This window comes from uncultured Eubacterium sp. (assembly GCF_934295145.1).
Lineage (GTDB): Bacteria > Bacillota > Clostridia > Lachnospirales > Lachnospiraceae > Eubacterium_I.
The window spans coordinates 1-57671 of sequence record NZ_CAKRAS010000008.1; the positions used below are offsets into that span (position 1 = coordinate 1).

Sequence of the window (57671 nt, forward strand, 5' to 3'; positions counted from 1 at the left end):
ACGAACAGTATATGTTGGTAGCATAAAAACTGCCACCAGATGTGCAAAAACTGGTGGCAGAAATATTTTTATTTTTTTAATTGTCTACTTGACGGGAAGCAGTTCAAACTTGTATGGTTTTGTCATTATATTATTTCCATCCAGACTTTTATAAGTATAATTTCAAAAAGGATGAGCCTTCCAATTTCAGCGGAAAACTCATCCTTTTCTTAACTATGTATTTTTTATCAGCACATAATTATTTTTTTGTAATATATCCCTGTGCTTTCAGAAGTTCTGCACAAAGAACCGCTCCACCTGCAGCACCACGAACCGTATTGTGGGAAAGTCCTACGAACTTCCAATCATATACAGAGTCCTCACGCAGACGACCTACATTGATACCCATGCCGTTTTCATAGTCAACATCAAGCTGAACCTGCGGACGGTTATCTTCCTGCATGTAGCGGATAAACTGCTTCGGTGCACTCGGAAGATTTAACTCCTGCGGAACGCCGCTGAACTGCTCTAATTTTTCAATAAGCTGCTCTTTTGTCGGGTTCTTGCGGAATTTCACGAAAACTGCTGCTGTATGTCCGTTTAATACCGGAACACGGATACACTGGCAAGTAATAACCGGTGAAGTTGCAGGAACGATCTCGCCTTTCTCCTCATCGATCTCACCCCAGAGACGAAGCGGCTCTCTCTCGGATTTTTCTTCCTCACCGCCGATGTATGGGATAATATTTTCTACCATCTCCGGCCAGTCTTTGAATGTTTTTCCGGCTCCGGAAATTGCCTGATAAGTAGTTGCAACAACTTCATACGGCTCAAACTCTTTCCAGGCTGTCAGTACCGGTGCATAGGACTGAATAGAGCAGTTTGGTTTTACAGCGATAAATCCGCGTGTTGTACCAAGACGTTTTTTCTGATATTTGATAACGTCCATATGCTGTGGGTTGATCTCCGGAACTACCATCGGTACATCCGGTGTCCAACGGTGTGCACTGTTGTTTGATACAACCGGTGTCTCTGTTTTTGCATATGCTTCCTCAATGGCCTTAATCTCGTCTTTTGACATATCTACGGCACTGAATACAAAATCCACTTCAGAAGCAACTTTGTCTACTTCATTTACATTCATGACTACAATGTCTTTTACTGCTTCCGGCATCGGAGTTGTCATTTTCCAGCGATCGCCAATGGCGTCCTCATATCTCTTTCCGGCTGAACGCGGGCTCGCTGCGATAGTTGTTACTTCAAACCACGGATGGTTTTCCAGCAGAGAGATAAATCTCTGACCTACCATTCCTGTTCCGCCTAATATTCCGACTTTTAATTTCTCACTCATTTTTACATCCTCCATTGCGATCGTTTTTGATATACATCTCACTTTTTCTGTCCGTTTACCGCGAACAATTGTCTTTCTCTTGTGCTATATTATAACAATTCTCCCAAAAATGCAAGTCTTTCTTTTATTTCTTTACTTGGTTTCCTGCAAAATTTCAATATTTTTCAGCCAGTCATGTGCCAGATATTCTTTTTCAATCGCAATTACCTGCATCATTGCCTCTTTACTCGGTGCACCGATGGTCAGACGTTTGTTCACACAGGTATCCATGGAAATAGCATCATAAATATCCTCTTCAAATACCGGACTGATGGATTTTAATTCATCCAGAGACATATCGTCGATCGCAATGCCTTTGTCAATGCAGTACAGTACAATACGTCCTACGATTCCATGTGCATCACGGAACGGAACACCATGATTTACCAGATAATCAGCAGCATCTGTCGCATTGGTAAATCCATGGCGTGCACTCTTGCTCATAACTTCTTTGTTAAATTTCATTGTAGAAATCATGCCAGTAAACAGTGCCAGACAACCTTTAACGGTATCAATGGCATCAAACGTCAACTCTTTGTCTTCCTGCATGTCTTTATTATAAGCAAGCGGAATGCCTTTCATAGTAGTCAGAATAGACATCAGTGCACCATATACACGTCCTGTCTTTCCACGGACCAGCTCAGCAATATCCGGATTCTTCTTCTGAGGCATAATGCTGCTGCCGGTGCTGTATGCATCATCGATTTCCACAAATTGATACTCATTGGAATTCCAGATGATGATTTCCTCGCAGAAACGGCTCAAATGCATCATGATCGTAGATAACGCGGACAAAAATTCAATGACATAATCACGGTCAGATACGGAATCCATACTGTTTAAAGTCGGTCCTGCAAATCCTAGTAAGGATGCCGTATATTCTCTGTCTAACGGATAGGTAGTTCCTGCCAAAGCACCTGCACCCAGCGGGCAGTAATTCATACGCTCATAAATATCATGCAGACGGCTTCTGTCGCGTTTGAACATTTCAAAATAAGCACCAACGTGGTGAGCTAATGTAACTGGCTGTGCTTTCTGCAGATGTGTGAATCCCGGCATAATGGTCTCGGTATTCTCCTCCATGATTTTTAACAGTTCCTGCAGCAGATCACGTACCAGTTCATCGGTGTAAAGTACTTCCAGACGTGTATACAAACGCATGTCTAATGCTACTTGATCATTTCTGCTTCGTCCGGTATGTAATTTTTTACCGGTATCACCCAGACGATCAATCAGATTTGCCTCCACAAAACTGTGGATATCCTCATATTCATCTGTAATTTTCAATTTACCTGATTCTACATCTTTGCAGATTTCATCCAGTGTTTTTACGATATCCTGCATCTCCTGTTTTGTCAGAATGCCCTGTTTTCCAAGCATACATACATGTGCGATGCTGCCCTGAATATCCTGTTTGTAAAATTTCTGATCAAAAGAAATAGATGCGTTAAAATTATAAACCAGTTTGTCCGTTTCCTTTGTGAAACGTCCTCCCCATAATTGTGCCATCTCGTTGTTCCTCCTTCATTTCTCTTATCTTGCACACAGGTTACTTTTCATCGGATTAGTTCTCCATAAAAATACTATTTCAGACTGAGATTTTGCGAAATACTATTTTTCTGCATTCTCAGCCTCTTCCTGTGCTTTTGCTCTTTTTTCCTGTTCCCGCTGCATTTTGGAATATACGCAGCCACAGTAATCCTGCCGGTACAGACCGTAGATTTCCGACAATTCCACGGATCGCTTGTATCCGTTTTTCTTCTTAAAGTCAGAATTCAAAAAAGCAGTCGTTCCATGACAGTATTCTGCTACCGCTGCTTCTCCCACTTCATTGAGCAGTGCCGCATTTTTCAGCGGACTAATGGTCAGCGACGTAGTAAAATAGTCAAACGCCTTTTCCTGTGCCAATTTTGCAGTCTCTGCCAGACGCAATGCAAAACATTTTTCGCAGCGTTCGCCACCCTCCGGAACCTGCTCCAGTCCTTTTACCTCTGCCACAAACCGCTCCGGTTCATAGGCACCTTCAATAAAAGACACCGGATATTTCACCGGAAGCTCCCGGATCAGGCGTTTTTCCTCTTCCACACGCTTGCGATATTCCGCTTTCTCCGTAATATTCGGATTATAAAAAAATACCGTAATGTGGAAATATTCTGCCAGATACTCCAGTACATAACTACTGCAAGGTGCACAGCAAGCGTGTAATAGCAAGGTCGGAACTTTTTGCTCCATCTGTAATTTTTGAATTTTCTTTTCCAGTTCTTTTTGGTAATTCTGCTTCATAACTTATTTATTTTATACGATTCCCATCGGTTTTACAATAGCAACCAACGTTATTTTTACATACTCTATACTATATCCGTTACAGTTTGAAGGAGGACTCTCATGCATTCGTTGTTTGAAATTCAACACCTGTCTTATGCATATCATACGATGCAGGGGGAAACCCCTGCTTTATCTGATATTACGTTTACCGTCAATTCCGGTGATTTTGTTGCCATCGTCGGCCCCAGTGGATGTGGCAAATCCACACTCTTAAATCTGCTGTCCGGCATGCTCACGCCGGAATCAGGTTCGGTGCTTTTAAACAATACTCCGCTGACAGCAGACAGCCGGCGCCACATCGGATATATGCTGCAGCAGGATTATCTGCTGGAATGGCGCAGTATCTGGAAAAATGTGCTGCTTGGTCTGGAAATCCGCCATGAACTGACAGAAGAAAGCCGTGCTTATGCAAAGCAGCTTCTGGAACAATATGGTCTGGAAAAATTCTCTCAGTCGAAACCAAGCCAGCTCTCCGGCGGTATGCGGCAGCGTGCCGCTCTGGTTCGTACTCTTGTGTTAAAACCAGAATTGCTGCTTTTAGACGAACCGTTTTCCGCACTGGATTATCAGACACGCCTGTCGGTCAGCAACGATATCGGTTCCATTATCCGCAAAGAGAAAAAGACCGCAATCCTAGTCACACATGATCTGGCAGAAGCTGTCAGTCTGGCAGACCGTGTCATTATCCTTACAGCCCGTCCCGGTCACATCCAGCGAATTGTATCTGTCACATTTCCAACAGATCTGACACCGATGGAACGCCGGGATCATGATGATTTTAAAACTTATTTCAATCTTATCTGGAAGGAGCTGCATCATGAAACGTCCTGAAACTACGCAGGAAACCTTTCTGTATCAACAAAAGCAATACAAACGAAAAATACACTTTTTGCGCATTTTTTTCTTTGTACTATTTCTTGTTCTCTGGGAACTGGCAGCAGATTTGTCCTGGATCAATGACTTTATCTTCAGTTCCCCGAAACGGCTTGTCACTTGTTTTTTACAAATGTTGATGGAAGGAACCATCTGGCAGCATGTCAGCATCACACTGTTGGAAACCATGATCAGTTTTGTGCTGGTCATTCTTTTTACCATTCTGATTGCGGTTTTACTCTGGGCAAAAAAATCAGTCTCTGACGTATCAGAACCGTATATGGTTGTGCTGAACAGTCTGCCAAAATCTGCTCTTGCACCACTTCTGATTGTATGGTTGGGCGGTAATTATAAAACCATTATTGTTACCGGAATGTCTGTGGCCATTTTCGGTTCGATCCTCAGTCTTTATCAGGGATTTTTATCCGTCGATCCGAATCAGATGAAGCTCATCAAAACACTGGGCGGAAACCGGCAAGCTGTTTTATCCAAAGTCGTATTTCCATCCAACATTCCGAATCTGTTTTCCATTATGAAGGTGGATATCGGACTTTGTCTGGTTGGTGTTGTCATTGGCGAATTTATCTCCTCCCGCCGTGGACTTGGATATATGATCATTTATGGTAGTCAGATCATGAAGCTGGACTGGGTAATTCTCGGAATCGTGATACTCTGTCTGATTGCCATGGGATTGTATCAGTTGATTGTATGGTTGGAAAAATGGTATCTCAATAAAGTATAGTCAGAAATAATTGCTATATTGGCAATCGCAAAAACGCTGTACCCAGATAGTTCTCCGGATACAGCGTTTTATTATCTTTTACTTTTGATTACTGTTATGTCACTTCTTTTACTCTTCTTTTTTCTGCCCGATAATACTCAGTTTATCCTTGATTCCATTTCCGAATTTTTCTTCTGCTTTTGACTCCTTCAGGAATTTCTTGATTGCAAATATAATTGCCATACTTATAATCGTCAACAGATTTTCCACAGCACTTGTATCCAGCACCACCATATGTCGAACAATAACGAACATAACAACTTCCAGAATCGTGTCCACATCCGGCTTACAGAGCATCTTAAAAAACTCTATACCAATCAATACGTTTAGTACATGACCCAGGAATTTCAAAAATGCATGTGTAGTCTCCCGGTTGTGTATAAACTCCAAAAACGGTTGCCACAAAGAAATAATTGCTACTACGACAGCTATTATAATGATAATATTGACAATCAGTTCCAGAAATTCACTGGCCCGGTCGATCATCCTTCTTATTTTTAATCCCATATATGATAATCCCTTTCTACCATATCCTTCCAATACATGAATGAGCAGATAACTGACTCAAGATTTTTTTATGTATTAGTTCTGACTTTTATGCTGATTAAATACGACATCTCCAGATTCCTCAAAAATCTCGATCAGATTTCCTGTATTATCCCGAATAAATACGCCGTAAGTATCGTCTACTTCTGCCACCATTGCAATCTCAACCCCCATTGCTTCCAGTTCTTCTTTTGCCTTTCTTCCGTCCGGCACACCAAAGGACATATGTTTGTTTCCGTGTGTCATCAGATCACGGTTCGGCACTCTGCGGTCTTCCGGTAATGGATTTGCTCCCGGTGCCTCAAACACTTCCAATAAAAATCCAACGCCCTGCAGATGCGCTACTTTAATGCCTGCTCCCGGAATCTCTGAGCGGTTAACTACTGCAAACCCAAACACGTCAGAATACCATTTTATTGTCTCCTCAATATCAGCCACACTGATCGCACAGTGATTGATTCCATTAATTTTTATTGCCATTTTTTGCTTCCTCCATTTATAACCACTATTTATTTTTCAGTATATAGAAAAAAAGTGTGACTCGCAAGATATAACCAGCATTTTTCTGCAAACAAGAAAGTGTGCATTGTTTGCACGAAGTGCTTTTGTTTGATAGGAAATCCATCGGTATTTTCCTATCAAACAAGAAAGCCCCGGCAATAAACCGGGACTCTCTAAATATTCAAGCTTCGAAAGGGACTCGAACCCTCGACCCACGCATTACGAATGCGTTGCTCTACCAACTGAGCCATCGAAGCATGCACAAAGAATTATACTAGGTTTTTGGAATTGTTGCAAGTCTTTTTTTATATTTTCAAAAAAGAATTTTCTTCTTGCCTTTCTGTTCAGACTGTGTTATGTTAAGCAAGTAAAAACTATTATATTCGTCTTATCTTTTTTACATTTTTAATGCAATATTCAACATTTCAAACAGTCATTATGGAACGTCTGGAACATGACATTCCTGATCCAAAACGAATTTCTATTCAGAAGGTTACCAAGAACAACGGCATTTTGCTTGATGGATTGTCCATTATGGAAAAAGACTGTAATATTTCACCGACACTCTATCTGGATTATTACTATGAGTCCTATCAGCACGGAGTTCCTTTTCAGGATGTATATCAGTCGCTTCTGCAGGATTACAAGACACACAAACCATCAGAAAATATCGATCCTGCCTTTTTCACTGATTTTGAGAATATCCGGGACAAGATTGCTATGAAACTGATTCACTATGACCGTAATTATACGCTACTAAAGAAAGTCCCGCACGTACGTTTTCTGGATCTGGCCATCGTCTTCTACTGTCTGATTTCTATGGATATCACACAGGGAAACGCGACGATTCTGATCCATCACTCCCACCTGCAGAACTGGGGCATTCAGACTTCGGAACTGTTTCAAATTGCCAAAGAAAATACCCAGCATATTTTGCCGGAGCGATTGTACGATATGAATGATGTGTTACATACCCTGACCGAGCGAAAACACATTTCTCTGGATGGAATCTATCCGACGGAACCATATCCCATGTTTGTACTGACCAATGAAACTAACCTCTTTGGAGCTGCCTGCATCCTTTATAAAAATCTGCTGAAAAATCTGGCCGAGGAAGCCCAAACGGATTTCTATATTCTTCCAAGCAGCATTCACGAAGTCATCCTTGTTCCGACACTGGACTGTGACAACTATCCGGAACTTTCCGAAATGGTTCAGGAAGTCAATGACACACAGCTGCAGGATGACGAAATCCTGTCTATACATGCTTATTACTATTCCCGCAAATCGAATGAGATCACTATGTAATTTGTTTTATTTTTAACCCATATAAAAATCTCCTGATTCACAGTATGTTGCCGATTGTCTTTTTCACATGCATCAGCAATTCGTATCGTTTCATCTGTTTTGAATCAGGAGATACTCCTTGTATTTATCTGTATGATAAATCATACAGACACTATTTTTTCGCTGCTTTTGTTGTACCTGTTGACTTTTTCGTCGTAGCTTTTTTCTTTGTAACGCTTGTTTTTGCAGATTGTTTTTCCATTTTCAGTGATTCTGCTTTCTGAATTTCTGCTTCTTTTGCTGTCTGTTCTGCCTCAAGCATTAGTTTTACCCGAAGTTCTGCTTCCAGACGCTTCTGCTCACGCTCCTCAGACTCCTTTTTCCATGCCCGATCCTGCTCACGCAGTTTTTCACTGCGGGCAAACAGCCCTTCATAGAGCTCTGCATATTTTTTTGCAGAAGCTGCCCAGGAATAATCCATTGCCATGCCACGTTTTACAATATCCAGCCACTCTGACGGATAACCAAAATAAATTTTGCAGGCATAGCGGATCATGTAAAGCATTTCATGCGCATTATAATTATGGAAACTGAAACCAGTTCCGGTGTGTTCAAACTCGTTGTAAGCTTCTACCGTATCTTTCAGTCCTCCGGTCTCACGTACCATTGGAACGGTTCCGTAACGCATGCTCATCAACTGGCTTAAACCACATGGTTCAAACAGTGACGGCATCAGAAATGCATCACATCCTGAATAAATACGGTGTGCAAACTCTTCTGAATAGCATATATTTGCAGATACACGACCCGGATATTTCTGAGCAAAGAAACGGAACATGTCTTCGTAACGCTGCTCTCCGGTTCCGAGTACCACGATCTGAATCCGCTCGTCGCCAAGAATCTCATCCATCATGTAATCTACCAGATCAAACCCTTTCTGATCTGTCAGACGGGATACCATACCGATCAAAAATTTGTCCGGATTCTCTTCCAGACCTGTCTCCTTCTGAAGTGCAAGTTTATTTGCTCTTTTATAAGTAGGAACATCCCCGGTAAATTTTCTGGCAATGGCAGGATCTTTCTTTGGATCAAACACCTTATAATCGAGACCATTCACGATTCCGGTCAGCGCAAATGATTTTGCACGCATCAGACCATCCAGGCCTTCGCCGCCTTCGGTGGACTGAATTTCCCTGGCATAAGTCTCACTGACGGTTGTAATGTGATCCGCATACACAATACCACCTTTTAACAGGTTGGCATTTCCATAGCTTTCCAACTTATCCATTGTAAAATAAGAACTGTCAAGTCCGGTTACATCGCGGATTGCATCCACATACCAGCGTCCCTGAAACTTCATATTGTGAATTGTGTATACCGTACGTATATAGCGGTAAAAATCATTCTGACGGAACTGCGCTTCCAGAAATACCGGAATCAGACCGGTCTGCCAGTCATGACAGTGAATGATATCCGGCTGAAAACCAATTTCCGGTAAAATTGTCAGCACTGCTTTAGAAAAATATCCAAATTTCTCGGCATCCTGATAAATCTGACCATACGGTGCCGGGCCGGCAAAGTAATACTCATTATCAATAAAATAAAATATAACACCGTCTTCTTTCAATTCATAGACGCCGGCATACTGCGTCCGCCAGTTTAACTGTACCTGACATTCTGTCACCAGTTTCATTTTTTCTGCGTATTTTTTATCCATGCACATGTACTTTGGAACTACAACACGCACGTCATATTCTTTCTTCGGAAAATATTTTGGCAATGAACCCACTACATCAGCCAGACCGCCGGTTTTAATAAACGGTACTGCTTCTGATGATGCAAATAATATTTTTTTCATCCTGTTCCCCCAATCCTCATTGTAGGTTGTATATTTGTAAAATATTATAGCACATTTAGTGACTCTCACCAACTGATTTTCTCAGGTTTTCGTTCATCTTCTTTACACTGTCAGTTCTCCAGACGGATCTTGTCTGCAATCAGTGCAATAAATTCAGAATTTGTCGGTTTCCCTTTTCCGTTATGAATGGTATAACCAAACAATTGATCGATCGTCTCCATCTTTCCACGGCTCCATGCAACTTCAATCGCATGCCGAATGGCACGCTCTACCCTGCTGGCTGTGGTCTGATATTTTTTGGCAATCGTCGGATACAGGATCTTTGTGATGGAATTGAGCATTTCGATGTCATTGACTGACATGATGATCGCATCTCTCAGATACTGGTATCCTTTAATGTGTGCAGGCACTCCGATTTCATGGATCATATCTGTGACACGGTTTTCCAGAGACCGGCGTACTTCTGTTTCATAGTTTTCCTGTGAACTTGTCCGACGCATATGAAATGTCTTTCTTGTTTCCTGGCGGCGAACCATTTTTATACGGTTTACGACAACATCTTTGTCGAAAGGTTTCATTATGTAATAGTCCGCACCAAGCTTGAATGCATCTTCGGTTACACGTTCCTGTCCAATTGCGCTGACCATGATAAAAGTAGGCGGCTTTTTCAAAGTTTTATCCTTCTTAACTTTGTCGATTACCCCGAGGCCGTCTAATTTTGGCATTACAATATCCAACAAAACGACATCAGGCTCTTTTGTTCTGATCATTTCATACGCTTCTTCACCATTACGTGCAGTTCCTACCACCTGTAATTCGTCATCTCTTGCCACAATATCTGACAACAGATGGACCATAAGTTCATTATCATCTGCAATTCCGACATTCAGCTTTTCCATATTTACCTCCTAATGATTCGTATTTTGCGAACAATTGTATTATAAACACTGGAAATCACATACCGTGTCGATAATTGTCAACAGACTAAAAATTCTGTTTAATTGTGTTTATATTTCCATATATTACTACACAATTCATTTAGTTTCAATTTTTTCTTTGTATGAATCAAATATACTATTGACAAGTATGATGTCATATGATTTAATATTCATATGAATACTTAATCATATATTCAGAATTTCAAACAGGAGGTTTCCCATATGCATAAATTAAATGACGAAGAGGAATTAGAACACATGCATGCGGAGGATCATTGTAGCTGTGGTTGTTGCGATGATCACGGCGAGCATGAACATCATCACCATCACGAGGATGACGAGTATGAACATCATCACCACCATGAAGAAACACATTCTGTAGAGCGTGTCCACAGTGGAAACAGTAAAATTTACATTTTGCAAAACCTTGGCTGTGCACACTGTGCTGCAAAAATGGAGGATAAGATCAACAATATCCCAGGTGTTACTGCTGCTACAATTACCTACACGACAAAACAGTTATGCCTCTCCGCTGCTGATCCGGATAAATATTTACCGGAAGTCCAGAAAATCTGTGCTTCCATCGAATCAGAAGTAAAAGTTGTGCCCCGTGATGAATTAGAAAAAGCAAAAAAACAGACTTCAGCCGAAGGTCATTCCAACGAAGAGGATGATGATGATAAAAAAGAACTTGCCTGCATTATTTCAGGTGCGATTCTTTTTGTCATCGGTGTTATCTTTCATCACACCATCGATCATACACTTGCTTCTTTTATTATTTTTGCTATTGCATACATCATTCTCGGTGGAGAAATTCTGGTAAAAGCTGCGAAAAACATCTCCCACGGACAGGTATTTGATGAAAACTTCCTGATGGGCATTGCAACCCTTGCTGCTTTTGCAATTCGCGATTTTCCGGAAGCAGTCGGCGTTATGCTCTTCTACCGTATCGGCGAATTTTTCGAGGATAAAGCCGTTGAACGCAGCCGTGGTCAGATCATGGATGCCGTTGATATGCGTCCGGAGGTTGTAAACCTTGTATCTGGAGACGACACTAACGTAATTCCGGCTGAAGATGCAAAGATCGGTGATATCCTGCTGATCCGCCCGGGTGACAGAATCCCGTTAGATGGTGTGATCATCGAAGGCGAAAGCCGTCTGGATACTTCCCCAATTACCGGTGAACCGGTTCCGGTTGGTGTTTCTGTCGGTAATGAAATCACATCCGGTTGTGTCAATACTTCCGGTCAGTTAAAAATGCGTGTAGAAAAACCATTATCTGAGTCTATGGTTTCCCGTATTCTCGAATCTATGGAAAATGCTGCTGCAAGCAAACCAAAACTTGACCGCTTTATCACAAGATTTGCAAAAGTATACACTCCTTGTGTCGTACTTGCCGCTGTTATCATTGCAATCATTCCTTCCATCGTAAGTGGAAACTGGAATTACTGGATTTACACCGCAATTTCCTTCCTTGTAATGAGCTGCCCATGTGCCCTTGTATTAAGTGTCCCGCTGGCATTCTTCTCCGGTATCGGTGCCGGCTCCAAAAAAGGGATTCTGTTCAAAGGCGGTCTTTCCATGGAATCCTTAAGTAAACTTGGCGCTGTTGTTATGGATAAGACAGGAACCATCACAGAAGGTAACTTCAAATTACAGCAAACCGTTTCCACAGGTTCTCTCTCCGAAGACGAACTACTGGCACTCTGCGCCGGATGCGAACATCATTCCACCCATCCAATCGCTGTCAGCATTGTAACCGCAGCCAAAGGAAAAGGACTCAGCATCGAAGAACCTGCAAAACTTTCCGAGATCGCAGGACACGGAATTGTTGCTGAAACTAGCCATGGCACTGTTTTATGTGGTAATCATAAATTAATGGACAAATATCAGATTACAATGCCGGATCTTTCCACTGCTTCTTACGGTGCAGAAGTATTTATGGCTGTCAATGGTGAATTTTCCGGTTACATGGTTATTTCCGATACCATCAAATCTGATGCTGTTTCTGCTATCAGCCAGTTAAAGAAACTCGGTTTGCATTCCGTTATGCTGACCGGTGACGCCAAGTCCGGTGCTGACGCTGTCGCAGCAGCTACAGGAATTGATGAAGTACATGCAAAATTATTGCCGGCAGATAAATTAGAAGAACTTGGAAAAATCCGCAGCAAATACGGTTCTGTTATGTTTGTCGGTGACGGTATCAACGATGCTCCGGTGCTGGCCGGTGCTGATGTTGGTGCAGCTATGGGAAGCGGTGCTGACGCAGCCATCGAAGCTGCTGACGTCGTGTTTATGACCTCTTCCACAGAGGCCATTCCACAGTCCATCTCAATCTCCAGGGCAACTAACCGGATTGCCATCCAGAACGTTATATTTGCGTTGGTGATCAAGATTGCGGTTATGATCCTTGGCCTGACTGGACATGCAAATATGTGGATGGCTGTATTCGCAGATACTGGTGTAGCCATGATTTGTGTATTAAACTCCATCCGCGCGCTCTATATTAAATAAAAAATTGTCGGTGGTATTCTCCTGCTGCTGAAATCTGATTACATCTTGAACCAATGCATACATTACATTATCCTGTATCAGATTACTTTTAACAGCACAGAGAAACCACCGATAATTATTTGACTTGCTTTTCATTTTACGTTACAATAAAAATGCTATGCGGGGGACTGTTGCGCCACACGATCGGACACCTGGCACAATATTTTTCCTGCAGAGTACAGCTAGAATTTCGATTTGGAGGATACAATACAATGGGGATAGCAAATATGGACGATTCCACTTATGATGAAACTTTATATCAGCTCGCTGATTTATTCAAAGTATTTGGAGACCCGACCAGAATACGTATTTTATCAGTTCTTTCCAAACAGGAATTATGTGTTCAGGACATTGCTGATGCACTGTCCATGACACAGAGTGCTATTTCACATCAACTTCGGATTTTAAAGCAATCCGCACTGGTCAAATTTCGACGGGACGGTAAAACCATCTACTACTCGCTCGCTGATGATCATGTGGCAACCATCATGGCTCAGGGTCTGGAACATGTATGTGAATGATTATGTATGATGAAAGGGTTATATGAATATGAAAGAAAAAGCATTGCAAAGACGCAACTCATTTCTGCTTGTTCTGGCGGCTTTTATCTGGGGAATTGCATTTGTCGCACAAAGCGAAGGCGGTAAATTCGGACCATATACATTTAACGGCATCCGTTTTTTACTGGGTGCCGCTGTCTTATGTCCGGTAATTCTGATTATGAGCAAAAAGAATCCAGACCACAAAGCAGCAACTCCTAAGAACAGAAAAGCTCTGATCACCGGCGGTATTGCCTGCGGTATTGTTCTCGGATTTGCAAGTACCCTGCAGCAGCTGGCGCTCTTTTACGGAGCAACTGCTGGAAAAGCAGGATTTTTAACTACCTGTTACATTTTAATTGTACCGATCATTGGTCTGTTTTTGGGGAAAAAATGCGGATGGAATATTTGGATTGGCATTGGTCTGGCGCTGATTGGTCTTTATCTGCTTTGCATGAAAGGTTCTTTCTCTCTGCAGTTGCCGGATCTGCTCCTCCTGCTATGTGCCCTTGGATTTTCCTTTCACATCTTGTGTGTGGATCATTTTTCCCCACTTGTGGATGGCATCAAGCTTTCCTGTGTCCAGTTTCTGGTAGCAGGTATTGTCTCTCTGATTCCTGCATTCTTCGTTGATATGCAGCACTCATTTGCCAATATTCCATCTACACTTGCTGCCTTTGGTGCACCTGCTGCCCTGATTTCCCTGCTCTATGCTGGAATTCTTTCCTCCGGTGCAGGCTATACACTTCAGGTAGTGGGCCAAAAAGGTATCAATCCGACAATTGCATCTCTGCTGATGAGCCTGGAATCAGTATTTTCCGTGCTGGGAGGCTGGATCATTCTGCATGAGCGCATGAATGGACGGGAGTTGTTCGGTTGTGCCTTAATCTTTGCAGCAGTTATCCTCGCACAAATACCACTGGAAGCTTTCCGCCGGAAATCTTCTACACAATAATTTTACAATTTTGTACTAAAAATACTCCCAGGTTCCTTTATGATGAAAGGAACTGGGAGTATATCATTAAGGAGACATGATTCTATGGAAAAAGATACCCGTACTGAATTTGAAAAAATGGAAGCTGGTGAAATGTTCTGGAACAGTGACGCAAAAATCGGCGAGCTAAAAAAGCACGCCCGCAGACTTGCCGACCAATTTAATGCAACTACCGAAGATGAAGGTCAGCTTCGTCTCTCACTTTTAAAAGAATTATTCGGCGACTGCGACGATGATATTTTTATCAAACCACCATTTCACTGCGATTATGGTTTTCATATCCATGTCGGCAAAAATTTCTTTGCCAATTTCCAGTGCGTTATGCTGGATGTAGCACCAATTACCATCGGTGATAACTGTCTGATGGGACCACAGACCTGTCTCTACACCGTCAGTCATCCGATGGATTCCAAGACTCGAGTGGAAAATTATGTGTATGGGAAGCCGATCAACATAGGAGACAATGTGTGGTTTGGCGGAAACTGTGTGGTACTTCCAGGCGTGACGATTGGAAATAATGTGGTTGTTGGCGCTGGATCTGTCGTAACCAAGGATGTTCCAGATAATGCGGTTGTTGTGGGAAATCCGGCTAAAATTATCCGATATACAACTTAATGTAAATTGGTTAAAATTTAATATTTTAATAAAAATTTACGGTTTTACAATCAAATCTGCCTGTGTCATTTTTTCGGCAATGACATACATGTTGGTCACTTCACCGACCTTAAGTTTGTCACTTAATCCATAATGATTCAGACAGGTTCCACAAGTCAGGATTTCTACCCCCTGTGCTTCCAGGGATTTCAAATCTTCCAGTGACGGTGATTCCTCGCAGGAAATTTTTGCACCGCCATTATACATTAAGATGGTCGTCGGCAGTTCCTCCTGCTGGCTCAGTGCATAGATAAATCCTTTCATCAGGATTGCACCAAGTTCCTCATCTCCACTTCCCATGGTAGACGATGACAATACCACAACTGTATTTTTCTTTCTTGCATCCGGATAGCAGACAGTCTGCTCTTCTTCTGCAGATTCAGCTGGTTCTGCATTTGTTGAAGTTCCATCCGCTGAAATCGTCATGATCACTTCATACTGTCCCTCTCCCAGCTTCTGGGATTTTACTCCATATCCCTTCTGGTTTGCCATCTTGGTCAGATTCTGTACTGCGATTTCATTATCCACCAGTGTCATTACTTCTCCACTGCCATTTAATTCCTTGATGGCATTTTTTGTTTTTACTACCGGAATTGGACAAGTATCTCCCATTGCGTTTACTTTGATCATTTCTTTTTCCTCCATATCAATATACTTTGTATTATTTATAGGATTCCGTTTACGACTGATAGCGCTGTGGGTAACTTTATATAGATATGCATATCTTACAGCAAAATACCAAAGACTTGCTTCATTTTACATAGTCACTGTGATTTCCACATCGCCTTTTTCGATAATTTCACCAACAATTGCTGCCGGAAGTCCTGCTTCCTGCAATTCTTTTTCTAATGTTTCTGCCTGCAAAGCCTCCACAGCCACCAACAGCCCTCCGGATGTCTGCGGGTCATACAGTACTTCTTCCATGGCAAACGGCACATTTTCAAATTTCACATAATCCTGCACATGATTTCGATTACGCTGTCCCGCTGCTGTCAGCAAAAATTCATCTGCATAATCCAATGCTTCCGGAAATATCGGTACCTGCTTTGCATTAATCTGGCAGCTCAAAGTTCCATCCATCATCTCGTGTAAGTGTCCCAAAAAACTGAAACCTGTCACATCCGTGCAGGCATGAATATCATAATTTCTGCAGATCAATGCCGCATATTTATTTAATGTTGTCATGGAAAAAATTGCAGCTTCCACAGCCTCTGCGGAAGCTTCCTGTACACGATTTGCCGTACAGATAATGCCAACACCAAGCTTCTTCGTCAAAATCAATTTATCACCCGGTTTCCCTCCATTATTCGGATAAATCCGATCCGGGTGTACAACGCCGGTCACCGACAATCCATATTTCACATCAGAATCGTTGATAGAATGTCCTCCGGCCAGTGTTCCACCGGCTTCGATTACTTTCTCAGAACCGCCGCGCATGATCTCACCTAAAATATTCAGATCCATGGTTTCCGGAAAACATACAATATTTAACGCCGTTTTCACTTCACCACCCATGGCATAGATATCACTCAGAGCATTGGTTGCCGCAATTTTACCAAATGTATACGGATCTTCCACCATCGGTGGAAAAAAATCCAATGTCTGTACGATAGCAATATCATCACTGACCTGATATACTGCTGCGTCATCCTTGCTGTCATAACCGATCAGCAGGTTGGGATCCTGCGGCCCCTTAGGCAGACGTTCCAACACACGACTTAAAATGCCGGCACCTAGCTTTGCTGTGCATCCGCCGCCTTTGCAAAATGTAATTTTTTCTCCCATTCTTCCGTCCCCCACATCTTTTTTTCATTACTATATATCATTATAGCAAATATCACTCAGTTTGAGAAAAAGATTTTTCCTATGAAAGCATTTCCTCTATTGAAAAAAATAATAAATGCGATACAATAGTGCTTGGACTTTTCAAATCAATCATTTTTTAAGGAGAAAACATATGCAATTGGACATGACAAAAGGGCGACCGCTTCCGGTCATCCTTCAATTTACACTTCCTCTTATTATCGGAAATATATTTCAGCAGTTATATAATATGGTGGACACCATCATTGTCGGTCGTTATGTGGGGGCAGACGCTCTGGCAGCAGTCGGTTCCACCGGAACGATCATGTTTTTGCTCACCGGTTTTTCCCAGGGTATTACTGCCGGATTTGCCATTCTGATATCTCAGCGATATGGTGCCCACGATGCAGCTGGTGTGAAACAGGCAGTTGCTAACGGTACCCTTCTGTCTGTTTTGTTTACGCTGTTCCTGACATTTTCCTGTCTGTTTCTGATGAAACCGCTCCTAACGATCATGAACACACCGAATAATATTTTTGCCGACGCTTATAGCTACATAATGATCATTACCGCAGGAATTGTTGCTAACATTTTTTACAACCTGTTGTCAGCCTTTCTACGGGCAGTTGGCAATAGTAAAGTTCCTTTGTTTTTCCTTGTCTTTTCCGCCTGTCTGAATGTGCTTCTGGATCTGTTTTTTATTATTCAGCTGCAGATGGGTGTGGCAGGTGCCGCATGGGCTACCAATCTGGCTCAGGCCATTTCCGCTGTTCTGTGTGCCATCTATATCTGGTGTAAAATTCCGGAGCTGAAGCCATACAGAAGTGACTGGAAAATCTCACGCACAGACACGAAAAATCAATTGGCAGCCGGTATTCCCATGGCATTACAGTTTGCGATCACCTCTTCCGGTACTATGATCATGCAATCTGCCATCAATCTATTCGGTTCTACGGCAGTAGCCGCATTTACTGCTACCGGAAAACTACAGAGTCTTCTTATGCAAGGTATGATTGCTATGGGACAGACCATGGCCACATACAGTGGACAAAATTTCGGTTCCGGTGATATCAAAAGAATCAAATTAGGCGTAAAAACTGCACTTGGCATCGCACTGGTCTATGCTCTTGTGGTGACCGCACTGATGTGTTCTCTGTTAAAACCTGCACTGCACCTGTTTTTCTCGGGTGATGTAGATATGTCAGCCATGCTCCCCTGGGCACAGACTTATGCATACATGTGCTCCATGTTCTTCATCCCGCTGAGCACGATTTTCATTTTTCGAAACACTATGCAAGGATGCGGTTACGGCTTTCTTCCGATGATGGGCGGCGTAGCGGAGCTTCTGGCAAGACTGGTAGTTTCCATCTTTGCCATGAAAATCCTAAATTTCCGTTTGGCATGCTTTGGCGATCCGGCGGCTTGGATTGCAGCTGCTGTATTTACCGGTATTTCCTACCTCTATGTTATGCGAAAAATCGAGCAAACTCATCCTGCTTAACTATTATCATCCCGCAGCCAGTCCCATATAGTACAGCCAGGAAACATATGCCCCTAACGTCCAGCTCATTGTTCTATCATAGTTTCAATAAAAATTCCGTATCCCTTGCAGGGATCCTTTACAAAAACATGAGTGACAGCCCCGATTACTTTGCCATTCTGTAAAATCGGTGCCCCGCTGAGCCCCTGGATAATTCCACCGGTTTTCTGAATCAGTTCCTCGTCTGTCACTCGGAAACTAATGCCTTTATTGGATTCCTGTGTATTGACATCCACTTTCGTGATCTCAATATCATACAATTCTCGTTCCTGATCAATGGTTACCAGAATCTGTGCCTGACCTGTCTCAATCTCCTGTTTGAAGCCAATCTTCATCGGTTCCGCTTCTTTCAGTGAATCTGGAATGCTCTCCAGACTACCGAAAATTCCGTTGTTTGTGTTTTTTGTGATCTGCCCCAGTCGGTTTGCCTGATTATAATGAATCTGTCCCAATAGTTCGCCGGGTTTTCCTTTTTCTCCACGGATTATACTCAAGATATTTGCCTGGTATGCAGTTCCATCCAGTATATTTACCAGATGATTCACATCCATATCTGTGATTCCATGTCCAAGTGCACCAAAACCGCCCTGTCCATCAATATATGTCAGGGTACCGATTCCTGCCAGATCATCCCGGATCCAAACACCAATCTGATACCTGTCATTATTCGTATAGACAGGTGTTACCTTACATTCAAAAGATTCGTCATCCCGCACAACCGTCAGTTCCAGTTCCGCTCCCTTGCTCTGCGCAACCATTTCCTGCAGTTCATCCTTTGTAGCAATTGATGTATGATTTACCGCAGTAATATAATCCCCGGCTTTCAATATGTGACTGGCCGGACTTTCCAACGGTATACCATTTTGCTCCAGGTCACAGATTTCCACCACAAGTACACCTTCCGTTTCGATATAAATTCCAAAGGGAATTCCACAGGGAATTACCTCGGTATCTTCCACAATGTGTACAGTCACGTCTTTCACTGGAATCAGCCCAAACAGCCGGCATTCCATCTCATAACTTCCACTTGGTATGGTTCCGTTGGATGCCACCGTTCCGTTTATGCTTCGAATCTGACTGGTCACCGGAAGTCCTTCTGTAATATCTAACGCCTCTCCGTATGCGATGCAGACGGAACCTGGAATTTCATCCAGCATCCATGCATATGCGAAAAACAACCAGACAGCCACCATGATGCCCCAGACGTATTTCCGCCTTTTTTTATAAATGCTCAAAACTTCCATCTTTCTCACACCCTTCTTTGGTAAATAAAAAAGATACCTTTTTTATCAGGTATCTCTTTCTTATCTGTTTCATGATCGATCTGTCATGCTCAGACTTCTTTGTTCTGTTTTTATTATATGGACAATCTATTTTTTCACACAGGTATTATCTTACCGCATCTGCCATTTCTTTCATTTCTTTTGCATTTTGTAAAACCGTATCCGTAATCTTGACGCCGCCAAGCATGCGTGCAAGTTCATGAATACTCTCTTCACGATTCAACGATCTGATATTTGAGATCGTACTGTCCGCACTGGAAGTTTTTTCAATTAAAAAATGATGATCTGCCATGGCTGCAATCTGCGGCAAATGAGTAATACAGATGATCTGGTGATTTTTTCCGGTCATTTTGATCTTCTCAGCCACCATCTGTGCTGTTCTTCCACTGATTCCACTGTCAATCTCATCAAAGATCAATGTCTCAATTTCATCATGCTCTGCAAGAACGGTTTTCAACGCCAACATAATGCGGGATAGCTCACCACCGGAAGCTACCGCATCCAACGGTTTCAACGGTTCTCCCGGGTTTGTTGAAATCAAAAATCTGGTTTCATCCCAGCCGTTGGCTGTATAATGATCCAGTCTGGAAAATTCCATCTCAAATTGGACATCCAGGAAATTCAGGTCTTTTAACGCTTCCTTTGTCTGCTCTGCCAATGACTTCGCATATTCCATTCGGATATCGCTCACTTCCTGACACAAATGCGCCAGACGTTCCTCTGCGTTCTTCAGCTTTTCCTGTAATTGCAGACAATATTCCTCATAATGCTGCAACTGATCCAGCTTTTCTTCCTTGACCTGCCGCTCTTCTAAAATATGGGCAATGGTTTTTCCATATTTTGCCTTCAAATGATTGATCAGATTTAATCTGTCTTCAATCTGCTGAAATGTCTCTTCTGAAAAATTCAGTTCCGAAACATATCCGGACAGCTCCCGGTTAAAATCACTGATGAGATTTTCGATTTCTTCAATCTGTGCAGCCAATCCTTCCAACGTTTCATCAAATTGTGCGATCGTACGCAAGGCATGCACTGCATTGCCAATCTGATCGGAGGCATTTTTGCTTCCCTCCGCACAAAGTTCCTGGCACTCCGCAATGGCTTCCATAATTTTTCGACCATTGGAAAGCTTGCGGTAATCGGCTTCCAGCTCCTCATCCTCACCAATCTTTAACTCTGCCTGATCAATCTCATCCATTTCATATTGTAAAAAAGAAATCTCTCTGGCCTGCTGCTCTGCATCCAGAGAAGCCTCCTCCAGTTTTTTTCTGCAGGTTGTATATTCCTCATAGACAGCAGCCAGTGCTGCCTTTTTCTCTTCCAACGCGCGTTTTGCAAAATCATCCAGATATTTCATATGATTCCGCTTTGCCAGAAGCGACTCATGCTCATGTTGTCCATGGATATCAATAAGCACCGATGCTACTTTTCGCATCAGAGACGCAGACACAGTCTCTGAATTAATTCGGCTGACACTTCGTCCACTGGCATAAATTTTGCGACTCATAATAATTTCCCCGTTTTCCGGGAAAATATCCATGGCACGTAATATCTCTGCCTGTGCTTCCTGTTCCACAGAAAAAATCAGCTCTACTAGGGCAAATTCTGCATTTTCCCGCAGCATGGATTTGGAAACTTTTCCGCCAAGCGCCAGATTTACAGATCCAATGATAATGGATTTTCCTGCGCCTGTCTCACCGGAAAGGATATTCAGTCCGGAGCCAAAGGTCACTTCCGATTCTTCGATCAATGCAAGATTTTTTACATGCAGATTTAATAACATCCTTTTCTCCTTCTACTCTCTCTGCAATGCCCGCAACCGCTGCATCAGCGCTGCCGTATCTTCCACGGTACGCACTGCACACATGATCGTATCATCTCCAGCGATACTTCCCACGATCTCATTGCAGTCCATGGCATCCAAAGCTACCGCAACAGCCATGGCCATACCGGAAACGGTCTTTATGACAAGAATATTCTGTGCCATATCCAGGGAAATAACTCCATCCTTAAATACACGGCTGTATTTTTCCTCCAGATCATTTCCGGCATCATACAGAGATGTATATTTCTGTTTTCCCCCTTTGATGGCTATCTTCGTTAACTTCAACTCCCTGATATCACGGGATACCGTGGCCTGGGTCACTTTATAACCGGCCTCGTTCAGGCGAACGCACAGTTCTTCCTGTGTATCTACATCATATTTGCGAATAATTTCCAGAATTTTCGCATGTCGTTTTGCTTTCAATACTGCTACCTCCTAATGGATCTCCTGCATCTTTTTACGCAAGATCTGTAAAAAGCTCAACTGATTTAACTTTAAAATTTTTGCATAGGCATTGGCTTTCTGAATGCGGATACTGTCACCTACTTTCATGTGTACAAAGCGATCCCCGTCAAAACTCACCTCTGCCTCTTCATCTTCTTCCTGACGGCGTTTTGCCAGTGTTACGTCAATAACTGCATCTGAGCCCACTACGATACTTTTTGCCAGGGCGCTGTGTGGATTAATCGGTGTGATCAGCATCAGATCTGCCTTCGGATCCACGATCGGACCGCCTGCTGACATACTGTAACCGGTAGATCCCGTCGGAGTGGAAATGATGATTCCATCTGCGCTGTAGTTTGCCAGATACTCGCCATTTACCGACACGATCAAATTTACAATCTGTGGAAGACCGGTTCTGTGGATTACGATATCATTTAAGGCAAAGGTTGCTTTCCCCGAACCATCCTTCTGGCTGCTTCCTTTGATCAGCATACGCTCCTCCAGTTCATAGCGATCTTCAAACAACCGGTCAATGGCATCAAATACCGTACTTCGCTCCAGCTCGCACAGATAACCAAGAGTACCCATATTGACACCGATCAGCGGAATGCCGATACTTGCCATGTCTCTGGCTGCCCGCACCAGCGTACCGTCACCGCCAAGCACGATAATGCAGTCCGCATCAATGTCGGAAGGCTGGAATCTACGCAGGTTACGGTCATTCCATCCGGTTTTTGTGCTGACATAATGCATACAGGTACCACCCTTTGCGATAATATAATCCGAAATGGCATTTGTGACTGCCAGATTCATGTCTTTATGTTCGTTTGTGATAATAAAAAACTTTTTCATATTACTTATCAAGCTCTGCATGTGCAGCTTCTACCACTGACACCGGATCAACGCCTTCCTCCTTTGCCGCTGTCTCACATTTCTGAATGTGCACCAGATATTCGATATTTCCCTCCGGTCCTTTGATTGGGGAGTAGGAAAGGTGATGCACAGAAAAACCATGCTCCAGTGCAAAATTCACAATTCGCTCTACTACTTCCAGATGTACGGCTTTGTCTCTTACCACACCTTTTTTACCGACTTTCTCACGACCTGCCTCAAACTGTGGTTTGATCAGACACACCATCTGGCCGTCATCTTTCAAAAGATTTCTGGCAGGCTCCAGGATTTTTGTCAGGGAAATAAAGGATACATCCACCGAGGCGAAATCCAGTGCATCATCAATATCTTCCGGTGTCACATAACGGATATTTGTCTTTTCCATGCAGACAACCCTTGGATCCTGACGCAGTTTCCATGCAAACTGACCGTATCCGACATCTACGGAATACACTTTGGATGCTCCGTTCTGAAGCATACAGTCCGTAAAACCGCCAGTGGAAGCTCCGATATCCATACAGATATCTCCATCCAGCTTCAAACCAAACTCCTTCATCGCTTTTTCCAGTTTCAGACCACCACGGCTGACATATTTCAGTGTGTTTCCGTGAATCTCAATCGGTACATTTTCATCAAAAGAAGCACCTGCTTTGTCCTCCCTCTGATTATTTACAAACACATTTCCTTCCATGATCATGGCTTTCGCCTTCTCTCTGGAAGGAGCCAGATTTCGTTTTACAAGTAATACATCCAGTCTCTCTTTCATATCTGTTATCTATTTCCTTTTTTCTTGCATCGAAAACGTTCGATGGTTTCTGCTTTCTACCTATATTTTTTGCCTATTGTAGTTTTGTTTATCCGTTTCGCTATAGATTCTGATAAGTTTCGATGATCTTATCTGTCATGCTTTCTGCATCCAGTCCAATCCTCGCATGCAGCTGTGATACCGTTCCATGCTGTACAAACTGATCATCGATACCAAAATGAAGTACCTTCGCAGTTTCATCCGCCGCACTTAAGTAAGCTGCCGCCGCATACCCGAAGCCGCCCCGCAGAATATTTTCTTCCATGGTAACAATCAGTAAATGTTCCTCTGCTGCTTTGTGCAGTGCTTCTTTGTCCAGCGGTTTTACAAAACGCACATTGTTCAGAGAACAGTCATATCCCTGTTCATGCAGCAGTTCATGTACTTTTACCGCTTCTTCCATCATATTTCCAACAGCAAATATCGCGATCTGCCGCTCTTCATATATCCATTCACTCTTTCCGTACACAATCGGAGCCCGGTGTTCTTTTAAACCGGCATACGCCTGTCCACGCGGGTAACGTAAAGCCACCGGTCCATCCTGACGGAAGGCAAACCGGAGCATATCAGCCAACTCCCATTTATTTTTAGGCGCCAGAACTGTCATATTCGGGATCATACCAAGGAAAGACAGGTCAAACACACCCTGATGCGTCTCTCCGTCCGCGCCAACCAGTCCCGCACGGTCGATGGCAAATACCACCGGAAGATTCTGCATACAGACGTCATGCACGATCTGGTCAAATCCTCTTTGCAGAAATGAAGAATATACTGCAAACACTGGGTGCAGTCCCGCTGCCGCCAGTCCTGCCGCAAAGGTCACTGCATGTCCTTCTGCAATTCCAACATCAAAGAAACGTGCCGGATATTCTGCCCGGAACCGCTTCAATCCAGTTCCATCTGCCATGGCTGCCGTAATGGCTACCACAGAATCATTTTTTGCCGCGATCTTACAGATTACTGTAGAAAACACATCGGTATAATTCGGTTTGTCCTTTTTCACCAAAGGCTGTCCACTTGGAATATCAAATGGACCTGTGCCGTGAAAACGGTCCGGATGCAGCTCTGCCGGTTCGTAGCCGCGTCCTTTTTCTGTCTGTACATGGACAACCACCGCACCGTTTACTTTTTTTGCTTCTCGCAAAATGCGTACCATATCTGTCAGATTGTGTCCGTCCACCGGACCAAGATACGTGATTCCCATGTTCTCGAAAATCATGCCCGGGATCAGTAGCTGTTTTAAACTGCTTTTTGTCTTTCGGATTCTGCGGACCACACGCTCGCCGTAAGGCAGACGTTCCAGAGAACTGTGTACACCGGATTTAAACTCCTGATAAGCCTCAGCTGTACGCAAGGAAGCCAGATGCTGTGACAATCCACCGACATTTTCCGAGATAGACATTTTATTGTCATTTAACACAATAATCATATTCGTATGAAGTTCAGCCGCATTATTTAATGCTTCAAAGGCCGGACCTCCGGTCAAAGCGCCGTCACCGATCACAGATACCACATGATAATCCTCTTCCAGCAGATCTCTGGCTCTCGCATAACCAAGTCCTGCGGAAATGGATGTAGAACTGTGGCCGGTATCAAAGGCATCACAGTCGCTCTCCGACCGTTTCGGGAAACCACTCATTCCATCTAACTGACGCAGATGCTCAAATTCCCGCTTTCTTCCAGTCAGGATCTTATGCGTGTAAGACTGATGTCCCACATCCCATATGAGCTTGTCCTCCGGAAAATTCAGCACCAGATGCAAAGCCATGGTAAGTTCCACGACACCAAGATTTGACGCCAGATGACCGCCGGTTTTTGAGATATGCTCGATCAGGAACTGACGAATCTCACCCGGCAGTTCTTCCAATTGTGCCTCACTTAAATATTTTATATCGTTTGCCTGATTAATTCGGTCAAGTACTGCCATTTTTATCCCCTATTTTTTTCTGTGAATTAAATATCTGATCAGTTCATTCAAGAATATATTTTTCTCTGAAAGCGATGCCACTCCCTCTAATGCACGCTCAGATATTTCTTCTACATCCTTCTCGGCCTGTGCCAGTCCGCGGATGGTTACGTATGTTGTTTTGTGATTTTTCTCATCACTGCCGATTGGTTTACCAAGTGTCTCAATGTCACTGGTCACGTCCAGAATGTCATCCTGAATCTGGAACGCAAGTCCCACATCTTTTGCCACCTGTAAGATTACCTGTTGCTCTTCCTCGGAAGCCCCTGCAAGCACAGCACCGATCATCATGGAAGCTTCAATCAATGCTCCTGTCTTCAGATCATAGATAAAATCCAGTTTTTCCCGCTCCAGCGGCTGTCCCTCGGATTCCACATCCACAACCTGACCGCCGAGCATACCATAGATACCCGCTTTCTGCGCAAGAATCTGAAGCGCTCTGGCTACCGCAGGATTTCCGACGTCCTGCATCAGTCCTTTGCAGGCTGTCTCAAATGCAAAATTCAGCAATGCATCTCCAGCCAGGATTCCCATGGCTTCTCCATAAACGACATGGGTTGTTTTTCTTCCACGACGGTAATCATCATTATCCATCGCCGGAAGATCATCATGGATCAGAGAATAAGTATGAATCATCTCAATTGCAGCCATAAAAGGCTCAATGATATCGGATGTTCCGCCAAACAACCGGTACGTTTCCTGCATCAGCATTGGCCGCAGACGTTTGCCCCCTGCCAGAAAGCTATAATTCATTGCTTCCATCACGTTTTTTTGATAACCGGTCTCCTCCGGCAGATATTTTTTTATGATCTCCTCTACCTGGCTGGTATGCTCTGCAATCTCTTTCTTAATATCCATCATCCACACCTCTCTTATTCAAAAGGAACTTCTGTCCCATCCTCTGCGATCTGAAGCATTTTTTTCTCTACGGTATCCAGCTTCTGATTGCAGTTCTGTATTTTTTTCATTCCCTGCTCATATAATGCAAAAGCATGCTCCAGGGAAAGTTCTGGATCTTCCATATGTTCGAGGATCGTATCCAGTTGTTCAAACATTTCCTCTAAGGAGATTTCTTTTGATTCTGTCGTTTCCATTTTATTTCACTACTCCGTTTTTCTCTGTTCCACAGACTCTTGCCGTGATTTTTCCATCCAGCAGCTGTGCCTCGATCTGTTCATCCATCTGCACATCATCCACAGAATGAATCGGCTTTCCATCCGCTTTACTCACAAATGCATATGGTCCCTGCAATTTTTTCAACGGGGAACATCCGTCCAGTTTTGCTGCATACATTTCCAGCTGATGCCGTTTTTTTTGCAAAATCTCCTGCATGCTGCGCTCCAGATTTTCTTCCAGATCCGTCAGATACTGCCGCTTCTGCATCAATTGATTCTTCGGATGCAGCGCTTTCAGATGCAATTGATATTCCCGTACTCTGCTTCTTGCCATTTCCATCTGCTGATTCATCCGGTACAACAGCGTCTGCTCGCTCATATCCAATCGTTCCTGTATCTGTTTGTAATCAAACACGGCAAGCTCCGCTGCCGCGGAAGGTGTCGGTGCTCGCAGATCTGCCACATAGTCTGCAATGGTATAATCCGTCTCATGTCCAACCGCAGATATGATCGGAATCGGACATTCAAAAATAGCCCGTGCGACAATTTCTTCATTAAATGCCCACAGGTCTTCCATCGATCCGCCGCCTCGTCCGACGATGATCACATCTACATTTTTCTCCTCCATCGCATAGATTCCCTGTACAATGGATGCAGCCGCACCTTCCCCCTGCACCAGTGCAGGATACAAAAGCAGCTGTACATAAGGATTTCTGCGACGGGAAATATTCTGAATATCACGGATTGCCGCTCCGGTTGGCGCTGTCACCACACCGATGCGGAACGCATAACGGGGAATGTCCCGCTTATATTCCTGCGCAAACATTCCCATCTCTTCGAGTTCTTTTTTTCGCTCCATAAATTTCTGATAGAGGATTCCAACACCATCACGGGTCACCTGTTGCGCATACAACTGATACTGTCCGTCGCGCTCATAAATATGAATTTCTCCCAGAACAACAACACGGTCACCCACATCCATATGAAAAGACAATCCCTTGACTGTATTGCTGCGAAACATCACAGCTTTGAGTACGCCAGTCTCATCTTTCAAGGTAAAATAAATGTGTCCGGAACTGTGATATTTACAGTTCGATATCTCCCCCCGCACCGCAATATGGCTCATCATAAAATCCTGTGCGAACATATTCTGTATATAAGAATTTACCTGCCCCACAGAATAGACATTCCGTCTCATGCCAGTCCGGATAAAATTCCGTTTACAAATGCCGGTCCCTGATCAGATCCGTATAATTTTGCCAGTTCAACGGCCTCATTGATAGATACCGATACCGGAATATCTTCCTCATATTTGATCTCGTAGGCTGCCAGACGCAGAATAGAAAGTTCTGCTTTCGCCATACGGCTTGTTTTCCAGTTTTTGGATGCTGCATTTAAAGTTGCATCCAGATCATCCAGATGCTCTACAATGCTGTGTACCTTATTTAAAATATAATCAGAATCTTTCTGACGTACCTCTCCAAGTTCTTCCATATACAGCGCAATCTGCTCATCTAACTCTTCGGCGCTGTGAAATTCTACTCCAAACAGAATTTTAAAAATCTGTTCTCTCACTTCTCTTCGGCTCATGTTATCCTCCATATTTTTCCTCATTTGAGTACACTCCATCTCTGTCTGACAGAAGTATTTACTCACAAATCGAGTAGGTTGCCCTACTCGACTGCATTTTTCATGTCAACATCTGCAATTCTGACATTTACACCGGATACCTCAAGCCCTGTCATATTCTCAATTGCTGTTTTTACTTTCTCCTGTACATTGCCGGATACTGCCGGGATTGCATAACCGTAAGCAATATTGATCGTCACATATACTTCGATCTTTCCTTCCTCTGTCACTTCCACACGCACACCTTTGGACAGGTTCTTCATACCAAGACGACTAACCAGCTCTTTTGTGATATTTCCACCCATAGAGCAGACACCCTCTACTTCTGTGGCAGCAAGTCCTGCAATGATTGTGATGACTTCTTCTGCGATCTGAACTTCACCAAGTCCGTCTTCTTTGATTTTTAATCCTTTTCTATCTTCAGCCATGGAAAAACCTCCTAAAATATAATTCACTTTTCATTATTATCTAGTATACCAAATTATTTCCCGTTTGAAAACTTATTTTTTACAGGATTGAAGCAAACACGTTACATACGATCAGAGAGACCGCCGCGGAAAACAATACGCTTTGCAGCGGACGCACCACGCCCCGCCTGCGCCAGAAAATATTCAGCAGGATAATGCCAAGCGTCAGCAATACCATTGTCTTCGCCGGCCACGCATACCAGCTGGTAATTTCCATATTCTGATAAAACATGGATGTTCCAACTGTCAGAAGCAGTCCTGACACGATCGGACGCATATAGGTCTGCAGCACATGGAAAATCCTTAAATTTTCAAACTGTTCATAAATGTACACCACAGCGGAAAATGTGCCGCCGGAAGCTGCAATACTGCAGGAAAAGCCGCACAGTGCCACGAAAATACCGCACCACGTTCCACCACTCTCACATCCAAGTATGTATCCAACCCCGGTCAGTATCTTACACAAAATTGATCCCGGAAGTCCGTTCGCCACAGATGCGATCTTAAAATAAAAATCATCATGACTGATCATTCCGGTATTGACAAAAAGACCATTTGCTACCGCCAGATACGCATCTCCACCACCAAAAGATATAATTGCAGAGATCAATCCCCGGATTGCGAATCGTATGGTATCTCCAAAGCAAATCAGAGCCGGAAACGACAAAATCAAAAAAAACAGTGCCCAGGAGATTTCTTCTTTTAACAGATTTATCAGCTTATTCCATGAAAATGGTATTTTTCCCTCAATACTACTGTAAATTCCGTAAATCGCCAGTATTGACATTACTGCTCTGAGCACCCACAATACTTCCGGACTGCTGATCAGATGCATTTTCCCGACACAAAGGCAATACAACACCGTGACTGCTCCGGAAATCACGATCCTGCTCCAGCGGAATCTTCCTCCGGTAAAGAAAATGATAAAAAATGCTACACACAACACATCAATCGTTGATATGTCAAAAATCGGTGTCCGCTTAATTCCAAATAGCTGAAATATTTCTTTTCCGGAAGTCAGCAAAAAAACAAGGAGCATAAAAGTCATTCCGCTTTTTGCTGTTCCACTTTCCCTGCCTTCCCGAAAAGTCCCCTTGGCATACATAAGCAACATATAAATGATATACGCCGTCACGCCTGCTGATGCAAAAAGGATCTGGCGTAGCACCAGATTTCCGGAACTGTTGATCATCATCAAAAGCAGCACCGTCAGGAATGTACCCGGCAGTCCCATCAGCAGCGCTGACAGGATCATTCCCGGAATGCCACAGACTTTCCGACCCACACCGGCGGCTACTTCCACCGGAAGAGCTCCCGGCGTGATATTCGCCACAACCACGTCTTTCGTATATTCTTCCTTATCGATCAGTTTTTTCTCATAAACAACCTCTGATTCGATCACCGGTACCAGTGCTGATCCTCCGCCAAAACCGATACATCCGATTTTAAACATGGTGCTCAGTAATTTTTTCATATTCAGATTTTTTTTATTCTTTTGCTTTCTTTTCTTCATATGATCAAATTCTCTTATTTGACAGGCTTACGCTTTCTGGATCATCTCTAAAAATTCCGCTTCACTGATCACCGGAATACCGAGATCCTGCGCTTTGTTCAACTTGCTTCCGGCATTCTCACCGGTCAGTACATAACTGGTTTTCTTCGAAACACTTCCGGCTGCTTTTCCACCATTTTTCTCAATCAGCTCCTGGGCTTCTTTTCTGCCAAGGGTCGGCAGCGTACCCGTTACAACAATTGTCATTCCCGCCAGCAAATCTCCCATTTCCTCTGATTCTGGCATTTTCATATTGACACCGGCCTCTTTCAACCGGGCAATAATCTTCTGATTTTTTTCACTGGCAAAATATTTCAAAATGCATTCCGCACTGACTTCTCCGATATCGTTGACCTCCAGCAATGCTTCTTTTCCGGCATGCTGCAGTGCCTCGATACTGCCAAACTGACGCATGATTGCTTTTGCTGCCGCCTTTCCGACATTCTGAATACCAAATCCGGTCAGAAGGCGGAACGGCTCGTTTTGTTTGCTGCTTTCAATGGCATCCAGCAGTTTATCTGTATTTTTCTCTTTTCCTATGATTCCCTGGTCGATCAGCGTTTCCCGATGTTCCTTCAGATGATAAATGTCTGCAATATCATGGATATAGCCAAGTCGCACCAGTTCTGTCACATATACTGCGCCAAAACCTTTGATATCCATGGCATCACGCCCGACAAAGTTAATGATATGCCGCTCTAACTGTGCCGGGCAATCAGGAGATACGCAGCGGATATCCGCCGTATCTTTTTCACGGACTGTTTTTGCGCCGCAGACCGGGCAGGTATCCGGAATCTGGAAACGTACCCATCCCTCTGGTCGTTTTTCTTTCCGCACCTCCTTGATTTTCGGAATAATTTCACCAGACTTATACACAACAATAGTATCGCCGATTCCAATATCCAGATCATTAATAAAATCCTGATTGTGCAGTGTCGCACGGGATACGGAAGTGCCACACAGACGCACCGGTTCAAAAATAGCGGTCGGCGTGATCCTGCCGGTTCTTCCCACAGAAAGCTCGATATCCAGCAATTTCGATTCTTTCTCTTCCGGCGGATATTTGTACGCGATGGCCCAGCGAGGAACTTTGGAAGTTGCTCCTAAAATCTCACGGTCAGTAATAGAGTTGATCTTTACAACCGCACCATCAATATCATAGGACAGATTTCCTCTGTTTTCTCCAATCTTGCAAATAGCATCCCAGACTTCATCCGCTGTATGACAGACACAATAATCATCAATAACTGGAACTCCCTGTTTTTTCAGATACTCATAACCTTCTACATGTGTCTTAAACTCATGTCCACGCACTTCCTGTACATTAAAAATAAACATGGACAATTTTCGCTGTTTTGTAATGCTGCTGTCTAACTGGCGCAGAGTGCCTGCCGCACAGTTTCTCGGATTTGCAAAGGTTTTCTTTCCAAGCATTTCCTGCATTTCATTTACTTTTTCAAAATCCGCATTCTTCATATATACTTCGCCGCGAATTTCAATATATGGCAGCGGATCTTTCATCTTTTTCTTTACATCACGGATCACTTTGGCATTGGCGGTCACATCCTCACCCTGAATGATACCGTCACCACGAGTGACCGCCAGCTTTAATTCGCCCTCTTCATAGCGGAGTGCCATGGAAAGACCGTCAATTTTATACTCTACCACAAATTCCGGATGTTCTAACTGCTGTTGCATTTCCTCCACAAATGCATATACCTCTTCCTTGGAAAATACATCCTGCAGGCTCAGCATCGGCACATTATGACGCACCAGTACACCGGCGGTACGTTTTGCTGTTCCACCGACTTTCTGCGTCGGAGAATCCGGTGTGATAAGTTCTGGATGCTCCTTCTCCAGCTTTTTCAGTTCCTGCATCATCATGTCATATTCATAATCGGTGATTTCCGGATCGTCCATATTGTAATATCGGTTGCCGTGATATTCGATTTTCTGGCGCAGCGCATCAAGCTGTGCCTGCACCTGTTTCATTGTCTGTTCCATTTCCTAACTCCTCTTTCCTGGCTTAGTCCCCTTCGGCGCACTGTATGATTTTGCTGTCAGCTTTTTCAGCGTATTCATCTCCTCGGCTGTCAGTTCCCGATAAGTTCCCGGCTGTAAATCCCCAAGTAAAATATTCATCACTCTGGTGCGCACCAGTTTAGTGACACGGTATCCGCATGTCTCACACATTCTGCGGATCTGACGGTTATATCCCTGAGTCAGTATAATGCGAAATGTCCGGTCATTTACTTTCGTCACTTTACACGGTCTGGTATGTACATCCAGTTCTTCCAGATACAGGCCGCCACGCATCTGATCTAAAAATTCCGGCGCAATCTTCTGATTTACAGTAACCACATATTCTTTCTCATGATAGTTTCCTGCCCGCATCATCTTATTGACCAGCTCTCCCTGATTTGTCAGCAGAATCAGCCCCTCAGAATCTTTATCAAGGCGTCCCACCGGATAAATCCGTTTCGGATAATTGATAAAATCAATAATATTGTTCTTTTCCCGTTTTTCCGCTGTACACACAATTCCCACCGGTTTGTGAAACGCGATCATGATCTCTTCTGTCTCCGGCCGCACATCTTTTCCGCAAAAAGTAACCCGCATTCCCGGCAGTACACGGTCTCCGGTCACGGCTTTGCGGCCGTCCAGCCATACATTTCCGTTTTCAATTTCCCGATCTGCCGCGCGCCGGGAGCATACCCCGGCTTCGCTCAGATACTTATTTATGCGGATTCCCGCCTGAACTTCTTTCTTCTGTGTATCCATTCTGTCCTTCGCTTTCTATTGTTCCATACATTTCGCTGTATGCAGCCGTTTCTTCATCCATCCGTCTTTTCTCAAGAATCTTTCTGATACGTCTGCATTTTTCTCAGATTATCCTCTTCAAAATCCACCATTTCTTTTGCCAGCTCTGTTGCAAAAATGCCTGCATCCCGGTATTTATGAATCGCATGTTTCAATTCTTTCACACCGCGTTCATTTCCTTTTCCGATCATGTCAGCGACATCTTCTGTCTTATTCTGCAATGTCTTCCGCATTTTAATCGACGTTTTCAGCATCGCTGTAGCGATTGGTTTCGGTTCCGCAGGTTCACTGCCGTTTGCCCGCAGGCGCATGCCCGCTTTCCGTCCAAACTGTTCCATTTTGTCAGCCTGCACATTCAGTTCATAGGCAAATTCCTCATCGTAAATATCTTTTAACACCTCATGAATGGCATCCACACCCATGCTGGAATTTCTGCAGATTTCATGAAGCAGATCATTCTCGTCTTTCTGTGTCATGGCAAAACCTCCTCTTTTTTAGAGTTAGTATTGTCATCTTACTGTAAAATATTCCATTCCCGTCCATTACATGCCGTTAATGATCCTGTTTTCTCATATTTTACACACATATCAAAAGGGAACAGTCAACCTGTCCCCTCTTTTTATTTCTTTTGTAATACGGTCCAAAACATTACTGCTGGGTTGTAACATATTCTGTCTTTACATATCCCACGATATCGCCGGTTTTTACCTTACTCCATCCGTTTGCTGTCACTGCAAGCTGACGAAGTTCAGAACCCTGGATTGCGGATGCTAGTACTGTGGACTGCTCATTCGGCTCCTGACGGATATTCATTGTTTCCGTTGCATATACCCATGCTTTCTGCTCAGTTTCTGTCGTATCCGTTGTCTGCTGTTGCTGAGCAGCTTCCTGCGCCTGCTGATCCTGTGCGGACTGCTGCTGAGCTGCTTCCTGCGCCTGCTGATCCTGTGCGGACTGCTGCTGAGCTGCTTCCTGTTCCTGCTGTGCTACCTGCTGAGCTGCCTCCTGTGCTTTCTGGTCCGCTTCCTGTTGCTGCTGTGTATTCCACTCGCTGATCGCATTTGTCAGAGTCACTTCCACCATATTTTTCAGATTTTCATCTGAATTAACAGCATCCTCATAACGGGTCTGGACATTTGCCTGCAGGGCAATGACATCTTCACCGTTCTGATAATCACTGATCAGCTGAAGAATCGTATCATCCATAGGATTCTCCTGATACTGTAAGTTAAATGGACTGTATATATTATCAATATAATACTCACCTTTGTCATTTGTTGTCACATAGAAGAAATCAAGTCCAGGTGCTGCAGTATCTACATTTTTATACTTCAGATCAAATGCTACCGATACGATGAAAGAATGATCATCCGCACCTGTTTTTGTATAACAGGTTATATTATCAAATTTTTCTATGTACTGACTGTACATGGTGATATATGTTTTTTCTTTATCAGAAATCGGATTTGCATATGTAAGCATCTCACCGGTGTTGCCGGATGCATATGCTGCATAATAATTTTCAATCAGTGCGTTGATTTCTGTATACTGATCTGTCTCATATTCCTGAGCAGATAATGCAAGATCTTTATTGGCAGCTTTCTTTGCTTTCATACTCTTTACACCAATCACGATTGCACAGATCACTACAACTACAACCAGACATCCAATACCGACAAAAGCAATATTTCTGCGCATAAAAGCGATGGATTTTTCTTTTTTCGCTTCGGATTCATCTAGGCTGCGACGCATTGTCTTTTTCTTCGATGCCATATGATGAGAATCGGACTTCGCACCTGCCATACGGGATTTATCTTTTACGGTTTCTTCCGAAATAAACTCCAGATCATCGAAAATCTCATCTTTTTCTTTATCTTTTTTACGATGATGGTGCAGTCTGGTCTCAAAGACATGCTTCTGTGAATGCTCCGTTTTTCCTTTTTTGCCTTTTTTATATTCAGTTTTCTTTTCTTCTCCTGTTACAATGTCCGGGATTTCATACTCTGTATCACTGTTTTTTATATTATTATCTGTTGTTTTTTTCTTATCAAATTCTGACATATCTTACCTCCGATAGTTCGCCTAACATAATACCACAGAGGATAAAATACGTCTAGGTATTTAAAAAAAGTTTATGAAATAATCACATTTGTCCACTTTTCATTAAACTCTGTTTATCTTGTGTTAAAAACCTGGATCATGTAATGATTCCTCCTGCTTCTACCGCAGTGTCGACTCCAGTTCCGCCCGGTTATTGGTATATACAAATGCGTCCTCTCTTGTTATATACCCTTGCTGCATGAGCCGGACCAGATCCGCATTCAGCGTATGCATGCCGAGTGCTGCTCCGGACTGCATCATGGTGGAAATCTGATGCGTTTTGCCCTCACGGATCAGGTTCAAAATCGCATCCGTAGCGACCAGAAGCTCTGTACCCGCAATTCTCGTCACGCCTCCGCCACACGGGATCAGACATTGACTGACAATTCCTCTCAACGTACCAGCCAGCTGAATCCGAACCTGATTCTGTCCTTCTGCCGGACATGCATCAATAATTCGCTCCACGGTTTGTGCCGCTCCGGTTGTATGAAGCGTGGAAAGTACAAGATGTCCGGTTTCTGCCGCCATCAGTGCAGCCTGGATTGTTTCATAGTCACGCATCTCTCCCACAAGGATCACATCCGGATCTTCACGCAGGGCACTGCGCAGAGCTGATGCAAAATCGGATACATCGTCTCCTACTTCCCTCTGATGAATCAGAGACTGTTTGCTTTCATAGACATACTCAACCGGATCTTCAATTGTAATAATATGCCGGTCACTGTACTGATTCATATATTCGATCATAGCGGCCAGCGTTGTGGATTTTCCACTTCCCGTCGGCCCGGTAACAAGGATCAATCCACGAGGGGATTTCGCCATTTCATAGAGAACGGTCGGCATCTTCAGTTCTTCCAATGTCGGAATTGATGCATTCAGCAGCCGGATGGTTGCTGCCATTTTTTTCTGCTGCCGGAACACATTCACTCTCTGCCGTTTTCCATCTGTCGTCTGAAAAGAGAAATCGGCATCCTTTCCCTGTTCAAACAGCATTCTCTGCCTGTCCGGCATCATGGCATACAGCATACCCGTTATTTCATCTGCTGGGAACTGTGTCTGTGCCGGAATCAGTTTTCCGTTGATCCGGTACCAGACCGGCATTCCTTCTGAAATATGAATATCCGATGCTTGTTTCTCCCGTGCTTCCCGTATGATTGCATCTACGGTCAGCTGTAAACTGCCATCTGCCATACTGTCAGACCTCTCTTTCTCTATCTGTCAGTTCCTACTGATAACTGATTTTTAACAATTCTTCCGGTGTGGTCACACCCTCTTTTACCAGATTCAGGCCACTTTCCTTTAACGTACGCATGTGCTGGTGTTCTTTCGCATATGCTGTGATTTCTTCTACTGTATTATGATTGATGATCATACGGCGGATTTCGTTATCAATTGAAACAATCTCATGCACCGCAATTCGTCCGCTGTAACCAGTATGATTACAGTGCGCACATCCAACACCGCGACGCACTTTTTTGACATCTTCTCCAAGAAAAATCTGTTCCTGTTCGGTTGTCTCCATCTCCACACCGCATTTTGGACACACTTTACGCATCAGACGCTGTGCCACCAGTCCCACCAGCGAATTGGCCACCAGATACGTTTCCACTCCCATATCCTCCAGGCGGACAATACTGGAAACCGCATCATTGGTATGCAACGTACTCAACACCATATGACCGGTGATTGCTGCACGGACGGAAGTACCTGCGGTCTCTCCGTCTCGGGTCTCACCTACCATGATGATATCTGGATCCTGGCGCATCAGGGCTCGCAGACCCACATCAAAGGTCAGCCCTGCTACTGGATTTACCTGTGTCTGATTGATTCCAGCCATATTTTTTTCCACCGGATCCTCGATGGTGGAAATATTGACATTTCTGCTGGACAGATAATCCAGCACCATATATAACGTCGTGGATTTACCGCTTCCTGTCGGTCCGGTAATATAAATAATTCCGTTCGGACGGTTCAGCATCGGTGCAAACTGGTTATAGCTGTAATCATCCATACCAAAATGATCTGCATGATCCATATGAGTAGTCGCAGCCATGATTCTCAGTACTGCTTTTTCACCAAATACTGTCGGCAATACAGATACACGAATATTTACACTTCCGCCTTCCAGATTGACACGAAAATGTCCATCCTGTGGAATTCGTTTCTCTGCAATATCCAGATTTGACAAAATCTTAATACGGGCGATCAGCGGTGCATGGATATGTCTCTGAATCGTTACATATTCCATGATCACACCATCAATTCGCATTCGTACTTTCGTCTCTGTCTCAAAAGGCTCGATATGAATATCACTTGCTTCTGATTTGATTGCACGCTCGATCAGACTGTTCAGCAGTCGAATGATCGGTGCTTCATCATCTCCGGCCCCCAAATCCTCAATGGCCAGTTCTTCCGCCTCCGGAATGGCAAAATCTACATTTGCCTGCGTCGCTGCTTTTCTGGCACTGACCTCTGCAAAATAATAAGAAACAGCTTTTCGCAGGGGTTCTTCCTCACTCAGATAAATCTGCAGCTGGCAGCCGGTCTGCTGTCGTACTTCCTCCAATGCAAAATAGTTCAGCGGATCGTTTGTAACGATAGTCATATTGTGTCCCTGAACGCTGAGCGGAAGAATCAGATTTTTCTCACACAGTTCGCGGTTTACCATACCAACTGCCTGAAGCTCCACAGTCTGCTGTACCACATCTATAATTTCCAGATGCAGTCTGCTGGCCAGCGCATCCAACACCTGTGTCTCCGAGACAAATCCCAGTTCCATCAAGATCTGACCTACTCGTTTGTCACGATGTTCCTTCTGCCATACAAGCGCCTGCTGCATCTGCGCCTCTGTTACATATCCTTTTTCAATCAGAATATCTCCAATTCTCAGATTCGTATTCACTTACTCATTTCTCCTTCAAGTTTTACGCTTCTAATTTTCTCCGCAGGTGTATACCGCCAATGTGCAGTTACAGCTCATCTGAGAAACCGTCTGCAGACTACTGTTTACATACTCATTTTCCTGCATGGAAAAAGATGTCACCTGAATCCCCGGATAATTATTGGCGACATCATCCAGAAATGCCCGGATTTCCGTTTCATTTCCCTGAACTGTCACATCCACGGATGTAGTGTTGACATCAGCCGCCTGTGGCACAGTCCTCCCCTCTTCCTGTGCAGTTTCTGCACTGTCCGAAGTATCCTCTACCTCTGTGCTTTCCACATCCGTTGTATCCGTTGTTGCCTCTGCATTATTCACTTCTGATAATACATATGCAGACGGAACCCCCGGAGCTGTCCCGGTAATATTCAGATACACCGGGAACAGATTATGGTCCAGCACGATTCCCGTAACCAGTTCATCTACCTGTCGATTTTCCAGCAGATCATAATAGCCTTCTTTCGTAGCCTGCAACAATTCCTGCTGTTTTGCAATCTTCACATCAAGATTGCCTGTCCGATCCATTACATCCTGCATTTCCTGCTGCTCTGCTTCCACCTCGGTCCGCTGGTCGGACAGATCCATATGCTTATCTATGGCCGGAAAAATAAGAAACCGGATCATAAAAAATGCTACCAGCACACAGGCCAGCACTTTCAAAAGGAAAATATCCTTCGGTCTTAATTCCATACTGATTTTCATTACTGCTCACCTCCGGCTTCTTCTGCTTTCAATACACAGGAAAGCATCAGGGAATACTCTCCGCCATCATAACTGTAACCACTGTAATTCACAGAATCAAACAATCCGGTATCATCCAGCTTTTGAATATAATTCGGGATGTCAATAACTTTGCGGCTCACTGCATGAAAAGTCAGCGTACCGGTCGACATATCCAGTGACTGTACACGCACAGACATATCATTACCGCCTACATCCACGATTTTTTCCAGCATTTCCTCTGTCAGATCCGGATATGTATCAAGATTCTGTTTCATCTGCGCTACCTGACTCAATTGTGTTGCCAGTTTTTCACTCTCTGTCTCTTTAGCAAGTGCTTTACTGTATTCTTCCTGTACCTGGGAATCATTGATCCAGTCCTCAATGGCAGCTGTCTTATGTGCTTCTGCCAGATTCCATACTGACAGACCCGCGTATAACACTGCACAAATTCCAAATATAACCAGCGGATATATAATCTGCTTCGCCGTATTTTTTGTTTTCACCGTTCCCTCTTCATGGGTGCAGCACCATACCTGATACAGATTGATCTCTTTCGTTTTTTCTTTCATCAGAGCACCGATACAAGCCAGCCAGTCTTCCGCATTTTCCGCTGCAGAAAAATTCAGGTCAATCTTCAACGGATGTGCTTCCAGCTGCATGTTATGAATGCCCTCCACACTGACCTCAAAATCATCGGTTTGACAACCTGCATAATAGACATCTGTGATCGGAACCTCAGATTTCGTTGTTGCATAAAACTGTAAAATACCGGAGATCAGACGAACAATCTCTGTTCCAAAATCCAAAGTACCGCGTTCACTGAAAATCCGGCTCTTTGTAGAGTACAGATATATCCCTTCCCGATACAACAGACTTGTCACACTGTTTTCTTCAAAAAGCAGGTAAATGGCAGTCTCACAGCTATGGCTTTTCTGATGCGCCATCACCCGCAGATACCCCTCAACATAGACGGTAATCTCACGGACAGGAAGTCCGATCTCGCGGCAGAATTCTATTACCTGTGTAATGATCGCATCATCGGCACTTCCACAGCAAAGGGTAACACCATTTTTTCGATCAGCCGAAATTACAGAATAATCCATAACGGAATCTCCTTCCGTTTCCGCCACAATGTTTTCTGCCATGCGGGTCAGCTCTTTTCCGGTTGCATATGGGATCTGCGTAATACGGCTGGAACTATAAGAAGATGGAAATACCATTTTCACCGGTCCCGGATGATGCTTCTGTGTATATTCCCGAAGCGCTTCCTTCCAAAGTTCGATAGGATTCCCGAATCCGTTGAGAGGAATCCGCTCTACCTCCTGTACCTTTGGCGGCTTTCCGGCTTTTCCGGAAGCAACAAGGATACACTCGTCCTGTATTACTATTACTGTATCACTCATCTGTATTTATCCTCCATTTTATCTGGTGTATCCATTTTATGAATTTTCAATAGCTGAATAGGATTCATAGATTGGCAGCATTACCGCCATCATGATAAATCCAACGATCACAGCCATAACGATGATCAGGATCGGCTCCATCAGTGTTACGATACGCTTAGTCGCCTGCTCTGCCTCATCCTCCAGCGTTGCCGCGATGGAATCCAGCATCAGATCCAGCCGGCCGCTCTCTTCGCCAATCTGTACTGTACTGGCCAGTTTCTTCTGAATGCCATCCACCATATGAAGAGCCTGAGACAATGGCACACCGCTGCGCACCTTCGTAACCACCTCACCAAACTGTTCTTCCACATAGGCGTTTCCAATGGTTTTCCCTGCAGTTGCGATAGCCATAGTAATCGGCATTCCACTTGTATAAAGGCTGCTTAGTATGCGTGCGAAACGTGCCGTATAGATAACCTGAAACAGATTGCCAAACAAAGGCATCTTCACTTTTCCACGATCCAGCGTTTTACGTACGCCCGGAATGCCTGCGATCAGGCGGATTACCATAACAATGGCAAATACGATGATCAGTGCTATATACCAGCGTTTCGTAAGAAAATCCGAACAATTGATCAATACCGTTGTCATCCACGGCAGTTGATCCAGCTGGTCAAATAATGACTGAAACTGTGGCAAAATAAATGTCACGATCAAAATAACGATAGCCACACACAAAATAAGTAAAATACACGGATATGTCATTGCTGACCTTACCTGCTGCGTCAACTTATAATCCTTTTCATATTGAACCGCCAGACGTCCGGTTACCTGATCAATGTTTCCACTTCCCTCGCCAGAACGAATCATCCCGATCATCAGATCTGGGAAACATTTTTTCGTCTCCATTGCCTCTGATAATGGAGTACCTTTCTTCAGATCCTGCAGGATATCTTTGTAGATCACACGCTCACCCGCTGTGATTCCCTCCTGCTCTGAAATAATATCAAGTGCCCTTACAAGTGTCACTCCGGAAGCCAGAAGCGTTGACAGCTCCCTGCAGAATACCGCAAGTTGTTTTGCCTTTAATTTCTGATAACCACGGCTCTCCGTTAAATTTTTTGCACTGATCAGAAAAAGTCCGTCTTCACGCAACTGCTGCTGTAGGGCATTCTCAGCAGCCGCCTCCAGCGTTCCCTTATGCTTTTTTCCTTTCATGTCTTTTGCGACATATCGAAAACGTGCCATCTTCTGAATTCCTTTCTGTCTATAATTTTCCCAGATACCATTTTACAATACGGTCTCCCACAAATGCAGAAACAGCCAGTCCCACAGCCAGGAACGGACCGAATGCAAAATGATCTTTCCTTTTCAATTTTCCACTTAACAACATAAAAGCTCCATAACCGCCTCCGGTAAGAAGCCCGATAAACATGGCACATACGGTAGCTCCCGTTCCCAGGAACAGTCCCGATGCAGCCATCAGTTTAATATCTCCGCCCCCAAAAGCTCCCGGAATGATCAGCGCCAATATCAGCATTGGTACTGAAATCACCACAGCCCCCAGCAGACGGCTTCCAATTCCATGCTCCGGAAACACCCATACTGCACACACCGCCAAAACAAGGATCATAATGTGAAATCTATCATATATCATCTGTGTATCCTGATCGATTAGGGCTACCACAAGCAATATTCCCAAATAAGCAAAAATCACTGCACCTTTCAGGGAAATAATTCCCGAAAGTCCACAGCCAAAATATATTCCGCAGCCGATAAATACTGCGCCTCCGGCTACTTCCACCAGAAAATCTCTCCAGGGGATCTTCCCCCCGCAGGTTCTGCACTTTCCACCAAGACAAAGATAACTGATACATGGGACCAACTCCAATCCTTTCAGTTCCCTGCCACAATTGGTACAATGGCTCCGCCCCTTAACAATACTTTCCTGACGGGGCATCCTGTCTATTACTACATTCAAAAAACTGAAGATACAGGCTCCAAAAAAAAACCGTATCACATATATTATCACTTCTACTACTGCTAACATTTTATTCTCCGGTATTGATCATGCTTTCTTCATGATACACAGTGTATCTGTCCTCTGCATCCGCATCATACCAGACCGTGTATTCCCCTTCCCGGTAAACAAATCGACAAACTGTATATCCGTCCTCTTCCACCTGAAGAATCCAAAAATCTCCAGGCACTTCACTTAACTGTAAAATTTCTTCATATAAACCATCTGCGATGCCTCCCTCCCGGGTGACATCGCAGAAAGCCTCATTTCTGCCATACTGCTGTGTTGCAATTACCTGGGCTGCCATTCGCACCGATCTGGCATTCCCCATAGCGACCTGGGAGTCAGCCCGGTACATTAACCGGAGCACCCCAGGAACTACTAACACAATAGCAAGCAGGATTATGATCAGAAGGTAAACGGCCAGCCTGATCCAGTTGTATTTAGTTTTCTTCTTTGGTGTCTTGACTGGCATGTGGTTACCCTCTTCTTAAATTAAATTAAATTAATCTACTTTGTATGTACCTTTAGAACCATTAGATCCTGCTTCATATGTGCAAGTTTTTCCATCGCTTTCATATACAACTTTAGAAATTTTTCCACCTTTCCCTTCAACAGAAGTAATATTATTGGCATTAACTTCTGCGAGATCAGCAATATCTTGTTTTTTAATTGTAATAGCTGCGGCTATAGGTGCTCCAGATTCATCTGAGCCTGCGGCTCTATATCCTGTTGTATCTCCAAGCTCCACTTTCACTGTGTCAGAACCAGTCAAACTAATTGTACCATACTGCTCATCAGCAATTGTCTGTGCAGCCATAACAACCTGACGTGTCTCAGCTATGATGGATTTCTTTTTTGCTTTATTAATATATCCTGTCAGTGTCGGGATTAATAAAGCTGCTAAAATTGCAAGGATTACCAGAACTACGATCAGCTCTACAAGCGTAAATCCTTTTTTCTTGTTTTCTTTGAGTTTTTTGTCTCTTAATTCGAATAATTTTGCAATCATTTCTCATACTCTCCTTTGTAAAAAAACTATATTTATATCAACGCCTCGGTGCAGCGTTCATACCACAGATATCGAAACAGTTAAGTGAATATCAACCGATCCACTCACCCTGTCTGCTCATAACCAAATCATCTCCTATTGTATGTTATAGGTTCCTTTTGATCCATATTTTAAAGTTGTTCCACTTCCTGTATATTCTACTTCATAAATACATGTTTTTCCATCTGATTCATACTGAAGCATAACTACTTTTCCTGCATATACAGTTGCAGCTTTGATATGATCTGCCGAAACTTCTGCCAGTTCTGCCACATCCGCAACTGGAATTTCCACTGTTCCATTACCATCCGAACCTATACTGATTGCCCTATATACATTTACAGTTGCTTCCTGCAAATCCAGCTTTCCGTATTCCTCATCCACCAGCGTCTGCGCGGCCATCACACACTGTCGTGTCTCAGCCACAATCGTCTTCTCCTTGGCCTTATTGATATATCCTGTCAGTGCCGGGATCAGCAAAGCTGCCAGAATTGCAATAATTACCAGAACTACGATCAGTTCTACTAAGGTGAATCCTCTCTTTTTGTTTTCCCTGAGTTTTCTGTCTCTCAATTCAAATAATTTTGTAACCATTTCTCTTTCTCCCCTTTGCATTCATGCTTTTTATTTTTTCAGTCCTCCATAGTAGTCACATTGTCGTTTCGTACAGGCATATGACGAAACTGAAGAATTTCCGTATCAGTAGCCACGGCCTGTGTGCGTTCCGGATCACTGTACAACGTCACCGTTGCTGTAATCTGGTTTACCGCAGTTTCCTCACTGATTGCATCCGGAAAAGCCCAGGTTACTTCCATATAGTTTCCCATATAGAAACCTTCGCCAAACACAGTGGACACCGCGCGGGCAACCGGATTTCCATCTTCGCTGTAACGGTATTTTCCATTATTACAAAAATAATAGCGTGTCAACAGCTGTCCGGCCGGTACCGCCTCAGCCACTCCGGAATCCTGACTTCCGATCTGCAGCTTCGTTGTATCACAGCCATCTGCAGATATAAGTACTACATACCCATCCTCATTTATAAATTCTAATATATTTCCAGAATTATTTCCAGTCATATCCGTAATTTTTCCTGAATTTTCGTCATTTTCTGCGTAAATTTTAATGTATCCGTTTGCATCCGCAGTTAAACCACGCAATTCTGTCATGACTGTATCGAGAATTGACTGCGCAAACTGCGTCTTCTGTTCACGGACAAAAATTTTTGCTGCCGAGCTTAACGCCGACGCTGCCATCGCCATCATAATACTGATGAGCAATAGCGTAACAATGGTTTCCACCAATGTCGTACCACATCGTTCCTTCAGTTTCTGCTTCATCTTTTTTTCATAAAAACTCAGTTTTTTCATTGCGGAGTACCTCCTGCCGCCTGAGTTTCTGATGTGCCGGCCAGACCATATGTATAAAAAGTAATGATCTGATTTGCCCCTTGGGAATCGGTATAACTGACCTGTTTGCTTGCCAGATTCAAATCTACGGAAAATACCTGATTTCCAATCCGATCCATCTCCGGTGTGGTTGCCACAAACTGAAGTGTCTGATTACTTCCTGAGGTCTGTTCTGCCGATGCCAGATTTCGGATGATTTCCTTATTCTGTGCACGAATCTTCTTATTTTGTTCCATTGAGGCATGACTATAAGAAATTGCCCCCTGCAAGATTCCAAAAAGGATCAGAAAAATGAACATACTTGCAACCACTTCCACCAGGGTTTCTCCCGATTTTTTCCTGATCTTATGTAACTTCATCATTCGCTATCGGTACCTCCTCCCTGCGTAGTATCCACATATGTATTTTCCCGGAATACACAGTATGTAGGCGTCTGCGTCAGGAATTCATATACAATGCTTTCGCTGTCATCCGGCGTATAGATTTCGCCACTGGTATTATTTTTATGCCAGTTTTCACCATCCCACACAATATCTGTGCCCTTATGCGAAAACTTCACATCGTATTTTTCCTCCCGGCTGTACTCTGTGGTACAGGTATATGTGGCATCATCATAGGAAGCGGTGACCTCCACGATCAGATTGTATTCACGTACCGTGATATTTCGGATACGATCGATCTCCGTCTGATAATTTGTGCCGGTTGACGCAACATCAATTTTTCCGGTCTTTATGGAATCAAGATCCTCCGCACTGTTTTTTTCTTTGGAAAGTGTAATGCGGATATTTCCATAACCAGCAGGCAGCGATGCTGCTTCTGCCAGATTGTCCAGATTGGTATCACTCACCAGGAAATTGTATTTTGAGGAATCCGGATAATCTTCGCTGTAATCCAGATACTGCGAATTATCCAGAAATTTATTTGCAAAGGCATAAAACGTATTATCCTGCGGCACATCGTTACTTCTGTTGTCATATTTCAGCAGTTCTTCGTTTAATACCTTCGCTGCTGATGTGGCCAGCTGATTACACCGTTCTTCTTTCAGGCGCAGATTGGACTGCGCCGTCAGAAGTCCGGCCGTGTAAAGGATTGCAGCTGCAAAGGCCACAAAGAATGCCGATACACAGATCACTACCACCATCGATATTCCGTTTTTCTTATTTTGCCGAAGCTGCTGCCAGCCTTTCCACTTCATAAAATAGTTCCTCCGGTCTGCACATTTTTGTGCCGATTCCATTAATTATTCCAGCTGATCTCATATGGATCAGATCCTGCATACGCATCGCTCACCGGCTGTGACAGATTTTTCTGTACATTTGCCCGGAATGTCGCTTTCTGCGTCACAGTAAAGTTTGCATTTGTCACATTGCTGCCATCTGCCGCTGTCATTTTCTCCACATCCGGCAGTTTCAGTACATAATGGATCGTTCCATCTGTCTGAAGCTGTGCCTCAAGCTGTGCAGTCAGTGTCAGTGTATAGTAATAAGTTGCTCCACTTTCCGTCTTGTAATTTGATGATATCGGAACACTGTAACTGCTGATGTCCCAGGTATGTACTTTGTCTGTTTCCGGGGTGCCATTCGGATAGGTAACCGAATTCTCGGTTATCGTTTCCCAGATATAATCCCATTTTTCATCGGTTGTATCTGTCTTATCCTGCACTTTTCGGTATACATACTGCTGAACCTGTGCCGTTTTGTTTCCGGAAGCATCTGTTTTTTCCAAAATCCTCAGATTGGAAGATAGCTGTCCTGTTCCTGATGTACCATCTGCTGTCTGCCCTGTCAGCTGAATGCTGTACAGATCTGCACAGTCCACGCTGTTCCAGGAAAGCGCGGTACGTACCGCAGTCCAGTTTCGAAGAGTACCCGGTACATTCGGCGTGGTCTGCACCGTAGCCGCAATGCTGTCCGTCTGACTGTCAGATGTCACTGACGGCTGTGCCAGTTTGACATACGGCAGCTGATAAGCATAATCCGATCTGGTCCAGAGTGAACTTACACTGCCGGCGCCGGATGATATACGGGCATAAAATACAACCCATTTTCCGGCATATTTAATAGAAAGCTGATCAAATACATGATAATATTTCTGCGCATTTGATACATCCATCTGTACCGGCACATCTCCGGCCGGATATGCTGTCACATAATTACCCGGATTCGATGCCGTTGCCTTTGCTGCATCTTCTTCACTGTTATATACATACGCACGCAGTAAATATGCACTTCCTCCAGGCGGAATGCTTGCATTGTCTGCCGTTAAGCCAACCCGTAACCCTCCAGACAAGAAGTCTGCGGTCTCCATCGGCTGTCCCGTATTATAGGTCCAGTTCACATTCCATGTCACCTTCGGCTGCGGGATACGCGCAGGGATCTGAACTTCACAGGTAACTCCTGCAGCACTGTTTACAAAAACATTTGTGTCGCTGGATTGAGCAACCACATACACAACGATCCTCTCTCCTGCATATTTTTCCAGATTAATGATCTGGGAATAAACTGCCGCACCTGTTGCTTTCTGTACAGAACCAACTTTTTCAGCAGTTCCAAGATTTCCGTCTGTATCATACTCACGTACATAAATCTGATATCCCGCACAGTATGCCTCATTTGAGATGCCTGGCCAGATCACATTGTAATTCAGTTCGTTATGATCCACGTTTGTCACAGAAGGCTGTCCCGGTTTTTCCAGTCTCTGCGCTACAGAATAAGTCGCAGTTGTGGAAAGTCCGATCTTCTTCTGAGTGGCATCACCGATACGTGTTACTTTCAGTCGCACCTGGGTATAGTTCCAATCCTCACCGTCGATGGTAAAGGTTCTTCCACCGGTATAATCGCCGGTATCTATAGTTACTTCCTTGCCATCTGCGTCAATGCCGGTCAGTGCGATCTCATATGTCGGATTCTCTTTGTCCGATACATCTTTGTCCCAGGAGAACGTATACTGCATTCTGTTTTCACTGTCATAAGACGGTGTCAGACTGCTGCCGTCTGCCTGATCCATTTTTGGAGCCGGGAGCCAGGTAAAGAGGGTATCCGATGTTTTCTGATATGCATCAAAATTATGCCAGTTATTTCGAACTGCCACGCTGTAACTGTAAGCCCATTGTTCGGTGCCGTCTGCGTTAAGTCCGGTCAGTTCTGTCACTGCACCACTGCCCGGTTTCGTATCTGTCTCATGATACAGGTAAACCGGTCCTAGACCCGTCTGGGCATACCACAGTCTGACATGCAGATTTTCTGCCCTTCCAAGGTATTCCGGTAAATCCGTGAAATGAGCCGTAACCGTACTGCCGGACACCGTCATAATATCCGTCTTCGCAAATACGACATCTTTATATGTCGTTCCCTTTGCATCAGTCCAGTTTCCGATCAGTTCTGCGCGATAGATCGGATTTACTTCCAGGATTTCTGTATTCGCCGTATCATCAATGGTCACATCCACACTGAGAGTATCCAGCGTATTTCCGGAAACCGAATAGCTGGTAGCTGCTACATGATCCAACGTATCTTCATACCTGTTACTCGGATACTGCAATCCAAGGAATGCCTGATACAACGGCATATAGGCCGAGATAGAAATCACCGGTGAATCCTGATACTCCGTACTTCCATGAAGTGCCTGCGCAATGATCTGATAGGTATTGTCTTTATTATTCTTCTTGCTGTCAAAATCAATTGGCAAAATACCTGTCGGATTTTCAGCACTCAGTACCACATTTTTATCTTTGCCATACGCGTTCAGATAAACCTGCACTTTCCAGCCGGAATATGGTTCATATTCATCCAGGTTACTCAGACTCATCTCATAGTAATAATAGATTTTCTTTCCATTGAGATTATAACCATTCGGATCCATGACAAGCTCTGCACGAACTTCCGGACTTGGAAGGATCGCACCACTCTGAATCACCCGTGCTTTGGTCGAAGCAGAATTCTCCACATCAGAAAACATGCTGACGGCCTGAACGGAAATGCTCAGTGTTCCGGACAAACCAGACGGGATATCAAAGCTCTCACTCTCCGTGTAGATTGTTTTTGTTGCGCTCTCCCCGTTGCTTCCCGTAATTGTCACCAGATATGCAAACGGATCACAGTTCTGTGTCGGATCTGCCAACAGCTTATCCGGTGTCACCGTGATACTGATCTTGCCATCTGCCACTTCCGCTTCTGCTGACACAGGAGCCTGAAGCTGATTTATACCGTCTGTCTGTTTGATTCCTTCCAGTCTGCGATAGCTCTCACGGGACTGGTTGTAAATCTCATCATGTTCAAGATCTGCATTTTCCGTACACTTCCAATACAGGTTATTGTGATTTGCATGATTTTCATCTCCGGTGTAGAACAGGATCTGACCGATTCTGGTCGTCCTGTCCGCAGCTACAATATAGCCGTCCGCGTCCACGAAGCAATCACCGCCAATGGTATCACAGTCATCATAAATTTGTGCATATGCATAACGGTAACCACTATCTGTCTCTTCTACCGCAACCGCATGAATACTGCTGATATATGAATTCCAGGTTACATCCGTTCTTCTGGTGACACTGACATTATTCTCGTTACTTCCGTATCTGATAACATTTCTCTTTTCATCAAGTTTTCCCAGTACAAATTTATCATAATAAAATCCTGCATCAGAAGGATATTTCCGGTCTCCAAATCCATTGATAAAGAAATTGTTCTTTCGATTATTCGGATCTGAAATATCTCCCGCTGATCCACCATGGTTATTTCCGGTAGAATAAATTGGGCTTCTGCTCGGGCTGTAACCATCCACATCTACTGAATAACAGTCGTTTACGATCGTGTTACTCCATCCCCGCGTCGTATAACGCGCTCCAATGATTCCACCTGCAAACTGTTTTCCCTGCAATACCCTTGCAAAGTTTCGGCAGCGCTCCACCTGAAGATTCACACGCTGGGTAGATCTTACGACATCGGATCCATCACTCCACGTCGGTACATCGTCACAGGAAAGGAATCCGAAAATACCGGATGCCATGGAAGAAGAATAAATCTTCACATTTGGTCCGTTGACACAATCCAGAATCCGAATGTTAAATTCCTGTCCTTTATCGGCATTGTCTACTTTATAAGTCGTAACATTTCCCAAAATACCGGCACTGTCATTCGCACCATAAGAACCGTCTCCCGTACTGGCTCCCATTCTCATATACAGGTTGCCAAGGTTTTCACAGCCAATGATGTTATAATCATTTTCTTCATATGCATGATACAGCTGCGCAACAATACCGCCGGACGCACCACTCCAGCCAACCTGAAGTGTCGTCTGCAGATTACCATAGTTTCTGCAGTCCTGAATGGTTCCACCGGCCGCTGTCCACTGACCGATAATACCACCGGAATAATGAGAACGATAACAATATACCGTACCGAAGTTGATACATTTTTCAATCGTCCAGTCATTTCTGGTGGAGGTATTCTGGTTTCCGATGATTCCACCGGCAAAACGGTTTGTCTGACCATCTTCTCCTGCTGCCGTTGAATTTCCGGCGGACACCTGACGTCCGACAAAAGCTCCGTTGACCAGGCAGGTTAAACTCTTTTCTGATTCATTCATACCGATGATTCCACCGGTACCAACTCCGATTGCTTCCGAACGGTTCAAAATAAACCAGTTTCCGGAAACACAGCCATCCAGTACGCCATCGGTACTGTTAAAAGCGGTAATACCTCCGATACTGCCGTTTGCCGTCATTTTCAGGTTCATACGGTTTGCGGAAATCTTTGTTTTTGAGGTCTGATAAACAGAGTCTTCAATCTGATAACCGACATTTCCACTCACCCACTCCACCGGATATTCGTCCGCAGACAAATTACCTTTATCCGCATCCTGTGACGCCTTCGCCAGTGACTTTGCATCTTTCATACTGTCTGCCGTCATGATCAACGCGGTTTTGTCACTTCCGGACATCTGAACGGTTCCTTTATTAAATCCGGTGATTCCGCCAAGCATACCATATTTTGCCTGGAGCACGCTTCTGCTGTTATCCACCAGTGTACATCCATCAATCAGTGCATTTGTCTCATTTTTACCGGCAATTCCACCGGCATGACTCGCCATGGCCTCTTTCTGTGCGGTAGTACTTGTGCTGGTAGCCGTATATACACCCTGGATATCCATATTGATCTGTGTGACCGTATTGTCACTCAGTTCCGCATAATTGATACCCGCAATGCCGCCATAGCAGTTTCCGGCTGCACCTGCATTGTTCTTCTCCTTCATGGAACCATTGAAACTGCAATTCGTGACTTTACTCTGATATTCCTCATTCTCCTGATTCAGACGGACAGAAGTACCGTTCATTCCGACAATTCCGCCCAGATACTGATATCTGGAAAAATTCTCAAAGGACAGGCCAACTGCGGTAATACCAGATACGGTTCCTGTATTGGAGCCGACTGCTCCTCCAACAGTCAGACTACTCTTATCTGACTTGATCTGCGGCATATATTTCAATGCACTGCTTCCTGCTGCAGAAGCTGCCGTAGAAGTAACCAAACCGGTATTTTCTCCAACGATTCCTCCAAAAACAGTTGCATTACCGCGCAGTACCACTGCATCCTGCGGAACACTGTCTGTGATTGTTCCGCTGTTTGTCGCAGCAATCGCACCACTGGCACTTACTCCCAGACTGTAAATTTCCACACTTTCAGAACTACTGTTTCCTTTCACTTTGCAGTACTGGATTGTTCCGGCATTCACTGCCACAATTCCACCAGCGTATCCATCACTGCTTCTGACATCTCCATAGTTTGTACAGTTTTGGATAGCAGCCCTTGTATTCGTATTTTCCGCCACGATTCCACCGGCATTTCCGGCATCCGCACTGACACTGTCACAGCGGTTCACCGCATAACAGATCATTCCATCTGTTGTACCTGCAATTCCTCCGACCGTTCCATGAGAAGCCTGTACTTTTTTCGCTTTTGCAGCAACATATGTATTATTTTCAGACCGATCAAAAGTGCCATGATTGATGCCGACAATTCCGCCGACTTTCTCATAGCCCTGTACAGTCACTTTATCAGAAACAGCCACAATCTCTCCGTTTGTGTCTGTCATTCCACCAAACTGAATGGTTCCGCCGGCCTCGTTAATACCGACCATACCGCCGACACCAGCTCCTCTCATGCCGGAAACCGAACGGCTGGAGGAAGTGCTATCTTCTGAAAGCATAATGTCACCACTGTTTTGTCCAACAAGTCCGCCAACTGCTGCCAGACCGGATGCATCTGCTCCGGATGCATTTACTGTGGCATTATTTGTATTTCCGGTAAGGGTACCACCCTTCAGATTCCATCCGACAATTCCGCCCAGATGATCACTTCCTGCGATCGTCTTACCGGATGCAGTACTGCAGGACATTACCTTTCCACCATTGCTGTTAATACCGACAATTCCACCGACATACTCCAGTGCCGCATTTCCGAAATGTTCACGGAGTTCACAATTTGTAACAGTTCCTGCGTTCAGGCCGACCACGCCGCCGATTCCGGTAAATCCGGACAGCGAACCGGTGTTGGTACAATGGGTAATCGTTTCATTTTCCAGTGTAACACCGGTAATACCACCGATGAAATGAAGTTCCAGATCTTCCGCATCTGTAGAAAGAAGCTCCGGGATTTCACCGCTGGCCGCATATGCCCCCAACTTCACAGCTCCTCCTGACACATCATTATCCTTCAGAAGATCTGATACAAACGTAATATTTCCTGCATTTTTACAGTTTTTGATCTGAACTTTGCTGTTCTTCTCACAGTACCCCAGCACTCCGCCGGAATACATCACTGCCTCAATTGGAATATTATTTGTATTTATGCTCAGATTGTCTGCCGTATTCCCATTTGTAGAAATCGTCAGCGTATTTGTATTTGCGGATTCCATAACAGAAGCCGGTATATTCCCTGACTGAATTCCCGGCAAGATCTGTGCCGCATTCGCCTCTACTGACACACGGATTCCGGCATCGGTATCATCCGCTGAGGCGCTGACCGGGATCTGCGCATCGGTATAAGTTCTCTGATATCCAATGATTCCACCGCAGAAGGCTTCTCCGGTAATCGTTCCGAGAATATTGTCCGCACGCAGATCTGATATTTCCGTATTTTCTCCGATATTCAGTACATTTGCGCCAATCACTCCACCAACGAAATATCTTCCCTGTACGCTTCGCGGTTTGATCGTCAGGTTTTGCTGTGCCGCTTCTACGGAAGCATTAAATCCAAATGCGCCGCCGGCACAGTTTTCATAGGCATAAATCTGTCCCCCGATCAGTGTATAGTTTACATCCAGCACGCCTTTCACATCATTAAAACCGGCAATTCCTCCCACGTAATTGTCACCAACCACAATACTGGATACCGATTTTACCATGATAGCCTGGCTCTCATCTGAAAATTCAATCTTACCATTATTATATCCGGCAATTCCTCCGACATAGTCACTTCGGGCATCCCAGGTATTGACGATCATATTAAAAATAGAATTGCCATAATCAGACAGATAACTTGCACAGTCACGGATGGTCGCACCATTGGCGTTATATCCGACAATTCCTCCCACATATCGACCACCTGTTCCGTTCGCTTTTTCTGTTCCGGCTACCACTCCGTTATTGATACAGTTCGATAAAACAACGCCTTCTGTATTATGGCCAACAATTCCCCCAACATATTCGTTTCCAACGACATAACTCCGGTTTGTCGTAACAGAAACACTCTCCTGCTGGTGTGCCTGGATCGCATCACTGGTATTTCCGCCCAGTCCGCCCGCGATTCCGCCGACATATTTGGAGCCAAGAATATAACCATTGCTTTCCGTGCCGCAGTTTGCCATCAGGCTGTGATTCCCATAGCCGACGATTCCTCCAACATACTGTCCCTTTAACAAATCCTTTTTATCTTTGCTGTAAGAAAATCCTGATGCACGTCCGGACGCACTGGTAGAGTTATAGATCAGTGTCCGATACGCGTATCCTGCGATTCCTCCAAAATAATTGCCACTGACAGAAGCCGCCGTCTCTGCAGTACAAAGGATCAGACCATTGTTTGAACAGTCTTTCACCGCTGCATTGCTGCTCCAGGTGGCTTGCTCATAAGAATCAGCCAGACCGTCAATCATTCCCACGATTCCACCGGTCATATAATTACCTGACACACCCGCATGGTTTTGGCAGGACAGGATCACGCTCTTCTGATTTTTGCTCTCCAGTTTTGCATATCCGGCAATTCCACCGGCTCCAAGAGCATAATTCTCATAATCATCTGCGTCTGCCGGAACGTTCACAGACGGAAGTTTTACGTCAACAGCTCCGTTCATTGTCACATTTTCTACTTTTGCAGATTTTGCCGCTGTCAGATTTCCATTATTATCTGTATCCGAAAGAATACCGACCACACCTCCGACTGCCGCGATCTGTGTATTTCCATCTGCGGAAACAGCTGCCGATGAGAGCGAAACTTCTATATTTTTTTCAGTCTGACTTGCATTACGTCCAGTGGAAGTTATAATTTCCGTATCCTTAATGACACCCTCACTGCGTCCCGCAAGAATACCGACACCTTTCAGCTGCGCATAAGTACCTGCTGCATCCATGTTTTCCTGTGCGGAGGAAGCCTGGAAGGTAAGAACCGGATCTCGCAGTGTCAGCCCGGTAACGGTTCCTTCCAATTCTCCAAACAGTCCCAGATATTCTGTTTCTGACACAGTCGATTTGCCAGATGCCACAGAGAGCTGCCGCACTGTTTCATCATCCACAACGGAAGCTTGTCCCAGACGCAGATTGGATACATAGGTTTTCTTTCCCTGTCCCTGCAGTGTATGTTTCTTTGAAAGCGCTGCAATCGTCGGGAAATCTTCCGTTTTATCGGTAGAATTTTCTTTCCATGCAAGCTTTTCTATCCCGGTCTGCGCAGCTGCCTGATCATCGGTGGTCAGATCATACACGCCGGTTCCCACAGAAGCCCAGTCCATGTTTTTATTTGTCAGCTCAAAGATTGCATCTGCGTCTGCATTATAGTACCGCATATTGGACAAATGACGGAATGCAGCTATCTTCACTTCATTTCCCGACGATTTATCCGCAAACAATGTATTTGCATCATTCGATGTAACCGCTTCACTGGCACGGTACTCTTTTGTCACGGAGTTACTGCTGTCTGTTCCCGCATAAGAAACAGCTTTTACCGTCGCATAAATATTCTGCGGTTTTGTCAGATCCTGAGTGTCCGTCAGATTTGTTCCGTTTACAGAAGCCAGACGGCAGATACTTGTACTCAGAGTTCGCTGCAGCGCATCACGCTCAGAGCCACCTTTCCGTGACTCCAATATGGCCTGCACTTTGGCTGACATCATCGCATCTAATACAAGTGTGTATTTATTATCTTGATAGGTCAATGGAAAACTCCACTGTCCCCTCTCCCTATCTTCACTGTCCTGCAGCGTCACATTTGCAAAAGTTGTCGTGCTTTCCGCATTTTTACCTGACCATCCTGCTTTCCGCAGATCATAAGGTGATAAGACCATACTGAAGAGTTTACTGTTATCTTTCTTATTATATACAGCAATCTCATAACTGGTATCCAGGCTCTCTCCTACGTTAGAAGACCAGTTCAAACTCAGCTTTTCGCTGTTTTGCAGACTAATGGTTGTGATACGCAGTTTTGTCGGCTTCAAAGCAACAACGTTTACCGTATCTTCCGTAGAATAATAACCTAACAATCGCTTCTTCCGACTGTCATAATCCCGTTTCTGCATTGTCAGATATCCATCTTTATCTTCGGATTCATAAGTCAGTCCCTTGCATTTTGAATCATAAAAAGCAGAATACACCTCACCGGACTCTATATCGATCTCAACCGCCACAGATGCATCCAGCATTTCTTTGTCATAAACATAATCATCAATCAGCTGAAGCAGTAGATTATTATCCGATTCCGCATCCGATGCTGCTTTATCCAATCTGAGTGTGTAGATCCGGCCATTTAAGTGCAGCGCATTTTCATTCTCAGAAGAAAAAACCGCTTCCTCCACCTGACGATTCTGCGCACTTTTTGCCTGATCTTTCTCCGCCTGCTTCTTGATCTGTTTCTGGAAGCTTTCCCACTGGCCGGAAGTCCGATAATACGTCAGTTTCGATTCTGCCGCCAGATAAATAATTTTTGCATTCTGTTCATTCTTTCGAAACTCTGCATTTTTCCAATAATTCGTAAAAAACGGAATTGCAATGGCTGCGATCACTGACATGATCACAAGTACAACGATCAATTCCGTCAAAGTAAATCCCTTTTTTCCAGTCTTCCTCATATATGTCCCACCTGATTTTATCTATCGTAAATATCTTTTCTAATTTCTCTGTGTGTTCAAACTCTCTATATTTTTAATAGTTTTGTTAATTTTTCTATACAGAATTAGAATATCATATTTTGCAGATTTTTCAAGAATTTCATTAAGGAAGTGTGCCATCGCACACTCTCGCGTATAAAATCATCAATCGCACATCTTTCTTGCACGCACCGAGCACACTTGCAAAACAAGAATCTCTTCTCGTGCGAGTGTGCATCGTTTGCACGAAGTGCTTTTGTATGATAGGAAATTCATTGTAATTTCCTATCATACAAAAAGACTCCGGTTAAGACAACCAGAGCCTTGTGAAATGCAGCCGGCGGGAATCGAACCCACATTGCAGGAGTCGGAGTCCTGTGTTCTATCCGTTAGACTACGGCTGCGAAATATGTGTTTGTAACGAACAAAATTTATAATACCACAATCTCTGCCAAAAATCAAAACCTTTTTTGCGAAAGTGGAAATGAAACTGCAATTATTTAAACGGACGAAAAATGGGGGAATTTTGTCTCCGTCGCTAGCAATCGCTCCTTGAGAAAAAATTCTCTCATTTTTCTGTTTACTGATAAAATGTACATTAAGATTTTCCCGTTCTTCTGTTCACCGATACAATGGACATTAAGATTTTTCCCATTTTTCTGTTTATCGATAAAATGTACGTTACGATCTCATCACATGATTTCATCTTCTTACAAAATTTGTATAACGAAATAAGATTTAATTCTGGCTGATTTTCAGGATTTCGTCCGCAATCTCCTGCGGAGTCTTTCCATCTGTGACTACTTGAACGTCACATGCATTCGCATATAACTCGCGGCGTTTTTCCATCAGAGATGCAATGTGCTCCACGTTCATATTTCCATTCAGCAACGGACGATCTGTACTGTTTTTGACACGTTCATAAACAGTCTCTGGTGTTGCAGTCAGCAACACGATTCTGCCGCTCTCTTTCATCATTTGTGTATTCTTGTCACGCAAAACTGCTCCGCCACCGCAGGACACAATTGCCGGCGCATAGCCCGCAATCTCGCGAACTGCATCTGTCTCACGGTCTCTGAAATATGTCTCACCATATTTTTCGAACATATCATTGATGGACATACCGTTTTTTCCCACGATCCAGGCATCCATATCAATCTCTTCTGCCTGTGTCAGCTGCTGCAGTTTATGTGAAATTGTCGTCTTGCCGGTTCCCATGAAACCGATCAGATAAATATGCTGTTTCATGCCTGTTCCTCCTGTGCCATACCTTTATGGATGATATCTAAAATGTCTCCAAGCTGTCCCGCCTGGATCTGTCCCGGTGCGGAA

47 protein-coding genes, 2 tRNA genes and 1 pseudogene (1 of these 50 running past the window's edge) are annotated in these 57671 nt (G+C 44.1%); 8 read left to right on the forward strand and 42 right to left on the reverse strand.

Annotation, left to right across the window (positions count from 1 at the left end; translation table 11 throughout):
* Positions 1-238: 238 nt before the first annotated feature.
* From asd to Q0I54_RS02605, 3 genes are all read right to left on the reverse strand, one after another.
* The gene (asd, locus tag Q0I54_RS02595; RefSeq protein WP_296116194.1) at positions 239-1330 is read right to left on the reverse strand and encodes an aspartate-semialdehyde dehydrogenase; all 1092 of its coding nucleotides are present in this window, start codon (positions 1328-1330) and stop codon (positions 239-241) included.
* Positions 1331-1462: 132 nt separating this feature from the next.
* Positions 1463-2878, reverse strand: a complete 1416-nt coding sequence (gene argH / locus Q0I54_RS02600) for an argininosuccinate lyase (protein WP_296116195.1) — start codon at positions 2876-2878, stop codon at positions 1463-1465.
* Between the two features lie 102 nt (positions 2879-2980).
* Entirely contained in the window at positions 2981-3652 is a 672-nt protein-coding gene (locus tag Q0I54_RS02605; RefSeq protein WP_296116197.1) for an epoxyqueuosine reductase QueH, read from the reverse strand.
* A 102-nt stretch (positions 3653-3754) separates the two neighbouring features.
* Here Q0I54_RS02605 and Q0I54_RS02610 point away from each other — a divergent pair, with 102 nt between their 5' ends.
* Together Q0I54_RS02610 and Q0I54_RS02615 are read left to right on the forward strand one after the other, a co-directional pair.
* Positions 3755-4525 carry an ABC transporter ATP-binding protein gene (locus Q0I54_RS02610; RefSeq protein ID WP_296116199.1) on the forward strand — a complete coding sequence of 257 codons (771 nt, stop codon included), beginning with the start codon at positions 3755-3757 and terminating at the stop codon, positions 4523-4525.
* Positions 4512-5309, forward strand: coding sequence for an ABC transporter permease (locus tag Q0I54_RS02615; protein WP_296116200.1), 798 nt, complete (start codon positions 4512-4514; stop codon positions 5307-5309). The genes Q0I54_RS02610 and Q0I54_RS02615 overlap by 14 nt, the downstream gene beginning before the upstream one ends.
* A gap of 108 nt (positions 5310-5417) precedes the next feature.
* Here Q0I54_RS02615 and Q0I54_RS02620 read toward each other — a convergent pair whose 3' ends face one another.
* The 3 genes from Q0I54_RS02620 to Q0I54_RS02630 form a co-directional block, all read right to left on the reverse strand.
* Positions 5418-5855: a phosphate-starvation-inducible PsiE family protein gene (locus Q0I54_RS02620; RefSeq protein ID WP_296116201.1), complete on the reverse strand. Its 438-nt coding sequence runs from the start codon at positions 5853-5855 to the stop codon at positions 5418-5420.
* Between the two features lie 75 nt (positions 5856-5930).
* Positions 5931-6374 (reverse strand): VOC family protein, encoded by a 444-nt coding sequence (locus Q0I54_RS02625; protein ID WP_296116203.1) that lies wholly within the window; start codon positions 6372-6374, stop codon positions 5931-5933.
* A gap of 205 nt (positions 6375-6579) precedes the next feature.
* Positions 6580-6652: transfer RNA gene (locus Q0I54_RS02630), tRNA-Thr, on the reverse strand.
* 151 nt (positions 6653-6803) lie between these two features.
* Here Q0I54_RS02630 and Q0I54_RS02635 point away from each other — a divergent pair.
* A complete protein-coding gene (locus Q0I54_RS02635) occupies positions 6804-7703 on the forward strand; it encodes a DUF5688 family protein (RefSeq protein ID WP_296116205.1) in 900 nt (299 codons plus the stop codon).
* A gap of 403 nt (positions 7704-8106) precedes the next feature.
* Here the strand turns inward: Q0I54_RS02635 and glgA are convergent.
* Both glgA and spo0A read right to left on the reverse strand, forming a co-directional pair.
* Positions 8107-9540: pseudogene (gene glgA / locus Q0I54_RS02640) on the reverse strand (glycogen synthase GlgA); the annotation flags it as partial.
* A gap of 110 nt (positions 9541-9650) precedes the next feature.
* Positions 9651-10439, reverse strand: a complete 789-nt coding sequence (gene spo0A / locus Q0I54_RS02645) for a sporulation transcription factor Spo0A (RefSeq protein WP_296116206.1) — start codon at positions 10437-10439, stop codon at positions 9651-9653.
* Positions 10440-10700: 261 nt separating this feature from the next.
* Here spo0A and Q0I54_RS02650 point away from each other — a divergent pair, with 261 nt between their 5' ends.
* The 4 genes from Q0I54_RS02650 (at position 10701) to Q0I54_RS02665 (ending at position 15179) form a co-directional block, all read left to right on the forward strand.
* The gene (locus Q0I54_RS02650; RefSeq protein WP_296116208.1) at positions 10701-12992 is read left to right on the forward strand and encodes a heavy metal translocating P-type ATPase; all 2292 of its coding nucleotides are present in this window, start codon (positions 10701-10703) and stop codon (positions 12990-12992) included.
* 251 nt (positions 12993-13243) lie between these two features.
* Complete coding sequence (locus Q0I54_RS02655; protein ID WP_294786462.1) at positions 13244-13552, forward strand: metalloregulator ArsR/SmtB family transcription factor; 309 nt, start codon at positions 13244-13246, stop codon at positions 13550-13552.
* 22 nt (positions 13553-13574) lie between these two features.
* Positions 13575-14525, forward strand: coding sequence for a DMT family transporter (locus Q0I54_RS02660; RefSeq protein ID WP_367270770.1), 951 nt, complete (start codon positions 13575-13577; stop codon positions 14523-14525).
* 84 nt (positions 14526-14609) lie between these two features.
* Positions 14610-15179, forward strand: coding sequence for a sugar O-acetyltransferase (locus tag Q0I54_RS02665; protein WP_296116210.1), 570 nt, complete (start codon positions 14610-14612; stop codon positions 15177-15179).
* A gap of 36 nt (positions 15180-15215) precedes the next feature.
* On the opposite strand, the gene yedF is transcribed toward Q0I54_RS02665, so the two are convergent.
* Together yedF and selD are read right to left on the reverse strand one after the other, a co-directional pair.
* On the reverse strand, positions 15216-15848 hold the full coding sequence (yedF, locus tag Q0I54_RS02670) for a sulfurtransferase-like selenium metabolism protein YedF (protein WP_296116212.1): 633 nt from the start codon (positions 15846-15848) through the stop codon (positions 15216-15218).
* Between the two features lie 126 nt (positions 15849-15974).
* Positions 15975-17003 (reverse strand): selenide, water dikinase SelD, encoded by a 1029-nt coding sequence (selD, locus tag Q0I54_RS02675; protein WP_296116214.1) that lies wholly within the window; start codon positions 17001-17003, stop codon positions 15975-15977.
* A gap of 172 nt (positions 17004-17175) precedes the next feature.
* On the opposite strand from selD, the gene Q0I54_RS02680 reads away from it, so the two are divergent.
* Positions 17176-18522 carry an MATE family efflux transporter gene (locus Q0I54_RS02680; RefSeq protein ID WP_296116216.1) on the forward strand — a complete coding sequence of 449 codons (1347 nt, stop codon included), beginning with the start codon at positions 17176-17178 and terminating at the stop codon, positions 18520-18522.
* A 65-nt stretch (positions 18523-18587) separates the two neighbouring features.
* Here the strand turns inward: Q0I54_RS02680 and spoIVB are convergent, their stop codons facing one another.
* The 32 genes from spoIVB to aroD all read right to left on the reverse strand — a co-directional run.
* A complete protein-coding gene (gene spoIVB / locus Q0I54_RS02685) occupies positions 18588-19805 on the reverse strand; it encodes a SpoIVB peptidase (protein WP_296116218.1) in 1218 nt (405 codons plus the stop codon).
* A 145-nt stretch (positions 19806-19950) separates the two neighbouring features.
* Positions 19951-21627: a DNA repair protein RecN gene (gene recN / locus Q0I54_RS02690; RefSeq protein WP_296116220.1), complete on the reverse strand. Its 1677-nt coding sequence runs from the start codon at positions 21625-21627 to the stop codon at positions 19951-19953.
* A 12-nt stretch (positions 21628-21639) separates the two neighbouring features.
* Positions 21640-22092 (reverse strand): arginine repressor, encoded by a 453-nt coding sequence (gene argR, locus Q0I54_RS02695; RefSeq protein WP_296116222.1) that lies wholly within the window; start codon positions 22090-22092, stop codon positions 21640-21642.
* A 12-nt stretch (positions 22093-22104) separates the two neighbouring features.
* Positions 22105-22965, reverse strand: a complete 861-nt coding sequence (locus Q0I54_RS02700) for an NAD(+)/NADH kinase (RefSeq protein ID WP_296116225.1) — start codon at positions 22963-22965, stop codon at positions 22105-22107.
* Between the two features lies 1 nt (position 22966).
* The gene (locus Q0I54_RS02705; protein WP_296116226.1) at positions 22967-23770 is read right to left on the reverse strand and encodes a TlyA family RNA methyltransferase; all 804 of its coding nucleotides are present in this window, start codon (positions 23768-23770) and stop codon (positions 22967-22969) included.
* Positions 23771-23870: 100 nt separating this feature from the next.
* The gene (gene dxs, locus Q0I54_RS02710; protein ID WP_296116227.1) at positions 23871-25736 is read right to left on the reverse strand and encodes a 1-deoxy-D-xylulose-5-phosphate synthase; all 1866 of its coding nucleotides are present in this window, start codon (positions 25734-25736) and stop codon (positions 23871-23873) included.
* Between the two features lie 9 nt (positions 25737-25745).
* Positions 25746-26636 carry a polyprenyl synthetase family protein gene (locus tag Q0I54_RS02715; RefSeq protein WP_367270771.1) on the reverse strand — a complete coding sequence of 297 codons (891 nt, stop codon included), beginning with the start codon at positions 26634-26636 and terminating at the stop codon, positions 25746-25748.
* A gap of 11 nt (positions 26637-26647) precedes the next feature.
* The gene (xseB, locus tag Q0I54_RS02720) at positions 26648-26869 is read right to left on the reverse strand and encodes an exodeoxyribonuclease VII small subunit (RefSeq protein WP_296116228.1); all 222 of its coding nucleotides are present in this window, start codon (positions 26867-26869) and stop codon (positions 26648-26650) included.
* A gap of 1 nt (position 26870) precedes the next feature.
* Entirely contained in the window at positions 26871-28067 is a 1197-nt protein-coding gene (xseA, locus tag Q0I54_RS02725; protein ID WP_367270772.1) for an exodeoxyribonuclease VII large subunit, read from the reverse strand.
* 17 nt (positions 28068-28084) lie between these two features.
* Positions 28085-28480 carry a transcription antitermination factor NusB gene (nusB, locus tag Q0I54_RS02730; protein ID WP_296116232.1) on the reverse strand — a complete coding sequence of 132 codons (396 nt, stop codon included), beginning with the start codon at positions 28478-28480 and terminating at the stop codon, positions 28085-28087.
* Positions 28481-28563: 83 nt separating this feature from the next.
* Positions 28564-28947: an Asp23/Gls24 family envelope stress response protein gene (locus tag Q0I54_RS02735; RefSeq protein ID WP_296116233.1), complete on the reverse strand. Its 384-nt coding sequence runs from the start codon at positions 28945-28947 to the stop codon at positions 28564-28566.
* A gap of 79 nt (positions 28948-29026) precedes the next feature.
* Entirely contained in the window at positions 29027-30499 is a 1473-nt protein-coding gene (locus tag Q0I54_RS02740; protein WP_296116235.1) for a chromate transporter, read from the reverse strand.
* Positions 30500-30526: 27 nt separating this feature from the next.
* Positions 30527-32542, reverse strand: coding sequence for an NAD-dependent DNA ligase LigA (ligA, locus tag Q0I54_RS02745; RefSeq protein WP_296116237.1), 2016 nt, complete (start codon positions 32540-32542; stop codon positions 30527-30529).
* A 3-nt stretch (positions 32543-32545) separates the two neighbouring features.
* Positions 32546-33319, reverse strand: coding sequence for a pseudouridine synthase (locus tag Q0I54_RS02750; protein ID WP_296116238.1), 774 nt, complete (start codon positions 33317-33319; stop codon positions 32546-32548).
* Between the two features lie 71 nt (positions 33320-33390).
* Positions 33391-33834, reverse strand: coding sequence for a hypothetical protein (locus Q0I54_RS02755; protein WP_296116240.1), 444 nt, complete (start codon positions 33832-33834; stop codon positions 33391-33393).
* Between the two features lie 172 nt (positions 33835-34006).
* Positions 34007-35419, reverse strand: a complete 1413-nt coding sequence (locus Q0I54_RS02760; RefSeq protein WP_296116242.1) for an SH3 domain-containing protein — start codon at positions 35417-35419, stop codon at positions 34007-34009.
* A 159-nt stretch (positions 35420-35578) separates the two neighbouring features.
* A complete protein-coding gene (locus Q0I54_RS02765) occupies positions 35579-36649 on the reverse strand; it encodes a type IV pilus twitching motility protein PilT (RefSeq protein ID WP_296116244.1) in 1071 nt (356 codons plus the stop codon).
* 34 nt (positions 36650-36683) lie between these two features.
* On the reverse strand, positions 36684-38360 hold the full coding sequence (locus Q0I54_RS02770; protein WP_296116245.1) for a GspE/PulE family protein: 1677 nt from the start codon (positions 38358-38360) through the stop codon (positions 36684-36686).
* Between the two features lie 30 nt (positions 38361-38390).
* On the reverse strand, positions 38391-39101 hold the full coding sequence (locus Q0I54_RS02775; RefSeq protein WP_296116247.1) for a hypothetical protein: 711 nt from the start codon (positions 39099-39101) through the stop codon (positions 38391-38393).
* Positions 39101-40525, reverse strand: coding sequence for a hypothetical protein (locus Q0I54_RS02780; RefSeq protein WP_296116248.1), 1425 nt, complete (start codon positions 40523-40525; stop codon positions 39101-39103). Before Q0I54_RS02780 ends, Q0I54_RS02775 begins: the two co-directional genes overlap by 1 nt.
* Before the next feature lie 36 nt (positions 40526-40561).
* Positions 40562-41755: a type II secretion system F family protein gene (locus tag Q0I54_RS02785; protein ID WP_296116249.1), complete on the reverse strand. Its 1194-nt coding sequence runs from the start codon at positions 41753-41755 to the stop codon at positions 40562-40564.
* Positions 41756-41774: 19 nt separating this feature from the next.
* Positions 41775-42557, reverse strand: a complete 783-nt coding sequence (locus Q0I54_RS02790) for an A24 family peptidase (protein ID WP_296116251.1) — start codon at positions 42555-42557, stop codon at positions 41775-41777.
* A 1-nt stretch (position 42558) separates the two neighbouring features.
* Entirely contained in the window at positions 42559-43002 is a 444-nt protein-coding gene (locus tag Q0I54_RS02795) for a hypothetical protein (protein ID WP_296116253.1), read from the reverse strand.
* Positions 43003-43032: 30 nt separating this feature from the next.
* Positions 43033-43539 carry a prepilin-type N-terminal cleavage/methylation domain-containing protein gene (locus Q0I54_RS02800; RefSeq protein ID WP_296116254.1) on the reverse strand — a complete coding sequence of 169 codons (507 nt, stop codon included), beginning with the start codon at positions 43537-43539 and terminating at the stop codon, positions 43033-43035.
* 135 nt (positions 43540-43674) lie between these two features.
* On the reverse strand, positions 43675-44172 hold the full coding sequence (locus tag Q0I54_RS02805) for a prepilin-type N-terminal cleavage/methylation domain-containing protein (RefSeq protein WP_296116255.1): 498 nt from the start codon (positions 44170-44172) through the stop codon (positions 43675-43677).
* Positions 44173-44210: 38 nt separating this feature from the next.
* Positions 44211-44948 (reverse strand): hypothetical protein, encoded by a 738-nt coding sequence (locus Q0I54_RS02810; RefSeq protein ID WP_296116256.1) that lies wholly within the window; start codon positions 44946-44948, stop codon positions 44211-44213.
* The gene (locus Q0I54_RS02815; protein ID WP_296116258.1) at positions 44945-45349 is read right to left on the reverse strand and encodes a prepilin-type N-terminal cleavage/methylation domain-containing protein; all 405 of its coding nucleotides are present in this window, start codon (positions 45347-45349) and stop codon (positions 44945-44947) included. The genes Q0I54_RS02810 and Q0I54_RS02815 overlap by 4 nt, the downstream gene beginning before the upstream one ends.
* A complete protein-coding gene (locus Q0I54_RS02820) occupies positions 45346-46182 on the reverse strand; it encodes a hypothetical protein (protein WP_296116260.1) in 837 nt (278 codons plus the stop codon). The genes Q0I54_RS02815 and Q0I54_RS02820 overlap by 4 nt, the downstream gene beginning before the upstream one ends.
* Positions 46183-46223: 41 nt before the next feature.
* Complete coding sequence (locus Q0I54_RS02825) at positions 46224-56321, reverse strand: prepilin-type N-terminal cleavage/methylation domain-containing protein (RefSeq protein WP_296116261.1); 10098 nt, start codon at positions 56319-56321, stop codon at positions 46224-46226.
* Positions 56322-56671: 350 nt separating this feature from the next.
* Positions 56672-56743, reverse strand: a tRNA-Arg gene (locus Q0I54_RS02830).
* Positions 56744-57077: 334 nt separating this feature from the next.
* On the reverse strand, positions 57078-57587 hold the full coding sequence (locus Q0I54_RS02835) for a shikimate kinase (protein ID WP_296116262.1): 510 nt from the start codon (positions 57585-57587) through the stop codon (positions 57078-57080).
* Positions 57584-57671 carry the 3' end of a type I 3-dehydroquinate dehydratase gene (gene aroD / locus Q0I54_RS02840; RefSeq protein ID WP_296116263.1) on the reverse strand. 692 nt of this gene lie beyond the right edge of the window, so 88 of the gene's 780 nt are visible here — the last part of the coding sequence; the start codon falls outside the window, past its right edge; the stop codon is at positions 57584-57586. Before aroD ends, Q0I54_RS02835 begins: the two co-directional genes overlap by 4 nt.

Coding starts and splice junctions, on each gene's coding strand:
- asd (WP_296116194.1), bottom strand. CDS start 1,330: ATGAGTGAGAAATTAAAAGTCGGAATATTAGGCGGAACAGGAATGGTA.
- argH (WP_296116195.1), bottom strand. CDS start 2,878: ATGGCACAATTATGGGGAGGACGTTTCACAAAGGAAACGGACAAACTG.
- Q0I54_RS02605 (WP_296116197.1), bottom strand. CDS start 3,652: ATGAAGCAGAATTACCAAAAAGAACTGGAAAAGAAAATTCAAAAATTA.
- Q0I54_RS02610 (WP_296116199.1), top strand. CDS start 3,755: ATGCATTCGTTGTTTGAAATTCAACACCTGTCTTATGCATATCATACG.
- Q0I54_RS02615 (WP_296116200.1), top strand. CDS start 4,512: ATGAAACGTCCTGAAACTACGCAGGAAACCTTTCTGTATCAACAAAAG.
- Q0I54_RS02620 (WP_296116201.1), bottom strand. CDS start 5,855: ATGGGATTAAAAATAAGAAGGATGATCGACCGGGCCAGTGAATTTCTG.
- Q0I54_RS02625 (WP_296116203.1), bottom strand. CDS start 6,374: ATGGCAATAAAAATTAATGGAATCAATCACTGTGCGATCAGTGTGGCT.
- Q0I54_RS02635 (WP_296116205.1), top strand. CDS start 6,804: ATGCAATATTCAACATTTCAAACAGTCATTATGGAACGTCTGGAACAT.
- spo0A (WP_296116206.1), bottom strand. CDS start 10,439: ATGGAAAAGCTGAATGTCGGAATTGCAGATGATAATGAACTTATGGTC.
- Q0I54_RS02650 (WP_296116208.1), top strand. CDS start 10,701: ATGCATAAATTAAATGACGAAGAGGAATTAGAACACATGCATGCGGAG.
- Q0I54_RS02655 (WP_294786462.1), top strand. CDS start 13,244: ATGGGGATAGCAAATATGGACGATTCCACTTATGATGAAACTTTATAT.
- Q0I54_RS02660 (WP_367270770.1), top strand. CDS start 13,575: ATGAATATGAAAGAAAAAGCATTGCAAAGACGCAACTCATTTCTGCTT.
- Q0I54_RS02665 (WP_296116210.1), top strand. CDS start 14,610: ATGGAAAAAGATACCCGTACTGAATTTGAAAAAATGGAAGCTGGTGAA.
- yedF (WP_296116212.1), bottom strand. CDS start 15,848: ATGATCAAAGTAAACGCAATGGGAGATACTTGTCCAATTCCGGTAGTA.
- selD (WP_296116214.1), bottom strand. CDS start 17,003: ATGGGAGAAAAAATTACATTTTGCAAAGGCGGCGGATGCACAGCAAAG.
- Q0I54_RS02680 (WP_296116216.1), top strand. CDS start 17,176: ATGCAATTGGACATGACAAAAGGGCGACCGCTTCCGGTCATCCTTCAA.
- spoIVB (WP_296116218.1), bottom strand. CDS start 19,805: ATGGAAGTTTTGAGCATTTATAAAAAAAGGCGGAAATACGTCTGGGGC.
- recN (WP_296116220.1), bottom strand. CDS start 21,627: ATGTTATTAAATCTGCATGTAAAAAATCTTGCATTGATCGAAGAATCG.
- Q0I54_RS02700 (WP_296116225.1), bottom strand. CDS start 22,965: ATGAAAAAGTTTTTTATTATCACAAACGAACATAAAGACATGAATCTG.
- Q0I54_RS02705 (WP_296116226.1), bottom strand. CDS start 23,770: ATGAAAGAGAGACTGGATGTATTACTTGTAAAACGAAATCTGGCTCCT.
- dxs (WP_296116227.1), bottom strand. CDS start 25,736: ATGGCAGTACTTGACCGAATTAATCAGGCAAACGATATAAAATATTTA.
- Q0I54_RS02715 (WP_367270771.1), bottom strand. CDS start 26,636: ATGATGGATATTAAGAAAGAGATTGCAGAGCATACCAGCCAGGTAGAG.
- xseB (WP_296116228.1), bottom strand. CDS start 26,869: ATGGAAACGACAGAATCAAAAGAAATCTCCTTAGAGGAAATGTTTGAA.
- nusB (WP_296116232.1), bottom strand. CDS start 28,480: ATGAGCCGAAGAGAAGTGAGAGAACAGATTTTTAAAATTCTGTTTGGA.
- Q0I54_RS02735 (WP_296116233.1), bottom strand. CDS start 28,947: ATGGCTGAAGATAGAAAAGGATTAAAAATCAAAGAAGACGGACTTGGT.
- Q0I54_RS02740 (WP_296116235.1), bottom strand. CDS start 30,499: ATGAAGAAAAGAAAGCAAAAGAATAAAAAAAATCTGAATATGAAAAAA.
- ligA (WP_296116237.1), bottom strand. CDS start 32,542: ATGGAACAGACAATGAAACAGGTGCAGGCACAGCTTGATGCGCTGCGC.
- Q0I54_RS02750 (WP_296116238.1), bottom strand. CDS start 33,319: ATGGATACACAGAAGAAAGAAGTTCAGGCGGGAATCCGCATAAATAAG.
- Q0I54_RS02755 (WP_296116240.1), bottom strand. CDS start 33,834: ATGACACAGAAAGACGAGAATGATCTGCTTCATGAAATCTGCAGAAAT.
- Q0I54_RS02760 (WP_296116242.1), bottom strand. CDS start 35,419: ATGTCAGAATTTGATAAGAAAAAAACAACAGATAATAATATAAAAAAC.
- Q0I54_RS02765 (WP_296116244.1), bottom strand. CDS start 36,649: ATGGCAGATGGCAGTTTACAGCTGACCGTAGATGCAATCATACGGGAA.
- Q0I54_RS02775 (WP_296116247.1), bottom strand. CDS start 39,101: ATGAAAATCAGTATGGAATTAAGACCGAAGGATATTTTCCTTTTGAAA.
- Q0I54_RS02780 (WP_296116248.1), bottom strand. CDS start 40,525: ATGAGTGATACAGTAATAGTAATACAGGACGAGTGTATCCTTGTTGCT.
- Q0I54_RS02785 (WP_296116249.1), bottom strand. CDS start 41,755: ATGGCACGTTTTCGATATGTCGCAAAAGACATGAAAGGAAAAAAGCAT.
- Q0I54_RS02790 (WP_296116251.1), bottom strand. CDS start 42,557: ATGTTAGCAGTAGTAGAAGTGATAATATATGTGATACGGTTTTTTTTT.
- Q0I54_RS02795 (WP_296116253.1), bottom strand. CDS start 43,002: ATGCCAGTCAAGACACCAAAGAAGAAAACTAAATACAACTGGATCAGG.
- Q0I54_RS02800 (WP_296116254.1), bottom strand. CDS start 43,539: ATGATTGCAAAATTATTCGAATTAAGAGACAAAAAACTCAAAGAAAAC.
- Q0I54_RS02805 (WP_296116255.1), bottom strand. CDS start 44,172: ATGGTTACAAAATTATTTGAATTGAGAGACAGAAAACTCAGGGAAAAC.
- Q0I54_RS02810 (WP_296116256.1), bottom strand. CDS start 44,948: ATGAAAAAACTGAGTTTTTATGAAAAAAAGATGAAGCAGAAACTGAAG.
- Q0I54_RS02815 (WP_296116258.1), bottom strand. CDS start 45,349: ATGATGAAGTTACATAAGATCAGGAAAAAATCGGGAGAAACCCTGGTG.
- Q0I54_RS02820 (WP_296116260.1), bottom strand. CDS start 46,182: ATGAAGTGGAAAGGCTGGCAGCAGCTTCGGCAAAATAAGAAAAACGGA.
- Q0I54_RS02825 (WP_296116261.1), bottom strand. CDS start 56,321: ATGAGGAAGACTGGAAAAAAGGGATTTACTTTGACGGAATTGATCGTT.
- Q0I54_RS02835 (WP_296116262.1), bottom strand. CDS start 57,587: ATGAAACAGCATATTTATCTGATCGGTTTCATGGGAACCGGCAAGACG.